This window comes from Microcoleus vaginatus FACHB-2002 (assembly GCF_040004035.1).
GTDB classification, from domain to species: Bacteria; Cyanobacteriota; Cyanobacteriia; order Cyanobacteriales; family Microcoleaceae; genus Microcoleus; species Microcoleus vaginatus_C.
On record NZ_JAMPLN010000004.1, the window covers coordinates 1 to 57,671 of the forward strand.

General features: G+C 44.7%; 48 protein-coding genes and 1 pseudogene (1 of these 49 running past the window's edge). 24 read left to right on the forward strand and 25 right to left on the reverse strand.

The window, feature by feature from the left end; translation table 11 throughout:
• Positions 1-138: 138 nt before the first annotated feature.
• The 5 genes from NDI35_RS04395 to NDI35_RS04415 form a co-directional block, all read right to left on the reverse strand.
• The gene (locus NDI35_RS04395) at positions 139-738 is read right to left on the reverse strand and encodes a TerD family protein (protein WP_445311652.1); all 600 of its coding nucleotides are present in this window, start codon (positions 736-738) and stop codon (positions 139-141) included.
• Positions 739-819: 81 nt separating this feature from the next.
• Entirely contained in the window at positions 820-2,319 is a 1,500-nt protein-coding gene (locus NDI35_RS04400; RefSeq protein ID WP_445311653.1) for a TerD family protein, read from the reverse strand.
• Between the two features lie 54 nt (positions 2,320-2,373).
• On the reverse strand, positions 2,374-2,943 hold the full coding sequence (locus tag NDI35_RS04405; RefSeq protein ID WP_242724683.1) for a TerD family protein: 570 nt from the start codon (positions 2,941-2,943) through the stop codon (positions 2,374-2,376).
• Positions 2,944-2,997: 54 nt separating this feature from the next.
• Positions 2,998-3,531 carry a peptide deformylase gene (gene def, locus NDI35_RS04410; protein ID WP_445311654.1) on the reverse strand — a complete coding sequence of 178 codons (534 nt, stop codon included), beginning with the start codon at positions 3,529-3,531 and terminating at the stop codon, positions 2,998-3,000.
• 290 nt (positions 3,532-3,821) lie between these two features.
• Complete coding sequence (locus NDI35_RS04415) at positions 3,822-5,063, reverse strand: HhoA/HhoB/HtrA family serine endopeptidase (protein ID WP_445311655.1); 1,242 nt, start codon at positions 5,061-5,063, stop codon at positions 3,822-3,824.
• Between the two features lie 206 nt (positions 5,064-5,269).
• Here NDI35_RS04415 and dnaA point away from each other — a divergent pair, with 206 nt between their 5' ends.
• The 3 genes from dnaA to dnaN all read left to right on the forward strand — a co-directional run bounded on the left by dnaA (position 5,270) and on the right by dnaN (position 8,510).
• The gene (dnaA, locus tag NDI35_RS04420; RefSeq protein ID WP_445311656.1) at positions 5,270-6,634 is read left to right on the forward strand and encodes a chromosomal replication initiator protein DnaA; all 1,365 of its coding nucleotides are present in this window, start codon (positions 5,270-5,272) and stop codon (positions 6,632-6,634) included.
• 325 nt (positions 6,635-6,959) lie between these two features.
• Positions 6,960-7,133, forward strand: coding sequence for a hypothetical protein (locus NDI35_RS04425; RefSeq protein ID WP_445311657.1), 174 nt, complete (start codon positions 6,960-6,962; stop codon positions 7,131-7,133).
• A 237-nt stretch (positions 7,134-7,370) separates the two neighbouring features.
• A complete protein-coding gene (dnaN, locus tag NDI35_RS04430; protein ID WP_006632140.1) occupies positions 7,371-8,510 on the forward strand; it encodes a DNA polymerase III subunit beta in 1,140 nt (379 codons plus the stop codon).
• A 237-nt stretch (positions 8,511-8,747) separates the two neighbouring features.
• Here dnaN and NDI35_RS04435 read toward each other — a convergent pair whose 3' ends face one another.
• On the reverse strand, positions 8,748-10,187 hold the full coding sequence (locus tag NDI35_RS04435) for a sensor histidine kinase (protein WP_445311658.1): 1,440 nt from the start codon (positions 10,185-10,187) through the stop codon (positions 8,748-8,750).
• 988 nt (positions 10,188-11,175) lie between these two features.
• Between NDI35_RS04435 and NDI35_RS04440 the strand changes: the two genes are divergently transcribed.
• The 8 genes from NDI35_RS04440 (at position 11,176) to NDI35_RS04475 (ending at position 21,961) form a co-directional block, all read left to right on the forward strand.
• Positions 11,176-12,255, forward strand: a complete 1,080-nt coding sequence (locus NDI35_RS04440) for a permease (RefSeq protein WP_445311659.1) — start codon at positions 11,176-11,178, stop codon at positions 12,253-12,255.
• A gap of 136 nt (positions 12,256-12,391) precedes the next feature.
• On the forward strand, positions 12,392-13,180 hold the full coding sequence (locus tag NDI35_RS04445) for a TIGR03943 family putative permease subunit (RefSeq protein WP_445311660.1): 789 nt from the start codon (positions 12,392-12,394) through the stop codon (positions 13,178-13,180).
• 182 nt (positions 13,181-13,362) lie between these two features.
• A complete protein-coding gene (locus tag NDI35_RS04450) occupies positions 13,363-14,739 on the forward strand; it encodes an oligosaccharide flippase family protein (RefSeq protein ID WP_445311661.1) in 1,377 nt (458 codons plus the stop codon).
• Positions 14,740-14,759: 20 nt separating this feature from the next.
• Positions 14,760-15,746: a hypothetical protein gene (locus NDI35_RS04455; RefSeq protein ID WP_445311662.1), complete on the forward strand. Its 987-nt coding sequence runs from the start codon at positions 14,760-14,762 to the stop codon at positions 15,744-15,746.
• A gap of 478 nt (positions 15,747-16,224) precedes the next feature.
• A complete protein-coding gene (locus NDI35_RS04460; protein ID WP_445311663.1) occupies positions 16,225-17,790 on the forward strand; it encodes an Ig-like domain-containing domain in 1,566 nt (521 codons plus the stop codon).
• Positions 17,791-17,871: 81 nt separating this feature from the next.
• Complete coding sequence (locus NDI35_RS04465; protein ID WP_445311664.1) at positions 17,872-18,438, forward strand: hypothetical protein; 567 nt, start codon at positions 17,872-17,874, stop codon at positions 18,436-18,438.
• A gap of 682 nt (positions 18,439-19,120) precedes the next feature.
• Positions 19,121-20,476, forward strand: a complete 1,356-nt coding sequence (locus NDI35_RS04470) for an ATP-binding protein (RefSeq protein WP_445311665.1) — start codon at positions 19,121-19,123, stop codon at positions 20,474-20,476.
• 108 nt (positions 20,477-20,584) lie between these two features.
• Entirely contained in the window at positions 20,585-21,961 is a 1,377-nt protein-coding gene (locus NDI35_RS04475; RefSeq protein WP_445311666.1) for a sensor histidine kinase, read from the forward strand.
• A 325-nt stretch (positions 21,962-22,286) separates the two neighbouring features.
• Here the strand turns inward: NDI35_RS04475 and NDI35_RS04480 are convergent, their stop codons facing one another.
• Positions 22,287-23,087 carry an ion transporter gene (locus NDI35_RS04480; protein ID WP_445311667.1) on the reverse strand — a complete coding sequence of 267 codons (801 nt, stop codon included), beginning with the start codon at positions 23,085-23,087 and terminating at the stop codon, positions 22,287-22,289.
• A gap of 25 nt (positions 23,088-23,112) precedes the next feature.
• Here NDI35_RS04480 and NDI35_RS04485 point away from each other — a divergent pair.
• From NDI35_RS04485 to NDI35_RS04500, 4 genes and pseudogenes are all read left to right on the forward strand, one after another.
• Positions 23,113-23,658 (forward strand): annotated as a pseudogene (locus NDI35_RS04485) (TerD family protein); the annotation flags it as partial.
• Between the two features lie 330 nt (positions 23,659-23,988).
• Positions 23,989-24,729, forward strand: coding sequence for a pentapeptide repeat-containing protein (locus NDI35_RS04490; RefSeq protein ID WP_445311884.1), 741 nt, complete (start codon positions 23,989-23,991; stop codon positions 24,727-24,729).
• Positions 24,730-24,916: 187 nt separating this feature from the next.
• Positions 24,917-25,438 carry a DUF1415 domain-containing protein gene (locus tag NDI35_RS04495; RefSeq protein WP_445311668.1) on the forward strand — a complete coding sequence of 174 codons (522 nt, stop codon included), beginning with the start codon at positions 24,917-24,919 and terminating at the stop codon, positions 25,436-25,438.
• A 75-nt stretch (positions 25,439-25,513) separates the two neighbouring features.
• Positions 25,514-25,858 carry an NAD(P)H-quinone oxidoreductase subunit M gene (locus NDI35_RS04500; RefSeq protein WP_445311669.1) on the forward strand — a complete coding sequence of 115 codons (345 nt, stop codon included), beginning with the start codon at positions 25,514-25,516 and terminating at the stop codon, positions 25,856-25,858.
• A gap of 215 nt (positions 25,859-26,073) precedes the next feature.
• On the opposite strand, the gene NDI35_RS04505 is transcribed toward NDI35_RS04500, so the two are convergent.
• Positions 26,074-26,430, reverse strand: coding sequence for a hypothetical protein (locus NDI35_RS04505; protein ID WP_445311670.1), 357 nt, complete (start codon positions 26,428-26,430; stop codon positions 26,074-26,076).
• 1,201 nt (positions 26,431-27,631) lie between these two features.
• Here NDI35_RS04505 and NDI35_RS04510 point away from each other — a divergent pair.
• Complete coding sequence (locus NDI35_RS04510; RefSeq protein ID WP_445311671.1) at positions 27,632-29,923, forward strand: PP2C family protein-serine/threonine phosphatase; 2,292 nt, start codon at positions 27,632-27,634, stop codon at positions 29,921-29,923.
• Between the two features lie 179 nt (positions 29,924-30,102).
• Positions 30,103-30,828 carry a glycosyltransferase family 25 protein gene (locus NDI35_RS04515; protein ID WP_445311672.1) on the forward strand — a complete coding sequence of 242 codons (726 nt, stop codon included), beginning with the start codon at positions 30,103-30,105 and terminating at the stop codon, positions 30,826-30,828.
• A 249-nt stretch (positions 30,829-31,077) separates the two neighbouring features.
• Here the strand turns inward: NDI35_RS04515 and NDI35_RS04520 are convergent, their stop codons facing one another.
• The 13 genes from NDI35_RS04520 to NDI35_RS04580 all read right to left on the reverse strand — a co-directional run bounded on the left by NDI35_RS04520 (position 31,078) and on the right by NDI35_RS04580 (position 47,591).
• A complete protein-coding gene (locus NDI35_RS04520; protein ID WP_445311673.1) occupies positions 31,078-31,773 on the reverse strand; it encodes a CsgG/HfaB family protein in 696 nt (231 codons plus the stop codon).
• A 282-nt stretch (positions 31,774-32,055) separates the two neighbouring features.
• Positions 32,056-32,421: a DUF1823 family protein gene (locus tag NDI35_RS04525; RefSeq protein ID WP_333055081.1), complete on the reverse strand. Its 366-nt coding sequence runs from the start codon at positions 32,419-32,421 to the stop codon at positions 32,056-32,058.
• 149 nt (positions 32,422-32,570) lie between these two features.
• Complete coding sequence (gap, locus tag NDI35_RS04530) at positions 32,571-33,605, reverse strand: type I glyceraldehyde-3-phosphate dehydrogenase (protein ID WP_445311674.1); 1,035 nt, start codon at positions 33,603-33,605, stop codon at positions 32,571-32,573.
• A 493-nt stretch (positions 33,606-34,098) separates the two neighbouring features.
• Positions 34,099-34,407, reverse strand: a complete 309-nt coding sequence (locus NDI35_RS04535) for a P-II family nitrogen regulator (protein ID WP_445311675.1) — start codon at positions 34,405-34,407, stop codon at positions 34,099-34,101.
• Between the two features lie 4 nt (positions 34,408-34,411).
• Complete coding sequence (locus NDI35_RS04540; RefSeq protein WP_445311676.1) at positions 34,412-35,383, reverse strand: sodium-dependent bicarbonate transport family permease; 972 nt, start codon at positions 35,381-35,383, stop codon at positions 34,412-34,414.
• 204 nt (positions 35,384-35,587) lie between these two features.
• Positions 35,588-36,322, reverse strand: coding sequence for a glutathione peroxidase (locus NDI35_RS04545; protein ID WP_445311677.1), 735 nt, complete (start codon positions 36,320-36,322; stop codon positions 35,588-35,590).
• Between the two features lie 232 nt (positions 36,323-36,554).
• Positions 36,555-36,944: a Uma2 family endonuclease gene (locus tag NDI35_RS04550; RefSeq protein WP_445311885.1), complete on the reverse strand. Its 390-nt coding sequence runs from the start codon at positions 36,942-36,944 to the stop codon at positions 36,555-36,557.
• Between the two features lie 21 nt (positions 36,945-36,965).
• Entirely contained in the window at positions 36,966-37,196 is a 231-nt protein-coding gene (locus NDI35_RS04555; protein WP_445311678.1) for a hypothetical protein, read from the reverse strand.
• Between the two features lie 42 nt (positions 37,197-37,238).
• On the reverse strand, positions 37,239-39,101 hold the full coding sequence (locus tag NDI35_RS04560) for a tetratricopeptide repeat-containing sulfotransferase family protein (protein ID WP_445311679.1): 1,863 nt from the start codon (positions 39,099-39,101) through the stop codon (positions 37,239-37,241).
• Positions 39,094-43,185: a tetratricopeptide repeat protein gene (locus NDI35_RS04565; protein WP_445311680.1), complete on the reverse strand. Its 4,092-nt coding sequence runs from the start codon at positions 43,183-43,185 to the stop codon at positions 39,094-39,096. The genes NDI35_RS04560 and NDI35_RS04565 overlap by 8 nt, the downstream gene beginning before the upstream one ends.
• 24 nt (positions 43,186-43,209) lie before the next feature.
• Complete coding sequence (locus NDI35_RS04570) at positions 43,210-45,993, reverse strand: tetratricopeptide repeat protein (RefSeq protein ID WP_445311681.1); 2,784 nt, start codon at positions 45,991-45,993, stop codon at positions 43,210-43,212.
• 278 nt (positions 45,994-46,271) lie between these two features.
• Positions 46,272-47,129 carry a calcium-binding protein gene (locus NDI35_RS04575; protein ID WP_445311682.1) on the reverse strand — a complete coding sequence of 286 codons (858 nt, stop codon included), beginning with the start codon at positions 47,127-47,129 and terminating at the stop codon, positions 46,272-46,274.
• A 255-nt stretch (positions 47,130-47,384) separates the two neighbouring features.
• The gene (locus tag NDI35_RS04580; RefSeq protein ID WP_445311683.1) at positions 47,385-47,591 is read right to left on the reverse strand and encodes a hypothetical protein; all 207 of its coding nucleotides are present in this window, start codon (positions 47,589-47,591) and stop codon (positions 47,385-47,387) included.
• A gap of 17 nt (positions 47,592-47,608) precedes the next feature.
• On the opposite strand from NDI35_RS04580, the gene NDI35_RS04585 reads away from it, so the two are divergent.
• Together NDI35_RS04585 and NDI35_RS04590 are read left to right on the forward strand one after the other, a co-directional pair.
• Positions 47,609-47,920, forward strand: a complete 312-nt coding sequence (locus tag NDI35_RS04585) for a hypothetical protein (protein ID WP_445311684.1) — start codon at positions 47,609-47,611, stop codon at positions 47,918-47,920.
• Between the two features lie 83 nt (positions 47,921-48,003).
• Positions 48,004-48,171 carry a transposase gene (locus NDI35_RS04590; protein ID WP_445311685.1) on the forward strand — a complete coding sequence of 56 codons (168 nt, stop codon included), beginning with the start codon at positions 48,004-48,006 and terminating at the stop codon, positions 48,169-48,171.
• Positions 48,172-48,487: 316 nt separating this feature from the next.
• Here the strand turns inward: NDI35_RS04590 and NDI35_RS04595 are convergent, their stop codons facing one another.
• Positions 48,488-48,673 (reverse strand): hypothetical protein, encoded by a 186-nt coding sequence (locus tag NDI35_RS04595; RefSeq protein ID WP_445311686.1) that lies wholly within the window; start codon positions 48,671-48,673, stop codon positions 48,488-48,490.
• Between the two features lie 1,019 nt (positions 48,674-49,692).
• Complete coding sequence (locus tag NDI35_RS04600; RefSeq protein ID WP_445311687.1) at positions 49,693-49,911, reverse strand: hypothetical protein; 219 nt, start codon at positions 49,909-49,911, stop codon at positions 49,693-49,695.
• Positions 49,912-50,336: 425 nt separating this feature from the next.
• Here NDI35_RS04600 and NDI35_RS04605 point away from each other — a divergent pair, with 425 nt between their 5' ends.
• Together NDI35_RS04605 and NDI35_RS04610 are read left to right on the forward strand one after the other, a co-directional pair.
• Complete coding sequence (locus tag NDI35_RS04605) at positions 50,337-50,534, forward strand: hypothetical protein (RefSeq protein WP_445311688.1); 198 nt, start codon at positions 50,337-50,339, stop codon at positions 50,532-50,534.
• A gap of 710 nt (positions 50,535-51,244) precedes the next feature.
• The gene (locus NDI35_RS04610) at positions 51,245-51,445 is read left to right on the forward strand and encodes a hypothetical protein (protein WP_445311886.1); all 201 of its coding nucleotides are present in this window, start codon (positions 51,245-51,247) and stop codon (positions 51,443-51,445) included.
• Between the two features lie 327 nt (positions 51,446-51,772).
• On the opposite strand, the gene NDI35_RS04615 is transcribed toward NDI35_RS04610, so the two are convergent.
• On the reverse strand, positions 51,773-52,522 hold the full coding sequence (locus NDI35_RS04615; RefSeq protein ID WP_445311689.1) for a pentapeptide repeat-containing protein: 750 nt from the start codon (positions 52,520-52,522) through the stop codon (positions 51,773-51,775).
• 54 nt (positions 52,523-52,576) lie between these two features.
• Here NDI35_RS04615 and NDI35_RS04620 point away from each other — a divergent pair, with 54 nt between their 5' ends.
• Positions 52,577-53,089, forward strand: a complete 513-nt coding sequence (locus NDI35_RS04620) for a phosphoribosyltransferase (protein ID WP_445311690.1) — start codon at positions 52,577-52,579, stop codon at positions 53,087-53,089.
• A 357-nt stretch (positions 53,090-53,446) separates the two neighbouring features.
• Here the strand turns inward: NDI35_RS04620 and dxr are convergent, their stop codons facing one another.
• Positions 53,447-54,637: a 1-deoxy-D-xylulose-5-phosphate reductoisomerase gene (gene dxr, locus NDI35_RS04625; protein ID WP_333327841.1), complete on the reverse strand. Its 1,191-nt coding sequence runs from the start codon at positions 54,635-54,637 to the stop codon at positions 53,447-53,449.
• Between the two features lie 127 nt (positions 54,638-54,764).
• Here dxr and NDI35_RS04630 point away from each other — a divergent pair, with 127 nt between their 5' ends.
• On the forward strand, positions 54,765-56,348 hold the full coding sequence (locus NDI35_RS04630; protein ID WP_445311691.1) for a DUF2079 domain-containing protein: 1,584 nt from the start codon (positions 54,765-54,767) through the stop codon (positions 56,346-56,348).
• Positions 56,349-56,357: 9 nt separating this feature from the next.
• Positions 56,358-57,671 carry the 5' portion of a DUF2079 domain-containing protein gene (locus NDI35_RS04635; RefSeq protein ID WP_445311692.1) on the forward strand. 123 nt of this gene lie beyond the right edge of the window, so only the first 1,314 of its 1,437 coding nucleotides appear in the window; it begins with the start codon at positions 56,358-56,360; its stop codon lies beyond the right edge, outside the window.

Here is a 57,671-nt window from a genome sequence, read left to right on the forward strand (position 1 = left end):
GGTGCGCTGATGAGGAAACTGGTGCATTTGGCTTTTGGGATTTTAAAATCCCAAAAGCCTTTCGACCCAAATTATTTACTCGCGACCCCTTGACAGTTCAAGACAGTATCTACAAGCCTGAATTTAACAGATTTAAGATCACCGCATAAACGAACCGACAACACCGTTTAAATCTTCAGCCAAAGGATTTCCCAAAGCCTTAAATTTCCACTCGCCGCCTTCTCGATAAACTTCTCCCATCAACATATTTAATTTTCCTTCATAAGAAGGGTCATTTGACAAGCGATAGCGAGCTATTTCTTTCCCGGCGGCATCTACAGCCCTCACAAAAGCATTTTCTACCAAGCCAAAATGCTGTTTTCTCTCTTTCCCATTGTAAATATTAACTCCCAAAATTATTTTGTGATATTGTGCTGACAAAGAACTCAGTTTCACCAATATTTGTTCATCATCTCCCTCTCCCTCTCCGGTGAGATTGTCGCCTGAGTGCACAACTGTTTTGTCCTTTGACTCTAAATGAGAGTAATAAATTACATCTTCTTTGTAGTTCTTTAATTTGCCATTTTCTCCCAGCAGCAGAGCGTAGGAATCTAAGTCAAAATTGGCACCGCTGCTTCGCCCGAAAAGACCTTTTTTAGCTTGTGCAACATCCCAGCCCAAACCCATTGTCAGTCTGGATAAGTCGTATTCGCTTTTGCTGAGAACGATTGATTGTCCTTTTGTCAAGTTGATAGCCATAGTTTTGTGATTGTGTAAGGTTTATTTTGAAGTTGAATGATTGCCCTAAGCTAGCATTTTGTTGGCCGACAAAAGCTGTTTCTAGGGTAAGAGATTTTTGAGTCGTGCTGATTTTACCCAATGCGGATATTCGGTCGTCAACAGATCGTATAATTCCTCATCGGCAATATGTTCCGGGTCTTCTAAACTGAAGAAATCGGCGTTGTCTAGGTAGCGATCGCCCATTTGGTCAAGCTGCTCTAAAAAGCTAAAATCGCTCGCTACGGCTCTTGCTAACCACCCTCGAACTCCCTTACTTTTGACATCTTTCTGCGACTTACCGATCGCCATAAACTGCCAAAATATCGGCTCATAGGACGACCATTGTAGCTGCTGCTTGCTTTCCGACTCGTCCGCAGTTTCTCCATCAGTTACAAACATCACGTAGACAGGTCGATCGGCTTTCATAGCTGCGTAGCGCCTGCTACCGCGACCATCAGGAAAATAGAAGTTTCTAATTTCCTTCATCACTTTACCGTAGTAAGTACCTCCTTCTAAAGGATACTGTTGCAGTATATGGTGGATGAAATTTGAGAAATTGTCGATCGACATTTCACCGGGATTGTGGGGGTTGACTCCAAACAGAAATATGTCGATCGCTGCGTTGTCATCAAACCGACATCCTAAAGCCAAAATCTTCTCGGCCAAACGCTGAATTTTTCCTGAACGGTATAGGGAAGACATGGAAGCCGAAATATCGAGGCAAAGCGCTACTTGAGCATCGTGATTGGTGAGATTTGCCTTTTTGAGCGAGATATCGGCTTTCTTCGCGAGATTGAAAATGTGCGGCGCTTTCTCCTCAAGCTTTTTGTCTAATGCTATAGCTTTCTGACTTTTGTGGCTATCTTCAATAACTGGTAATTTAGGCAGTTCTACTGTAAGTTGTGCTGGCTTTTCTTGCTGTTTAATCTCAGAATGATACTTATCAACAAAACTCTGCAATCCTGCTTTATATCCTTGTCCTACGGCCTGAAATCTCCAAGCTGCATCTTTTTTATACAACCGTCCGAACTCGACTGCTGTTTCTTCAGAAAAAGCTTCTGTTAAATCATACCGCGCTAGTTCGCTGCCGGTTTGGCGATCGTACAATCTGATAAAAGCATTTCTGATTTGGCTGAAATTTTGATGTTTAGCGTGTGCGTCGTGAATCGTGACCACAAAAACCATTTCCTCAACAGCCGGCGTTACTTTTTCTAAGTCTACATAAATTGTCTCGTCATCCCCTTGAGTTTGACCAGTTTGATTATCTCCCGAATGGGCGATCGCTCCGTCCGGCGACTGCGAGTTATTGTAAAATACAAAGTATCTTTCATCGGGAATTTTTCCATCCGAACCTAATGCAAAAACCGAGGCATCGATATCGCAGCTTTGCGGGTTTGAGTCCGATAAACTTCGTTCAGTTGCTATTTCCCAACCCAGGGCGATCGCAACTTTTGTTAAACTTGGAGATGTTTTAGAAAGATTAAATCTTTCGCCCTTCTTTAATTGAATGCCCATCTGGTTTGTCACCTCATGAGTCTGGCTTAAAATCGAGGGAAACATTCCGGCTTGCGAATTTCCCCTCGATTTCTTTAGCTAGGATCGATCGACCTTTTATCAGGCGTACTTATCTACAAAGCTTTGCAAGCCTGAATTGTAGCCTTGTCCTACAGCTTGAAACCTCCACTCACCGTCTTTCTTGTAAAGTCTGCCAAACTCTACCGCTGTCTCCCTAGAAAAATCCTCGTCCAAATCGTACTTCGTTACCTCTGTGTTAGTAGTAGTGTCGTAAATCCTGATAAAAGCATTCCGCACTTGACCGAAGTTTTGCCTTCTCGATTCTGCTTCGTGGATAGTTACCACAAACACAATTTCTTCCACCGCCGGATCGACTTTAGTTAAATCGACGGTAACTGTTTCATCATCGCCAAAGCCTTCTCCGGTTCTGCTATCTCCCAGATGTATTACAGCAGTGTCCGGCGACTCCTTGTTGTTGTAGAAAACAAAGTATTTTTCGCCGGGAATTTTGCCCGTAGCCCCCAACATAAACACGGAAGCATCTAAGTCAAATGCTGCGCCTGTGTCTGTAGCATTGGTATCCCATCCCAAACCAATCCCGGCATTTTTCAGCCCAGGTGCTTCTTTAGATAGATTGATTCTCCCGCCTTTTTCCAAATTGATAGACATTCGCCCTCCTATTCACAACATCACTGGCGTTACTACTAGCAATTATATCAAGTGTTATAGTAAGTTGACAATTTGCTTTTGGTACTCGTCCTCTGTGATTAGTTCGTGGGTATTTTCCACTCTGTCTAAAAACACGATTCCATCTAAATGGTCGTGTTCGTGTTGAAAAATTCGGGCCACAAAGTCTGTCAATTCTTGTCGGTGGAGTTTGCCGTCTCTACTGGTGTATTCTATCTCGATCGCCCTACTTCTCGACACCAATCCCCGAATCCCCGGAATGCTCAAACAGCCTTCCCAGTCTTTGACTGTCTCTGTTGATGCAGCCACAATCCGGGGATTAATCATCGCTGTGGGTTCCATGTGGGGTGCTTGAGGATAGCGCAGGTTGGGGCGCGATGCGACAATGAACAGGCGATCGGACTGAGCCGCTTGAGGGGCGGCAATCCCCACTCCGTTTGCCTGCTGTACGGTACAGATTAAGCTGTCAATCAACTGTTGAATGCGATCGTCCTGAATATTCTCAACAACTTGCGACGGGCGGCGCAGCACGGGATTTCCTAATTGTGAGATTTGTAAGAGTTCTGCCATAGTTATTGGTTAGTCGTTATTGGTTAGTGGTTATTTGTTAGTGGTGTTAAGTTAAGCCTGGAAGCATTGAAAAATCTCGTTTTCCTCTGAGGTCTGATCCCCCTAAATCCCCCTGGTTGTTGGGGGACTTTGAGAAGAATCTTGTCCCCCCCTTTCTTAAGGGGGGTTAGGGGGGATCAGAGCCTAATTGTCTAACCGCATTCTTTGACTGGATTTGATGTTAAGTTCACATCAATGGGTAATGGGGAATTAATTTTCCTTCTTCCTTCTTCCTTCTTCCTTCTTCCTTCTTATCGAACTTTTTGAACCGGCAAACTTCCCGTTTTAACAGTCAAATTAACTATTTGCCCGTTGCGGTTGATTTCCATTTGCAACATACCGCCAACCTTAGCATTTTGCACGAACTCCTGAACAGCTTCCGACTGAATAATCGGCTGATTGTTAATCTTTTGAATCACATCTCCAGCGCGCAAACCTGCCGCCGCAGCGGGAGAATTAGGAACAACGCTAACAATAGCCACACCCCGATCGACTGCAACTCGTAGGCTGCTGTTAGCGTTGCTGTTAATTTGCTGCTTAACCTCTGGAGTCAGCGTCGCCATTTCAATTCCCAAATAAGCGTGTTCGACTTTCCCCGTCGAAATCAGTTCCTTCGCCACCTGTTGCGCCGCCTGAATGGGAATCGCAAACCCCAATCCTTGAGCACCTTGAATAATCGCTGTATTCATGCCAATAACTTGGCCCGAAGCATTCAGCAGCGGGCCGCCGGAATTCCCCGGATTAATTGCAGCGTCTGTTTGAATAAAACCGACCCGCTTGTCGGGCACGCCCACATCAGAGCTTGATCGTCCCGTAGCGCTAATAATCCCCGCAGTTACGGAATTGTCCAAACCCAAAGGATTGCCGATCGCGATCGCCCATTCCCCAGGCAACAGCTTATCCGAATTGCCGATCGCCACCACAGGCACATTATTCGCCTCAATCTTCACCACAGCCACATCCGTCACCTTATCCGCCCCCAAAACCCGCCCCTGAAAGCTGCGGCCGTCCTTGAGAGTTACATTTACCGTATCGGCTCCCTCTACAACGTGAGCGTTAGTGAGAATCACGCCGTCGGCACCGATGACAAAACCCGAACCAGTGCCCCGTTCGATCCCGCCCCGGCCACCCGAATTCGGTTCTATGCCAAAAAAATCTTCCGGCGACAGCCCTCCATTTCCCGGTTTCACCCGGCGCGAAGCATCGATCCGAACCACTGCCGGGCCAACTTTTGCCACGGCAGCCACAATAAAATTCACATTAGTCCCGTCGCCCGATAAGGAAGCCGGCGGCAAGACTTTGCTAACTCGATCCTTTGTATTAGGAGGCAGTTGCAATTTAGGTTCCAGCGCCCTTTGTCCCGAATCGCCAGAATTTGCACGAAATTGAGAAACCGTCAGACGATCGCCCAACATGGCGGCCCCGGCTCCCGTTACCAGCAGCAATATGTAAATTGCCGGTTGCTTCCAAAATTTGCCAGTAGAACTCTTCATTGCCATGTTTTAAGGCTTTCCTGCCAAATCTAAATATTTGCTGAGCAGCTCCCTGATACCTGGTTTGGGCTGCAGAGCCGCCAAATTTTTGGGCGATGGCGTCGGGCCCCGCAAGCTACGGCAGACTCCCTTAAACTTTAGCATCTGAGGACTAAACTCTCTAGAGTAGAATTAATATCTTGAATGCCGATCGGCAGAGGTGAGCAGTGGACATTCCCCTCGAAAGTCTGTGGAATCAGATACTTGAACGTCTCCAGGTACAACTGAGCAGACCTAGCTTTGAGACGTGGATCAAAACTGCCAGGGCCGAACAACTCGAAAATAACTGTTTGATAGTCAGCGCCCCCAACCCATTTGCTCGCAATTGGTTGCAAAAATATTACGTCAAAACCATTGCCGATGCAGTCTACGAAATTCTCGGCTATCCCGTAGACATTTACTTGACCATTGCCGGAGGAAACGAAACAGGCGGCAGCGATTCCGCCATGATTTGGCCCTCCCCCATCGCCGATATGGAAAACCACTCGCTTCACCCCCCCAAACCCGCCAATTTAAACCCGAAATACGTATTTTCCCGCTTTGTCGTCGGTTCCAACAACCGCATGGCCCACGCCGCCTCCCTCGCCGTAGCCGAGTCTCCGGGCCGAGAATTCAATCCCCTATTTTTGTGCGGTGGCGTCGGTTTGGGCAAAACTCATTTGATGCAGGCGATCGGTCATTATCGCTTGGAAATTGACCCCAACGCCAAGATTTTTTACGTTTCTACTGAGAAATTTACTAACGATTTAATCGCCGCCATTAGGAAAGATAGTATGCAAACTTTCCGCGATCATTATCGAGCAGCCGATGTTTTATTAATAGATGATATCCAATTTATTGAAGGCAAAGAATACACTCAAGAAGAATTTTTTCACACTTTTAATACTTTGCACGAAGCCGGAAATCAAGTAGTTTTAGCTTCCGATCGCCCGCCGCAGCAAATCCCACGCCTGCAAGAGCGTTTGTGTTCCAGATTTTCCATGGGATTAATTGCCGACATTCAATTGCCAGACTTGGAAACTCGGATGGCAATTTTGCAGAAAAAAGCTGAGTATGAAAATATGCGGCTGCCCCGAGATGTCATTGAATACATTGCTTCTAGTTACACTTCCAACGTTCGGGAATTGGAAGGTGCTTTGATTCGGGCGGTAGCATATCTTTCAATTACCGGTTTGCCGATGACCGTGGAGAATATCGCCCCGGTTTTGAACCAGCAAACTGAAAGCTTAGAGGCGACGCCAGATGCAGTAATTGCAGTTGTGGCTGAGGAGTTTGATGTTTCTGTTGAAGATTTGAAAGGCATTTCTCGCAGGCGAGAAATTAGTCTTGCCCGTCAAGTAGGGATGTATTTAATTAGGCAGCATACTGGTTTGAGTTTGCCAAAGGTTGGCGAAGTGTTCGGCGGCAAAGATCACACGACTGTGCTTTACAGTTGCGACAAAATTGCTCAGTTGCGGAACACTGACCCGAATTTGGCTCAAACTTTGCGTCAGTTGAGCGATCGAATTAATGTTGTCAGTCGCAAAACTTGAGAAGAAGTCAATCGATTTTAGATTTGAGATTTTAGATTAAAGAATTGAAGCATTGACCCTACGGATAAATTCGGGGGCAAGTTTCATCGGATACAGGTTTTTTATTTCTGGACGGATGAATCCGGGGGCTTGTATCCTGGATGCTTTCGGTCAGTTGTCAGTTGTCAGTCAGTTGTCAGTTGTCAGTTGTGGGTTGTCCAACCAATGACTCTATGCAGCGATTTCAAGATCCGCATCATCGAAGGGGTAACTCTCCGATAACAGACAATCTCTATGCGTAGCAGCTTGCCTGTGGAAAAACCTGTGGAAAAGTTGCCCTCGGTTTGTGGAAAACTTTACTCGATCGCCCGAAACAGTTTTTGCACAAAAATGGGCGGGCGATCGACCGCAACAGCTTTTCCACAAGTTTTCCACAGGTATTTATTACCTAGAGGTGAGGCCCAGCCAGCAGTTAGCTTTTTTTTCCACAGTTTCCACAGGGCGATCGACACAAAAATAATTCAATAAATTAAAAAATACTAGCGATCCCTGCACACCCAACACAGATAATTAGCAACGCGCCCTGACCTCAGAAACCCGGTTTCTACGAAGATTTCTCGTTTTTAAAGACAAAATTTTGCCTAGAAACCTGGTTTATAGCCCCATACTTAACCCCTACACACAGAAAAACCGACCCGCCGGCTTTCTGTGATACGATTTGTTTCTGTTTCAAATCCGGTTAATTAACCTTCCTACCATGAAATTGGTTTGCACCCAAAGTGACCTCAACGCCAACCTCTCGTTGGTAAGTCGGGCCGTTCCCTCCCGCCCGACACATCCGGTACTCGCCAACGTGCTCTTAGTAGCGGATGAGGAAAATCAGCGGGTTAGCTTGACAGCTTTCGATCTCAGTTTGGGCATTCGTACCAGCTTCGCAGCAGAAGTAACAGGCGGCGGCAGTTTTACCATACCCGCTAAATTACTCAACGATATTGTTTCGAGACTCCCAGATGGAGAGATTACTTTAGAAGACGAAGCCGGAGACACCGTAGCATATCTCACTTGCAGTTCTGGCAGCTACCAAGTTAGAGGCATGGGCCCGGAAGAATTCCCAGAATTGCCCGCAATCGAAGCCGGAACAATCCTCAAATTACCGCCGGAAGCCTTGATAGAAGGACTCAAAGGAACTTTATTTGCTACTAGCCCCGACGAGGCAAAACAGGTACTTGCAGGCGTGCATTTAAAGGTATTGCAAGATTGCTTGGAATTTGCAGCTACAGACGGCCACAGATTGGCAGTAGTTCAAACTGCAAATGAAAAAGCTGAAGGCGAAGAAACCCAAGAAGAATTTGAGGTGACTGTCCCCGCTAAAGCATTGCGGGAAGTAGAAAGAATGTTGGTGATGCGGCAGTGGACTGAACCTGTAACCCTGCATTTTGAACACGGTCAAGTAGTGTTTGAATGGGCCGACCAGCGGCTGACAACCCGCACCTTGGAAGGGCAATATCCCGCCTACCGCCAGTTGATTCCGCCGTCTTTTGAGCGGCAGATTACCTTAGAAAGGCGATCGTTCTTAGCAGCAGTTGAAAGAATTGCCGTGTTTGCAGACCAAAAAAATAATATTCTCAAATGCAGCATCGACGAGGAGAATCAGGAAATTACTTTGTCTGTAGATGCTAAAGATGTCGGCTGTGGCAAAGAGTCAATGCCCGCACAGATTTCGGGAGATAGCATAGATATTGCTTTCAACGTGAAATACTTAATTGACATTTTGAAAACTGCTCAATCCCCAGAAATTCAACTGCAATTAAACGGTGCTCTTGCGCCTGTAATTTTTCAGCCTTTAGGCGGAGTTAATGCTACATTCTTGGTAATGCCAGTGCAGCTAAGAGCTTAAAAAGAGTCAGTAGTCATTAGTCATCAATCAACAGTCAACAGTCAACAATCACCGATGCTGCAACCCGAATAGATCTAATTCATCGGCGTTAATCTGTGTTTATCTGCCCTCATCTGCGGTTAAAAAAAGAGAATTTCTCGGCCGCAGATGACAAGGGCTTGACGCTGATTCACGCAGAGGTCGAGAAGAGAGATAGAAATAATTCCGATGCTAATAGATTAGATATGACTTATTCCTTCAAATCAATGGCAACAAAATTTCAAATTCAGTACCTGTACCGGGCGTAGAATGCAAATTCAACTTGCCTTTATGCTTTTCCGTAACAATTTGATGGGTAATTGCCAACCCCAAACCGGTACCTTTCCCCGCAGGTTTAGTGGTGAAAAATGTCTCAAAAATTCGCCGTTGAATTTCTGGCGGAATTCCCGGCCCGTTATCGGCAATTCTGATGGCTATCCAAGCGTTATTTTGATTTTTTTCGGCTGCTTCGGGGCTAAAGCCGACGTTTTGGCAGGCGGATGATAGCTGTTTTGCATTTTGTCGATCGCCCATAACATAATTTTGAATTAATTCCGAATTCACGCAGTCTCCGTCAGAACTATCTATTACCTCAGTTTCAATAGTAATCGCAGGCATAAAATCTTTTTCTGCTTTTACCTCTTCCAAAGCGTCGATTGCATTGCTGATGATATTCATAAATACCTGGCTCAACTGACCAGAGTAACACTTGACCAAAGGCAAGTCCCCATAGTTTTTCACTACTGTAAACCCGTACTTCAGACGGTTTTTCATAATTAGCAGCGTACTGTCAATACATTCGTGGATGTTAGCTTGTTTCAAGTGGGTTTCGTCCATGTGAGAAAAGGTGTGCAGGCTGGTGACGAGTTCGGTCAGCCTCTGTGATGAAACTTTCATACTTTTGAGAATTTCCACCCAATCTTGTTGCAAAAAATCAAATTCTATGTGTTTTTTGAGGTGGTCAATTTTTTCGCTGTCACCCACAATCTGTTCGTAAGCAGACAACAACTCCATGATGTCTTTCGAGTAGTTGGACAAAAAGCCGAGATTTCCGCTGATGCAGGTGACTGGATTTCTAATTTCGTGGGCGACTCCAGCTACCATCTGTCCCAAACTGGCTAGTTTTTCGGTTTGAATTAGTTGAGATTGAGTTTGCTGCCTCAGCAATTTTGTTGCGAGTTCATGAATGTTGGATTGGGCTACTAACAGTTCGTGCACGTCTAGCAAACTATAAGTTTGAGGCGACACTTGAACCACAATCGGTTCGTAAAGCAGTTCTTTCGATCGCAACAGCGACTTCCTGGCTGCATCCACGATTAAAGTATTGCTGGGAAAAATTAAACTCTCAGTTTCGGCAAAGCGGTACAAAGCCCTCACAGGTCGCTTTAAAAATAATTCTCGCCCAAAAGGACGGCTGATAAATTCTAAAAATCTCCGCCGGGAAATCATGCCTGCAAATTCACCTTGATGGGTCACAATGACTCCCGGTAATAGCGGATTAGCTTCTAACATCTGAGAAATTCTCATTCCCCAATCCGTAGCTTCTACCTGAAAATCGTAAAGCGACAATTGTTGGAGAGTAGAGTCTAAACAAAGTTCTCCTAGGTCAGCCTCGGAGATGGGTTGGACTGGTATTTCTACGCAGGAGGTATTCAACATAAATTTATCAGCACGCTTTTTTGGGGTTCTATTTGCCAGCAGACATTCAGCTACCAAAGCTCAGCAGGTGAGTTGCTGAGTGCTTTGACCGGCATCCCCCTGGCAAACTGCATTTTAAATTACACAAAAAACTGACTGTAGCAAGGAAAATTTTACCACTTAAAGTATTAGGCAAGATTGAGGATCACCGAGATAAATGCGCCCTGGTAATTATACCTGACTTTATTTTATACTGACTTGAGCGGTATTAACCCTGGTTTCGACTATTTAATTATTCATTAATCTTAAGCTATCGTCTTAACCTTTTGTTAATAAATTATTATGCTGAGAAATATAATTAATTGATAATAGAAGGAAATCGGAATTGCCCGATCGCCCACGCGATGCAGCCCATCAGCAGACAAGTTAAAAGCAGCAATTCGCGGGGTCGCGTCCCGGAGTTTTAGCTTGCAATCGCGATGGCGGGACGCCTTGCAAGCTAGGGTATTTGAGGCGATTTTATCCCATCTCCCCGATCAATCCGGTACTCGCAACCCCCCCGTAATTCTCAGCCAGCGACACACCTGCCAGTGCGTCCCCTATAGGTTTGTAGTAAAAACTAAAGTCATCGCTACAAACAAATTTTATAGCGAGCGTTATATAAAACAGTTAGCCTCGCCCGCAATCTACAAAATCTGTCTTGGCATTTGTTCTACAATCAATTATTGTTAACCGAAAGATCCATTAAATTTGCGACGGTTGGTCGAGTCAATTAGTGATGGGCTGTACGATGCGGATATAATAAATTATTAGTCACAGTTAAACAACTTTAACCCGTCTAAATTATTCAAAATATTAGCATTGATTCAATTAAAATGTCTACAAATTCCAGCAAAAAAAATGCTAAAAAAATTAACTAGATCTTAACTTAGTGCTATGCTTTGGTATGATATACAAGGAGTTCTACCAAAGACGTATAACTAAATAGCAATCTACCAGTAGGTGATCGATGCAACCCGCCCTGACAAATCAGTTAAACAATGCTTTCACCCTGTTTCTCAGCTTGTTAGTAGAAGCAATACCTTTTCTGCTGCTGGGAGTCTTATTCTCAGGTTTGCTGCTGGGCTTTGTAGACGAACGCAAACTCGTATCGCGCATCCCGCGAAACCCGCTGCTGGCGGCTTTGATGGGCAGTTCGATCGGCTTTTTGTTTCCCGTGTGCGAGTGCGGTAACGTGCCCGTAGCCCGCAGGTTACTGATGCAGGGAGTGCCCGCACCAGCCGCGATCGGCTTTTTGCTCGCAGCCCCCACCATCAACCCCGTGGTAATTTGGGCTACTTGGACGGCATTTCGCGATCAGCCAGAAATTGTAGTTTTGCGGGTGGTATTTTCTCTGTCTATAGCCACAATTATCGGCTGGGTGTTCAGCGCCCAAAAAGACTTGCGGCCTCTGCTGCACCCCTCTGTAGCCCGCGCTATCCCCCTGCCAAAACCAGATTTTTCCGAAAAAGAGCTCGTCCAAGCCAACACTCCGCTGCTGTTGCAGTCAGGAACTTTTATGCTCGGTCAGCCGGGGGGGGTGGTGCCGATCGAATCTTTGCTACAAGACGACTGGAAGCCATTACCAACAGGCAAAACAGAAAAAACCTCGAAACGTTCCTCGATGTTCCACCCTGTTTCTAAAGAGCGTCTGCGCCTGCTTTTAGATACTATGGTACAGGAGTTGCGCGAATTGGGAGGAGTGTTGGTAATCGGAAGTGCGATCGCAGCCATCATTCAAGTTGGCGCCCCCCGCGAACTAATTCTCAACCTCGGCCAAGGCCCCGTTTCCTCGATTCTAGCCATGCTGCTCTTAGGCGCAGTCGTATCGATTTGTTCTACCGTAGATGCCTTTTTTGCCCTGGCTTTTGCTGCCACATTTACCAGCGGTTCGCTGTTAGCATTTCTCGTTTTCGGCCCGATGATTGACCTCAAAGGCATAGGTTTAATGCTGTCAATTTTTAAAGGTCGAGCCGTAGTTTACTTAATTGTATTGGCCGCTCAGTTAACCTTTTTAATGACCCTCGCTGTCAACTTGCATTTAGGTTAATAAATGAGCTGGGACAGACAACTAATACCATTGTAGATTGGCGATTTTCAATTACCTTGCTCCCCGACACGGAAGTCACGGATAGGTATTTTTGTCTTTTCCTTCTTCCCTCTTCCTTCCCAATCACTTTTAAAAAATGAATCTTAAAAAAATTAGCCCCTGGCTGGACGCCCTAGCTATCTTAGCGTGGGGAATACTGCTTCTTAAATATTGGATCACCGGCAAGTTAAGCATTCTCATTCATCCCAATTACTTTGGCTTGACTCTAGCAGGAGGAATCGGCTTAGTGGTTATTGGCGGGTTAAAAACGTGGGAACTCGTAAAACTCGATCGCACCACAAAGCAATCGCGGACATCACCAGCAAATAACTCTCTGAGAATCACAGAAGTTGAACACGTTACTTTGTTTCCCCCCAGTATCGGCAGCACTTTAATGTTGAGCGTCGCATTAATTGGTTTATTAACAACGCCACGCACATTTACCAGCCAGACAGCATTAGAACGAGGCCTCACCGAATCCCTGCCCATCACCAGACTGCAACCCCAAGAATTTCGCAATACTACAAAACCTGAACAGCGATCGCTCGTCGAATGGGTGCGGCTGTTAAATTTCAACCCCGAACCAGATACATACAAAGGTCAAAAAGTCAAAGTTCAAGGATTTGTAATTCATCCCCCTAACCTAGCAGAACAATATATGTGGATCGGGCGTTTTATCATTACCTGCTGCGCCGCAGACGCCTATCCGATTGGCTTGCCAGTAAAATTACCGATCGGTCAAAGCCGCACCACCTTTGCCCCAGACAGTTGGCTAGAAATAGAAGGAGAAACGATCGTAGAAGAACTGCAAGGCAAGCGCAAATTAATCATTCAAGCATCCTCCCTCAAACCAATTCCTGAACCAAAAAACCCTTATGATTATTAGATGGGGAGTAAGTATGAGATTGAATTTTACCTTGATTCCTAGATGGACAGTCTAGACCCAACCTCCTTCTACAGATGAAGATACGGTAAAGTCAGCTATAAAAGTGCCAGCATCATCCTGTAGGAGTTGCAAATAACAAATTCAGCAACTACACTCGTAATTAGGAAATAAATTCTGAGTATATGTCATCAGAAAAAAAATTAGCTATCAAAGGTGCTGCCTGGACGATCGCCAGCTATGGAAGCAGTCAAATTATCCGATTTGGCAGTAACTTAATCCTGACGCGTCTGCTTTTGCCCGAATTATTTGGTCTAGTAGGTCTAACCTACGTTTTTATAACAGGGATCAACTTATTTACAGACATAGGTTTGGGCCCAAGCATAATTCAGAATAAGCGCGGGGAAGATCCTCAATTTCTCAATACCGCTTGGACACTGCAAGTTATTCGCAGCTTGTTCATTTTCCTTTGTTTGGTTATAATTACCCAGCCCGTTGCTAGTTTTTATGAAGAACCCCGTCTTCTGTGGTTAATTCCAATAATAGGTATAAATTCCGTAATAGGAGGGTTTAAATCCACTGCCACAGCCAGCCTAGAACGCAAAATGGCAGTGAAGAAAGTAGTAATTTTTGAGTTGGGCATACAGATTGTTTCTACAACAGTGATGATTGTCTGGGCCTGGTTCGATCGCAGCATCTGGGCGATCATCGTCGCCGGCTTTACTGGAGCTTTCATGGAGTTAGTATGGAGCCATTTCTTGATTCCCGGCAAGTCCAACCGCTTTGCTTGGGATAAAGCAGCAGCTAAAGAAATATTTTCTTATGGAAAATGGATATTTTTGTCTACGGCTTTGTTTTTCTTGTGTTCTCAAGCCGATAGACTCATCCTCGGGAAAATATTTACTTTAACAATGTTGGGTATTTACGGAATCGCTTTTACCCTGGGGGATATGCCGCGCCAAGTCATCATCGCCATTAGTGGCCGGGTGATTTTTCCCTCAATTTCTATGCTGGCAGAATTGCCGCGGGAAGAGTTGCGCGCCAAGATCCTCAAGAACCGCAAGCTAATTCTAATACCATTAGCCGTAGGTTTAGCAATTTTTGTGAGCTTTGGAGATCAGTTAATTTTAATACTGTATCGGAAAGAGTATGAGGCTGCATCTTGGATAATGCCAATCTTGGCGTTAGGTATCTGGCACACCACCCTCCACAATATGATGGGTTCTTGTCTGTTAGCCGTAGGGAAGTCTCAGTATCCAGCTATGGGCAATCTGCTGACTTTTGTGAATCTATGTATAAGTATACCGCTGGGATACCACTTAAAAGGTAATTTAGGGGCCGTGATTGCTGTAGCTCTCGGCGACCTTCCTACCTATGCAGTAACTAACTACGGTTTATGGAAAGAAGGACTAACTTGTTTTTGGCAGGATATTCAATTAACAGGGTTGTTTTTAGGGGTGCTGGCAACTCTACTTTGGTGTAGAGTGGCTTTTGATTTTGGTCTGCCAATCGATAAAATATCACCGATGGATTTAGTTCCAATCAATCAACTGTTTCAGTAAACAAAAAGGAGATTGTCTATATGTCAGCCGCACATAATACAAGAAGAAAAGTAATGCACTTTATCTTTTTACAAATGGCTCTGTTACAAGAAATATCGCGAGTAGCCACGAGGTATACTAAACTGATGTTTTTTTATCAAAGAAATCGCATTATAAATTTATTCAAAGAAAACGAACCGACCGAAAAAGAACGCCCTAAAGTCTTTGCCGCTGTCGCACACATTACATCAGTTGAAGAATCTAACAATCCCGAAAAAGCCGCAGCAAAAATAGAGAGACTCAGGCACACAATAGATGGACTATTGACGAGTTTTGCTCATTGCGACCTGACTATTACTATCCAAACTCTACCGAACAGGCACGTTACAGCCTACTTACCTGAATATCAAATTAAGTGCATTCAGATACAAGAAGGCCCTGAATGCGATCCCATGTTTGTAGAGTTTAGACTTCAGGAAGAATTTGTCGAAAGAGTAGAAAAATTTGACTGGTTTTTATTCATAGAAGATGACATTGTTTTGTACGATGCTTTCATTCTAGAAAAATTAGAAAATTTTAACCGACAAAGCGGGTATGAGAATGCTATTCTTTACCCAAACCGTTTTGAAATGTATCAAGGAACCAAGAGATACATTGATTTGACCCTAGAGCCGCCAGTATTGTGGAATCAGCTATCTAGTGTAGAGATAGAAAGTGTAAAATTTGCTGAATCTAGCCATACTCATTCAGCATTTTACTGCTTGTCAAAAAGCCAGATGAAACACTGGATAAAATCAGGTCGCATCTTCAAAAATCAAGTAGTGAGTGTCGGGCCTTTAGAGAGTGCAGCAACTTTTTGTCTTTTGGAATGTTTCTCCATATATAAGCCTCACCCGTCAAACTTAAACTATTTTGAGGTCAGGCATTACGATAGCAAATATTCTAAGCTATATCCTGAACCGGAATCGCCGTATACCCTATCAGCGGTTAATAATAGTTCCCACACGCCAATCGTCAAGGATTCGTGAAAGGGATCTAAGTAGTGGTCATGATTATTAGTAGGATGGGTAGATCGCCAGCGTTACCCCTCAACCATTAAAGAATTAGCGATTTGAAATTTGAGATTAAATTAAAAATCTAAAATTTCAAACAGTGTTGAACGCAACTGGCACAATGGTAGGGTGCTCTACTTTTCTCAAAGCCTCTCTCGATCGAGCAATTTTTAGCTCTGAGGCATCCTAAAAAGTAAAATCTATAATTTCACATCTCCACTCGGTTGATACTGTTGGAAGTGCCGCATACTCCACGGATTTAAGCTTGTGATTTTAATTCAGTCCTGGAGACACCAACACTTTCAGAAACCGAGTTTTTTACCAAGATACTTCGCTGCATTCGTTTTCGCTGGTAAAAAAAAAATCCGAGGGTCGGGAGTACGCCCAAAGCAGTAAAATTTAAAAGGAAAAATTTGGCAGTTAATTTTCAGCAGAAAGTAGGAGAGAAAGATTTGTGAGTATTTTTAACAAAAAAATTAATCCTTCACCCTTCGCTAATCTGCCATTCAAACACCCGATCGACCGCACGGCGATCTTCCTCATGCTAGTGCTGAGCGTCTTAATCGGGCTGCTGCTGCTGAGCGGCGATCGCACAGCACCCAGAGTGCGAGAATTTACCTGGGAAAACAAACAAATCGGCGCCGAAGATACCGGCTTTATCCTCACATTCTTTCGGCCGATGAACCAGCCCACCGTCGAGGAAAACTTAAAGCTAGAACCCCCCCTCCCCGGTAAATTTAGTTGGGCTGGAAGACGCATGGCTTACACGCTCAAAAATCCAGCACCCTACGGCGTTACCTACACAGTCCAACTCGCCGGAGCAACCGATAAGTATTTCGGAGAAAAAAACCAAAATAAAGGAACGCCAATGCAACCGTTTAGCAGTTCGTTTCGCAGCCGCGATCGAGCTTTTGCTTACATCGGTGTCCAAGGCGAAACAGAAAGCAGATTAATGCTAGTCAATCTCAGCAGCAGCGAATCGAAACCGATAGCGCTGACTCCCAAAGATTTAGTTGTCACCGATTTTAAACCGTATCCCGACAGCGATCGCATTTTATTCTCAGCCACAGATCGATCGATCGCCCGTACTCGCGGCACCCTCAATCAAGAACTATTCACAGTCACCACCGGTCTCAATCCCCAATCGGGCTCAGGAACTCAACAAAAATACCCAGCCGGTAGAATCGACAAAATCTTAGACTCCAAAGATTACCAAAACCTCAAATTCGACCTCTCAGCCGACGGAAAAATCATAGTTGTCCAGCGCGTCAACCGCCGCAATCCCGGCGATTTCAGTCCTTGGATTGTGGAAGAAAAACAGGCGCCCAGACCATTGGAAAATGAACAAGGCGGAGATTTTATGATTCGCCCCGACAGCAAATCGATGGTAATATCTCAAAAACAAGGATTAGCGATCGTCCCCCTCAAACCGGAAGCAGACCCAGTAGAATTTTTGCCAAAATACGAACAAGTATTGGGGATGGCCCGCGACAACTCTGCCGCCGCCTATGTTAAATACAACAGCGACTTTACTCGATCGCTTTTCATCTTAGATAACCAAGGTGTAGAACAAGAAATATTGCGTATTCCCGGCAGCATTATGGCCGTTTATTTCGACCCCCGCAAAAACGAAGACAACCAAGTTCAGCGTCTCTACTGTTTGTTAGCCCAGCGCCTCAAAACAGAAAGCTATAAAGAACAGCCTTTCATCGCCACCCTCGACCTCAAAAAAGAGGGTACTCGTTTGGTAGGAACCATCAAACCGCTGCTAATTTTGCCCAACCAATTAGATACCCAAATCAGTTTATCTCCCGACGGGCTGGCATTAATTTTCGACCAATCAGTCACAGCAGCAACTCCCTCAGCAGCAGACAGTCCCCGCAACGATAGTGGACAGTCGATCGCCACCAGCCGCCTCTGGCTGCTACCCTTAGTAGATATAACCGCAGACGGTTCTCGCGCAAAAGTACAGCCAGAAGAACTTCCCTTTGCCGGCTATCACCCCCGCTGGCTACCATAAATCAATTTGAGATTTGAGAGCGCACTGCTGACTAATGACTGTGACAAATCTAAAATCTAAAATCTAAAATCTAAAATCCTTATGACTCCCGAAGAAATTAGCAATACCCTTAAAGACTTATTTGGTGACAGTGTTGAGATGCCTGCTGCCACTTCTTGGCAAGTAGAAACCCCCAATTTTCGCCTGTTAGTCCTCCTTTCAGAAGACGGGAGTTGGCTGCGGATTTTGCTACCGATCGCCGATGCCCAGGAAGCTCAACCATTTTTTGATAAACTCCTAGAAGCTAACTTTGACACCACCCTGGAAACTCGCTACGCCTTACATCAAAACGTTTTGTGGGGAGTATTTCAGCACAGTTGTGCCACACTCGCCACCGCCGATTTCTCAGCCGCCGTCACCAGACTGCTGGCTTTGCAAGAGAGAGGTTTGTCTGACTTTTTCGGCGGTTTGATAGAAAGCCGCATCCGTCAAATCATCAAAGCTGCGAAGATGCAGGGACAGTCTGTGGAAACTACCCTTCAGACTTTAGACCGTTTCTACGCAGAGGGATTGATGGGTGAAATGGAACTAGGGCGAGAGTCTCGCGAAAACACTCTCGCCGCTTGGCGGTATCAGCTAGAACGCCTCTGGCCGGAGGTGGAACCCTAAGACGATTGCAGATTGCAGATTGCAGATTGCAAAAAACTTACTACCATCGAGGTTGAAAGTTGCCTAAAGTTGCATTTCTTTTGAGTGGTATAGCAACCGCCAATACGGTTAGAACGTTCTTAATTGCATTAACCCTTGGGGAACATTGCTTCTTCCTTCTCTCGCGACGATAACTAAAGCCTTCCATCCGTTACATTCGGTTACATCCTCAGAAAGCGAATCCGTGGCCGAACTTCCTTTGGTCTGGACCCTAGTCTTGACAATTGGAGCCTGCAAGCCCCTTAGACGATGGCTAATCCGGGCCGTCGAACCCTCGAAGGATGCCCGTATATTCACTGATAACCCGCTCGCGCTTCTCCAATTCCCTTCTATCACTGTAAAAATGGTATAACTTATCACAATAATTCGTTATAAATATTAAAATTTTTCGGAAAACAGGCGATCGCAGGTATATCATGGTAAAAAGTTTACAGCAGAGATCAGTAAGTTCCACAAAAGCTTCGATCGTTTAATATTGACTTAGAAACAAAATCTTTAGCAGACAATGCTACTGCGATCGGGTTTTCCCATCGGGTGATCTTGTAATTTGACAAATTAGCAACTACCCGCTACCAATTACCAGTTACGAATTAATAGCAACTTAAGTTGTCCATTAATACAATATTTAACAGGGGTTTCATCTATGTTTGCTGTGCGTGAGACTAGCTCGGAGTTATCAGTGTTGCATATACCTGAATTTTGTACTTGGAACATCTCCTTAGAATCAACTCTCCTAGACCTGCCACTTTCCAACTGCCAAATTGAATTAACTCAACAGGCAAAAGAAGTAGCCCAGGCTTTTGAAGAAAATTCGATGCTTCCCGGCGTCATTTTGACAAATGGGGGTAATTTTGTCGGCATCATATCCAGGCGTCTATTTTTTGAAAAAGTTAACCGCCGCTACGGAGTAGAAATGTTTTTCAAGCGACCAATAGAGGTGCTGTACAAGTTTGCCAAGCCAGAGGAACTCGTACTTCCCGCCAGTAAATTAATAGTAGAAGCCGCCCACGAATGTCTTTACAGATCGGCAGAATTAATTTACGAACCCGTAGTAGTGGAAATAGCCCCCCAGACCTACAAGCTGTTAGACGTACACCAATTAATGGTCGCTCAATCAAGAATTCACGAATTAACAAATAAGTTACTCCACAAACAAACCCAAGCCAAACTCATCCAAACAGAAAAAATGGCTAGTTTGGGGAGGATTGTAGCAGAAGTAGCCCACGAAATCAGAAATCCGCTGAACTGTATTTGGGGAAATTTAACTTTTCTGCTGTCCTATTTTGAACACTTGCTTCAGCTCATGTCGGTTTATGAAGAAGAATATTCGGCACCCTGTCCCCGAATTGAGGCCCTTAAAAAAGAAATTGAATTTGATTTTTTACAAGAAGATTTACCGATCACCTTAGAAGGGATGGAGTTGGGAGCCTCGCAATTGCTAAAAATAGTTAACGGGCTGCACCACTTCTCTCACATGGACGAGACAAAACCAGCCGAGACAGACATTCACGAATGCGTGGAGATGACGCTGTTAATTTTGAAAAACCGCTTTAAAAACAGCATAGAAGTGGTTAAAAATTACGGCGAACTGCCGCTAGTTAGCGGCTACTCCGGTCAGTTGAGTCAGGTGTTTTTGAATTTGTTAGTTAATGCTCTAGACGCCCTGACAGAGTACGCAGCAGATCGAGAAATACAGACCGAGTGCCGGGACAACTGGCAGCCTCAAATCGAAATTACCACTAAAGTTATAGAAACCGAACACGGCAAGCGGGCCGCAATTTGCATTGCCGATAACGGGCCCGGCATTGCCCCAGAAAATCACCAGCAGATATTTGACACCTTTTTTACCACTAAAGCTGCAGGCAAAGGCAGCGGTATGGGGCTGGCTATCTGCCATCAAATCGTCACAGAAAAGCACGGTGGCCAACTGAGAATGCGATCGCAACCAGGTAAGAATACTGAATTTGAAATTCTCCTGCCTATAGTTGGCACAAAATGATTAACTTAAGAATATTCTCGGTTGTTTGCTCCTGCGGTGAAATGATAGGGTAGCTTAGTAGTAGGTTCTCTATTCACTTTCCCAGCGTTTCGGCAACTAAAAGTTCCAGTGGCAAATAAATTCAGTTCCAAACTCCTTGGCCCTTCACTCTCCGAAGGCAGCCATCAAGACCTTTCCCTAGAGTCTACCCTCTGGGATTTGCCCCTGTATGACTTTCAGGTTAAATCGAGCTGCTTGGCCGTGGCAGTTGCCGAAATGTTTGAACAGCATCCCCTAGTGCCGGGAGTAGTCTTGATGGAAGCAGGAGAGTTTGCTGGCATGATATCCCGCAGGCAACTGCTGGAATATTTGCTCAAACCCCAAGGCCCAGAGCTATTTTTGCACCTGCCACTAAAAGTTCTCTACAGTTACGCTCGCGTCGAAATATTATTAGTCGCAGAGAGTACAACGATTTTGGCAGCAGCTCCACAAGCTCTGCGTCGATCGCCCGAATTGCAGGCAGAACCGATCGTCGTCCAAATAGACTCCCAATCTTACCGCCTCTTAGACCCTAACGCACTAAACATCGCCTACTGGCAAATTCGTGGCATCGAAACTCAAGTCCGCTACGAAAGAGCCCAAACTCAAATGATTCAAAGCGAAAAAATGGCTAGTTTAGGGCGTTTAGTCAACGGAGTAGCCCACGAAATTTTAGATCCAGTAGGCTTTATCTGGGGGAATTTAACGTACGTAAGCGACTACAGCAAAAACTTGATGGAATTGCTGTCAGTTTACGACGCATACTGTACTGACCCCCCGCCGGAAATAGCACAGCTCAAGGAAGAGATCGACTATGACTTTTTGCAAAACGATTTCCTCCGAACTGTTGCCAGTATCAAATCTGGAGCCGAACGTTTGAGCAAGTTGGCAACCAGTTTGCAAAACTTCTGCCACATCGACGATATTTATCCCAAACCAACCGACTTGCACGCCAACATAGACAGCATACTTTTGCTGCTCAAAAGTCGTTTGACCAGGGAAATTAAAGTAGTGAAAAACTACGGCTACCTGCCGCCAGTTCCCTGCTATGCGGGTCAACTAAACCAAGTATTTATGAATATCTTGACCAATGCTATTCATACATTAATTAATGAAGCAGTCGGTCAAGAATTGGCGAAAGAGTTCAAAGGTGGAGGACTCAGAGACGCCGCTCGCCAGCCTAAAATTGAAATCACAACTCAAGTCTGCTGTCCCGAACCGGCGCCGGATTTAGATAAACTTCATGTTCGGTGGGTTTCGATTTGCATAGCAGATAACGGGCCAGGGATGTCACCTAGCAAGTACAAAAAAATCATAGAATCATTTTCTACTGAAAAACGCGCCCTCAAAGAAACCAGTTTAGCAGTTAGCTATCAAATAGTGACGGGCAAACACGGCGGTGCATTCAGAATGCGATCGGAATTAGGCAGCGGCACTGAATTTGAAATTTTGTTACCGTTAGCTTAAAGAAGGAAGAAGGAAGTTCGGCAACGGATTCTGTAACGGATGTAACGGATGTAAAGGATAGAAGGAAGAGGGAAGTTCGGCAACGGATTCTGTAACGGATGTAACGGATGTAAAGGATAGAAGGAAGAGGGAAGTTCGGCAACGGATTCTGTAACGGATGTAAAGGATAGAAGGAAGAAGGAAGAGGGAAGAGGGAAGAACTTACAGTGTATTCCTGATTTATGAAGTACAGGACACGGCACTGCGGTTTCCCTACCCCTTATCTGTACTACACTCAACGGAAAACTGCTGTAACAGTCAACAGTCAACAGTCAACAGTCAACAGTCAACCATTATCTAATTGACTGCCGCACATTTTACAAAATCTAGCATTAGCATCGTGTACAGACCAACCGCAACCTGTACAAACAGCTTCTCCGTGATTAGCACTTTTAACTAATTGTTTAATCAAATCCCCCAATTGCCAAGGAATCAGAGCAATTCCCGTCAAAATCATCAAAATAGTCAGAAAACGACCGGATTCCGAAATCGGAGTAACATCGCCAAATCCCACGGTGGTCATCGTGACAACCGAGAAATAAACAGCATCCAAAAAAGTTCCAAAACTTTCGGGATTGGCCGGATGCTCGACTTGATAAATCAAACCAGAATAAACAAAAATTATTGCCAGTAAAGTAAACAATATCCGAGCAAAAATTACCCCATCTTCGCTGCTGATGCGGAAAATAGAAATTTTTAATTCCAGAAAGCGGATGAGTCGGAGAATTCTAAACCAGCGAAAAATTCGGATAAAACTAACGTTGACAAATCCCAGTAAAAATGGTAATATTGCCAGCAAATCAATGATTGAAAAAAAACTAAAAATAAATTTAACTCGATCTTCGGCACACCACAGCCGCAATAAATACTCAACTGCAAAAACGATTAAAAGAACGGTATCGAGAGTTTGGAAATTAATTCTAACAGCTTGGGAAAGCGGGTAAGTTTCGGCGATGAAGCTGGCGGAAGATAAAAGAATGAGTCCGGTAAGAGTTAAATTGACGGTTCTGCCAATTGGGGTTTCGATGTCTTCGAGATAAAATCCAATTTGCGATCGGGTTAACATAGATGAGATAATTAATACCATTTATGAGGTAAGGGAATTATCGCATATGAGTATCGAATTAACTAAGGGTGAAAGGTTCAATCTTTCTAAAGAAACTCCTAATTTCAGTAAAATTGCGATCGCCCTAGGGTGGCAAGTCAGTCAGAAAGCACAAAACTGCGACATTGACGCATCTGTTTTTATGTTAGCGGCAGATGGTCGCATTCCCGATGAAAAGTATTTTGTATTTTACAACAATCTGACCTCGCCAGACGGTGCGGTGCGGCATTCGGGAGATAGCAGGAATGGACAACTTGAGGGAGATGATGAGACTGTTTATCTAGATTTGAGCAAAATCAATGCGGCGATTCAGGAAATAGTGTTTGTGGTGACTATTCACGACGGACAGGAAAAAAATCAAAGTTTTAGTCAAGTTGAAAATGCTTTTATCCGGCTTTACAATTCAGAGAATCTTAGCGAATTGGTTCGGTACAATTTAAATCAGATATTTTCCCAAGAAACGGCTTTATAATTTGGACGTTTGTATAAGAAGAATGGCGAATGGAGGTTTCAGCCGGTAGGACAGGGATATAATGCCGGGTTGCAAAGTTTTGTAGATAAGTATTATGTTGAAAAGGCGGTTGAGAAAATCTCGAATGCTGGGGAGAAGGTTGATGATGCTGAGGTTTTGAGGCAGTTTAGCGATCGGGTGGATAAGCTATTGCGGGAAGAGGCGATCGATCAGACAGCGCTTCCAGTATCTAGCGAAGCGGTAGAACAGCCGGTGGCTACTCCTGTAAATGCGGATACTGTGCAATATCAGGAAGAGGAAAAAATAGATAATTCTGCACTAGAAAATCTGGAACCCGTTATCAGTGCTGAGGAATTTTGGAAACGGTATGAAGACGGAGAACGCGACTTTACAGGGATTAACCTAGCGGGAGTGGATTTAAGTGGCAAAACTCTCGACTCTAATGTCAGTCTAAGTCAAGCAAACCTGAGCAGTGCCAATCTAGCAAATGCAAAATTGACTGGGGTAAATTTGATCGGAGCTAACTTGCAAGGCGCCAGCTTGAAATCAACAAACTTGCAAAGCGCTGATTTAATTGAAGCTAATTTAAGCGGAGCTAACTTAACCAAAGCTGCATTATATTACGCAAGACTTATTCAGGCAAATTTGAGTCAAGCCAACTTAAGCGAAGCAAAGTTGGATCAGGCAAACCTGACTACAGCAAACCTGAGTAAAGCCAACCTAGTGCAGGCAAGTCTAAGTAGTGCTAACCTGACAGGAGCAGATTTAAGTCAAGCGAAGGTAAGTAAAGTCAACCTAAGTTATGCAAACCTCAGTGGCGTTAACTTCAGTGGCGTTAACTTAAGTGGGGCAAATTTAAGTGCAGCCAACTTGGATGGTGTTAACCTAACAGGGGTAAGTTTGCTTGGAGTCAACTTACAGAGCGTTAATCTGAGTGGGCAAAACTTGAGTGGCTTTAATCTCTCTGGGGTTAACCTACATCGAGCAAACTTAAGTGAAGCAGACTTAACTTCTGCAAACTTGTGTGGTGCAAATTTGAGCTATGCAAACTTAGAAAAAACTAACCTGAAGGAAGCTAAACTGGTTGGAGCAAATCTGGACAATGCAAAACTCGCAGGTGCAATTATGCCAGATGGCACAATTCACGAATAAAGTCGATGCCAATATTAAAGAGCAAGGTGGGCAATTTATTGGTGTAAATTTAACGCTCTTTCCCGAAGTCCGCCAGGGGTTTAAACCTCTGCCGGACTTTCGGTTTAAGTTGACAACCAATGGCTGGCATTGCCCACCCAAAAAATAGAGTATGATTAGTATTAAATATCAAATACATAGATTGTCGATGAATGAATCTGACACGGAAATAATAGAATCTACCCTCAGATGGATGACCGAGTTTGTCGAGTTACCGCATCCAGTTTTCAGCGATTTACCGATTTGTCCCTTCGCTAAAAAGGCACGCTTGGCTAATCAAATTTTATTCAAAATCGAGCGGTTTTCAGCGCTGACTGAGTTCGATCGCGATTCTGCCATAATGAAATCAATTTATGAATTTTACAATTCGGAATTTGAAATAATGGTAGTAATTAATCCCGAAAAAACTGCAATTAGTGCGCCCGAAACTAAAGAATTGATAGACAAATTGAATAATCAGATTTCAGAGTTGGGCTTGCTGGCTTTTCACATCCATCCCGAAGAAGATTTTAATATTGACGGGCTTCATACTAGGAGGATGCCCTATCCGGGCTTCACTGTTCAAGTAAATTCTAAGCTGAAGCCAGCTTCCGATTCTTTAGAGAAAACTGAATATTACAAAAATTGGACTGCCGAACAACTAAAAAATTTCGGGATTCCGAGAAATTGACGATCGCCCGCCCTCCCCGCGCATCTCTGTGCCATTACAATTAATTCAGCAAAAAATCTTTACAGATAAGAACTCATGCAGCTCAAGTCAACAACCCGCCATATTCGCATATACACCGCCATCCTCGAAGACAACGAACTCGTACCCAGCAATGACCTTTTGACCCTCGACATTGACCCAGATAACGAACTTAACTGGAACGACGAGTCAGTCAAACAGGTACAGGCCAAATTCGACCAACTCGTAGACGCTTACGAGGGCGAAGATTTGACCGAGTACAACCTCCGCCGTATCGGTTCGGAGTTGGAACACTTGGTACGATCGTTCCTCCAAAAAGGCCAAATCAGCTACAACCTCAACAGCCGCGCTCTCAACTACAGCATGGGATTGCCTCAAGTTGATTCCAAAGTTCACCTGTAAGGGCGATCGGGCGATCGGCATTTATGTCAACTTAAGATTGAAACCCATAATAAAGGTCGCTTGTAGCTGATTTTCGCTCCCTCCTACTCCTCTTAATCAGGGGAGTACGGGGGGAAAAGAGGGTTCTGTTTCGTCTCTCGCTTTCGGGATTGAGGGGAATTTAGACTTGGATACCGAGGAAAGATGGAGATGGGGAGAATTGAAAAAAGCTGCTTTTATTCTTCTTCCTGCTTGTTTCTGACTCCTGACTCCTGACTCCCGGCTTCTTCCTTCTTCCCACTGCCCTCGGATTTCTCCCGCGCCTCCCCAGCATCAACCGGAGAATGTGGAACGCGATCGCGTTCCAAAAACTGTTTAACTGCAAGTTGGCGGTTGGTCATAAACTGACCCCAAGCGCCGGGAAACATCCCATCCAAGGTTTCCACCAGCGCCCAAACCTCAAGATTCATCACTTTGTAATAAAAACTGTGAGAATGTTGAATGCTAGTGAGTATTTCGTCTATTTCAACTGCAGGCAGTAGCTTCGGAGCGGGCAAATTCTTGGGAAAGGCGCTGGGTTCATGTGGGGGCATGGTTAAATACTCAACAGCTTGCAGAGGCCGGTCAGTCGATTTTAGATTTTAGATTTTAGATTTTAGATTGACTCCACAGATGGATCTGCGGGCTTGAACTAATATCTAATTTTTTTGCTCTCCACGACTCGTGTCGGGGGATTGCATCCGTCAGTAGATGTGAGATGTTAGATTGTAGATTTTATACTTTAGATGGACTCCACAGATGAATCTGGGGGCTTTTATCCGTCTTTGGGTCAGGTTAAATTTAACTTTACTTCCGAAACTCGGACAAGAGGCAATGAACACCCTTGGCGAGAAAACCGAGAATTGATATTTATTTATACCTGTCGGGTCAGGTGATTTCTACCTAGCTGCATCATACCATTATAGTTAGTCTAAAATTTCAATTCCCTTTAGTGCTGCGATTTCTTCGGAAATGGCCGCTATCAGGAATATGCTGAAAACAGGGTGATTTCAAGCCGAGGACTTGGGCCTGGCACGATCGTCTAACTCTGAAAGCTCCTAGCAAAATTCATCGGCGGGTTAACACAATGGTAAACTGTTCGTGTCAGTACCAGACATTAAAACCTACCCATAGACTGGGGGAAAGGCACGCCTAAAATATTGTCAGGAGTTGGACTAAATAGCAAAAAAGTTTACTAAAGTTAGTCAGACTTAACTTGACTGGTTAACCTTTGTGGGTGGTAGAATTAGAGCGATGCCAAAAACCAAGGCTTAATTATCTGGGAGAGTAAACCGAGCGTGCAAGTCAAAACTGACCAGCCTGTAAAAAGGTCGAACGGGAGTCCGCGTTTCGTTAAATTGGTTGAAAATATTGGATGACTCATGGCTAAAAGCTTCAACTAAAATTAATTTGATTAGGGTGGGCTACACCCGAATTAACGCCTGTGGACAAGAAGGAGCCGACTCCCTTGGGGGAAGCAGGAAGCAGACCTTTCAGGAGCAATCCCGATTGAATGGTGAGACTGAAATAAGTTTAGCCAAGTTTTGTGTAGCAGATATCACTACGCACACAACAGTGGAAACGTGGTGATCCCGGGAACCTGAAAAATCAGGAAATTAGGACTGCGAAGTCTTAAGAATCTCCGTCTGTTGAGAAAGCGGGGGTGTCAAATAATCGCCACGTATCAACCCGTCGAGGTTCAATCGCTAAAATAGTTCAGATCAGCACGCTTGCCCAAAGGCGTCAGGAACCCTTATGCAAAACTCTGTGGCAAAACACTACTTATGGGCTTTAGGTGAAGGGATCAAAGGGTGTAAGCCAGGCGATCTGATCGCTGGTCGCTACTTGGTCAAGCGCGATCGACTTCTTGTCGATACTCAACCCGAACACTTGCCGGAACTGCCCGATGAGATTCCGAGTGTTGTCACTCCTTATCTGAGACTGTTTGCCTATCAGTTGCACGTACCTCAAGTATACGGCCTGGTATCGTCCAAGATGAGCAAGCTATCGGGAGATATTTGGCTACTGGAAAACGGGCCGATTTTGAAGGTGACGGAATCTTTAATGCCGGAATTGGCGGATTCCTGGAAAGGAGCTGCAGCGATGCGACAGCTCAATTGGCTGTGGCAAATTGCCCAGTTGTGGCAGCCGTGTATCTCTCAGGGCGTGGCTTCGACGCTGCTGACTCCAGAACTGCTGCGGGTGGAAGGCCAATTGGTGCGGTTTCTGGAATTGCAGCCCGATCGCAAACCCCCTCATTTGTCGCAGTTGGGCAAATTGTGGCAGCAGTGGCTCGAAGATGCTCACCCGGCTATTGCCAATTTTTTGAGGCAACTTTGCCAGCAAATGGTTGCCGGTCAAGTGCGCCACGGCGAACAACTGATGGGCCAGTTGGATAAAGCTTTGGCAAAGTGCGGCCGATTTTACGATCGTCACGTTGAAATTGCCACGGGCACGGATGTAGGCAGATCCCGGGCTCACAACGAAGATGCTTGCTATCCGCCCAGCGGTACGCTGTTCGCAGGAAACCCGGGTGCGGAAGCTTGCGCGATCGTCTGCGACGGTATCGGTGGACAAGACGGCGGCGAAGTCGCTTCGGAAGAAGCAATTGGTGTGCTGCGCGACAAGTTGCAGCAAATGCCCCTACATCAGGCTAATTGGGACCCGTTGAGCCTGACTTCCAAGCTGGAACGGGCGGCTTGTGCTGCTAACGACAAGATAGCCAGTCGCAACGACAGCGAACACCGCCAAGGCCGCCAGCGGATGGGAACTACGCTAGTTATGGGTTTAGCCCACATTCACGAGCTCTATGTCGCCCACGTCGGAGACAGTCGGGCTTACTGGATTACCCGCACCGGCTGCTATCAAGTTACTCTCGATGATAATGTGGCTTGCCGCGAGGTGCGTTTGGGCTACTCTCTCTACCGGGATGCTTTGGAACAAGTGGCCGCCGGAGCTCTGATTCAAGCTTTGGGGATTACTTCGTCTAACACTTTGCACCCGACTGTGCAGCGTTTTCCAGTGGATGAAGACTGCGTTTTGCTGCTGTGTTCCGACGGTTTGAGTGATAAAGACCGGGTTGAGGAATGTTGGGAAGCGGAGATTTTGCCAATTCTCGACGGTAGCATTAATTTGGGTAAGGCGCGCGATCGACTGATTGAGATTGCTAATACTAGAAACGGTCACGATAACGTCACTGTTGCTTTAATTCACTGTCAAGCACATTTGAGGGAAGACGGCAAAACTTTGACAGAACTGTCTGTCGCACCTTTAGATACGCCGATCGAACTAATTTCCGACAGCGAGGATATGCCAACGGATTTGACCGAAAGCACAAGCCTTGGCGATGGGAATTCTCCAGGAAAAACGCAGTTGTTACAGTCGGAAAAAAGCAAAAGCCCATTTTCGCTGCTGCTGAAAATTTTATTTTTATTAGGATTGGGGGGTGTATTTGCTTATTTTTTCATCCCTCCGGTGGGTCGCGCGATCGATACTGCCGGGGAGTCGATTTTCGGGAAACGCGGTTTAATTAATGCTGGAAGAACGCCGGAGAAAACTGTTGAATCTGTACCTTCTCCGCTTCAATCTTTAGAAACAGGCTCGTTTATAGAGATTAAAAGTTCTGGGGCTGGGGAAGTGGAAAAAGAGGGCGATCGCTTGGATTTGCGAGGCGCAATCGGTGAGTTGACTGTCAAAGGAACAGTCCCCGCAGGCAGTGTTTTGCAGGTGACAAACAAACAGCTTACGCCTCAAGGCAATTGGCTGGAATTGAAAGTTTGTTCGATTCCTGAAATAGTGCGATCGAACTCTGCCAAACCCGAGTCAAATAAAGATTTTTCTACAGTTTCAAAACCGACACTGAATCCATCTCCCGCTGTGGCAAATCCCTCGCCTTCCCCGGCAGTTAAGCCAACAGTTGAAGTAGAAAGCGCCAAGCTGCAACCGGGGGAAATTGGATGGATTCAAGAACAAGCTGCTGTTTCTAAAGTAGTCTCTAACCTAGTATTAAACCCAACTCAACAGGGGAAATGCGTTGCTTCTGACTGAAATCCAAATGCTAATTAAACTATCATTGCTAGATTTTGCCGAGGGGATTTGAGTAAGTTTGAGAAAAAGGAAGATACCTCTTGCTAAAGATAGAGGAATTTAAGGCAGACAGAGACTTAAATGGAAATCGAAGTCCAGCGAGCCGAAGATTTATCAAATTCTTGATGCCAGAGCGAACTATGACGAAAATCACAGACTATTTCCAGGGAGTTTATGCGGTAAATCTCCCTGAGAGGAAAGATCGACGCCAGCTCATAGTCAAGGAATTAGAAGAAGCAGGAATGCCCCTCATGCCCCATAAGGTTGAGATATTTCCCGCAATCCGCCCCGACGAAGCTGCAGGTTTCCCCAGCATTGGGGCGAGGGGATGCTTTTCCAGTCATGTAGCTATCCTCAAGCAGGCAAAACAGCAGGGGTTGAGCAATATCCTGATTGTAGAAGACGACCTAGAAATTTCACCAAAGTTAAGAGCACACCAAGCTGTTATAGTCGAACAACTGTGTCAGCAAGAGTGGGATTTCGTCTACTTCGGACACGTCGAAGAGGTTGAAAAAAAGTCTCCTGTCGCCCTCGTGCCCTTTTCTAAGGGCGTGAAGACCGCTCATTTTTACGCTGTAAATGGCAGGATTTTCGATCGCCTCCTGCGGTTTCTGGAAGAACTGCAACAGCGACCTCCGGGACATCCCGACGGCGGTCCGATGCACCTCGACGGAGCTTATTCTACTTTCCGAGCTCAAAATCCTGATGTTGTCACCTTGATTGCTTCTCCAAACCTGGGGTGGCAAAGGAGTTCCCGTAGCGACATCTCTCCTAATCCGTTTTTGGACAGTGTACCGGGGTTGAGGCAATTGGCAGGTGCAGCAAGAACAACCAAAACATTGCTGAAGCGTAGCCTTTCTACTTAATTGAGTTCGAGTTTAAAATAGTTTACTCAACTCGAATCTGTGAGCACAATTGCCCCGAAAATAATTAATACCAAATCCAGGTTTATTACTCCCTTTATGAAGCAGGCGGTTGAAACATTTTGACCTCAAACTATACAAATAAAGTCGGTCGAAGTTTATGCGACACGACCTAGGCTCGAACCAGCTAAGAGATCAAGGGGATATTTAAGCCGGATTTGGTATCAGCATATTTGATATGAGGCGTGATTTCTAACCTAATTTGTTAGATACTTCTGCCAGTTTAGTCACCATTTGGGATACGGCTTTGTCAACTGCAGCGCTCAAAAGTGAGTCTTCATTGCTGCTGCCAGAATTGCCGCTGACACCTCTGACGGAAATATTAGAATCGCTTTGATCGGCTTCTCCTACTGCTTTGGCGGTGGCAAGAATATCTCCCGAAGCTGTACCGATTAACCGCACATCTATTTGAACGGTAGCTTTGGTTTTTTGCGAACCGGCGCCGATTCCCATGAAACTGCCGCCGCCGGATTGTTTGTCGATATTAAACTTGGTAATGGTGCCGATGAGCACGGCGTCAACTCCTAATTGTTTGCCAATTTCGGCTGCTGTCCCGGCATCCATCGCGCCGCTGCGATTTTGCTGTTTGAGCACTTGTTCGAGTTTGCTGCGATCGACTACTGTATAAGTGCCGTTGTTGACGAGTTCGTTGATTAACAGTTCGCTGATGCCTTTGGCGGCGCCGACTCCCCTGTAGGAAGTGTAATAGCTGTTGGTGGGGCCGTAGTCGAAGTCCATGACGACGAGGCGCTTTTTGGCAGTAGCTTGGGCGAGTTGGGTTGCGGGTTGGGTGGTGGCTGGGGTGGCGATCGCACTTAATGAAACGCCTGCTAGCATTAGGGTAGCGAGGGAAATGCTGGTTAAGCGAGATATGGTGGTTGTTTTCATAAAGCTTACCTCACAGTTGTTTTGTGCCGACTCTAGAATACTTTACGGAACAGCCCGATGTCAGGGTTGGGGGTGAGGAGGTTGGAATTGGCGGGTTTTAGTGTTTTTTGACTGCTAAAATTCTAATTTTTTTAAATTAACCGCAGAGGACGCAGAGAAAGAAAGGAAGAGTTTAATCAAGCTTTCAATCCTTAATAGGGATTTAGGGGTTTTCCTGCCAAAAAATCTCATATCTCTGTACTGTAACGGTGGCAACAACCGCACAGCTATCCAAAATTCCTCTTACACCCCAGATTCCATAAAACCCATCAACCAATTAGCCATCGTCGCCCTGCGAGTCTGTCGGGGCCCGAATTCCCCAATTTTATAGCCTTTAAAGCCCAATTTTTCCTTCAGCAACTGCTTGTTTTCTGGAGGAGTCGATCGAGTCAATTTCACTGTCGCCGGCCTAGAATCGATAAAATCGGGCGGTTCCGGGTACTCTTGGCGCCACTCGGCTGCAACACCTGCACTGTTCCACTTGCCAGTCTCGGCATCCCAGCGGTAGCCCAGATATTGCCAAACTAATCGGTTGACAGCAGCATCGTCGATTTCTTCGTTGAGGATAGCCCAAATAGTTTCGTTATTCAGCGGTGGTAATTCAGACATGAGCGCGATCGAATCGGAAATAAAAAAAGTTTAACTCACATTAGATAACATTATCAGGAACGGGCAAGATGCCCGTTCCACAAAAAATCATAGGAATTTGTTTGTGGGGTTGGCACGCGAGCCCGCCCAAAATGCCACCCCCAAAAAAATTAATTATTCAAAATTCCGTCTTTCTCGGCCATAGACAGCATTAAGTCAATCACGCGACTAGAATAGCCCCACTCGTTGTCGTACCAGGAAACAACTTTGAAAAACTTAGAATTCAGTTCAATTCCCGCACCTGCATCGAAAATGCTCGATCGCGCGTCGCCCTGAAAATCTGTCGAAACCACCGCATCCTCAGTATATCCAAGAATGCCTTTGAGTTCGCCGCCCTCCGAAGCTTTTTTCATTGCCTCGCAAATTTCTTTATAGCTAGTTTCCTTCGCCGTTTTGAAAGTAAGGTCAACTACAGACACGTCGGGAGTTGGCACCCGCAAAGCCATTCCAGTCAATTTTCCTTTCAATTCTGGCAACACCAAAGTAACAGCTTTTGCTGCACCGGTCGAAGATGGAATAATATTTTGAGCCGCACCGCGTCCTCCCCGCCAATCTTTTTGGCTGGGGCCGTCTACAGTTGGTTGAGTAGCTGTCATTGCGTGAACTGTCGTCATTAAACCTTCTTCCAAACCGAAGTTATCGTTGATTACTTTGGCAATTGGTGCTAAACAATTCGTCGTACAGCTAGCATTAGAAACAACCGTATCTTTTGCCGGGTCAAATTTGTGGTGGTTGACGCCTACTAGAAAAGTTGGAACTTTTTCCGGGTCTTTTGTCGGTGCTGAAAGTATTACTCGTTTTGCTCCCGCCGTCAAGTGTTTTGATGCGCCTTCAAAATCTGTAAACAATCCGGTAGATTCTACAACATAATCTGCGCCGGATTTACCCCAGGGCAATTCGGCAGGATTTCTAATCGATGTGCAGGGGATAAAATTTCCGTCAACAACAATCCCGTCTGGTTTGCTTTCAACTTCGCCGTCGTAAATGCCGTGGGTGGAGTCGTATTTGAAAAGATAAGCCAGGTTTTCTGGCGAAACTAAGTCGTTAATGCCGACAAATTGGATGTTGGGGTTTTTGATGCCGGCACGCATGACTAGCCGTCCGATGCGGCCAAATCCGTTGATGCCAACTTTTAATGCAGCCATGTTTAAACTCCTATTGAAAATATCGTTAGTCGATCGGGCGTTAGCGAAGCCCTCGAAGAGGATCGCCTGTTGTGGCTTAGAATTTACCACGCTAAAGGATTTTGGCAACTGATTCTTTTCTATCTCTTAAGAATTCTGAATTCTGCCTCGGCTGGGAAGGGCAATTAATGCTGAAATAACCGCTGACTAATGGCTAAGGGCTGATTTTTCTCAAATTGTAAAAGTGCTATAATAGACAGAAATTATTTCCAAAATTGCATTTTTTTAATCAGGCTAAAGTAATAATAAAAAACTTATCCAAAAGCCGAAACGGATTGGCATTATCACCAGTGGCGATTGTCGGGGCGACAGCCTAAGATTAAAGCCGCAGATACGCGGAAGGACACAGCAATGCCGTGTCCATACACCTATGGCCTACAATCTATCTGTAGCTCTACTTTTCCGAATTGGTATAATCACTAATGAATCATGACTCATGACTAATCAGTAATGACTACCCGACACACCTAGTAATTAGCAATTCCACCGCATCAGAAATAAAACACGACCCACCAAATTTATTGAGCACCGGTCTAATGTTTTCTGCAACTGCTGAAACTTGAGCTGGTGAACAAAAAGCAAGCACATAAATGTTATCCAGCGCCGTCATTGAGGAATTGCGGGAAACGTGATCCCTGGTGCTTTTTCCCGCGACATCACGAATCACCGAATAACCGGGTACGCCAGCTTTGTCTAAACCGTCTAAAATCTTGCCGAGTTCTACTGAGTGGGCTATGATTTCTACTCTTTTGACTGACTCCATCATCTCACCTCCAAAACATATTGATTCCGTATAGATACAGGGGAATGCCTACAATGATATTAAATGGAAATGTCACTGCTAAGGCAGTTGAAATGTAAAGACTTGGATTCGCTTCGGGAACAGTTAGGCGCATGGCTGCTGGTACTGCTATATAAGAAGCGCTGGCGCACAATACGGCAAACAGCAAAGTGTCTCCCTGCGGCATTCCGATTAATTTGGCTATTACCAAAGCAATTACTGCGTTGACTATGGGAATTAGGATTGCAAAGCCGATCAGAAAAACTCCTGCTTCTTGTAAATCTTTAATTCTGCTAGCGGCAACCAGCCCCATGTCTAGCAAGAAAAAAGTCAAAACCCCGTAAAACAAGTCTTGAGTAAACGGACTCATAACTTCCCAACCATGTTCTCCTGTCATTATGCCCATAATTAGGCTGCCAATCAGTAGAAAAACTGAACTGTTTAGGAATGCTTCTTGCAACACTTCTGGCCAAACTATTTCGCGTTTTCCTTCTTCCCCGCCAAATACACTGACTAGAATGAGACCGACTATAATTGCTGGGGATTCCATTAATGCTAGCGCGGCTACCATGTAACCGTCAAAGTCGATCCCCTGTGCTGTGAGGAAGGAGGTTGCGGTGATAAATGTGACGGCGCTGATGGAACCGTAGGTGGCTGCGATCGCGGCGGCATTGTAGGAGTCGAGTTTTATCCTCAGTATGAAAAAAGTATAAACGGGTACTAGCATTGACATCAGCATCGCTGCCACAATTGTCAGGGCAACTTGCTGGTCAATTCCGCTTTTGGACAGTTCGACGCCACCTTTAAATCCGATCGCAAACAGCAGGTACAGCGAAAACAGTTTGGGGATGGGCGCTGGAATTTCTAAATCAGATTTGAGAAAAATTGCCAGCATTCCCATGAAAAAAGCTAATATTGGGGGATTTAAGATATTTGACGCTACTAAACTCAAATCCACGATAGGTAACTCCCATTTCTTGCGTTTTTGATATTACTTCCCCAGTAATTGTGGCACGAGAATGGATCAATAGACCGATCGAACTTTGGACGCCAAAGCTCGATCGGGCTAAATACCCCCAAATACGGCAAAGGCGCACAGTACGCACCGTACAACGAGTAAGGTGTGGACTGTGCACCCGCAGGCTAAGTTATTGTTGTTTAACTAAGCAACTGCCAAATAAGACTCTAGGGCTTCGGAACCACCGATCAACTTGCCGTCGATAAATACTTGCGGCACAGTTGTAGCCCCAGTCATAGCCCGGAGCGATCGAGTTGTGATCTCCCGGCCCAAGACGATTTCTTCATAATCAAAGCCATGTTTACTCAGCAGTGCCTTAGCCTTAGCGCAGAAGGGACAGCCGATTTTTGTAAACAGCGAAACTACCTTCGGCTTGGCTGCTGCGGAGTTAATGTAGTTGAGCATCGTCTCGGCATCGGACACTTTGAAAGGGTCGCCCGGTTCATCAGGCTCAATAAACATTTTTTCAACCAAGCCATCTTTTACCAGCATCGAATAACGCCAAGACCGCTTGCCAAAGCCTAAATCTGTTTTGTCTACCAGCATTCCCATGCCTTCGGTAAATTCGCCGTTACCGTCGGGAATTAACGTCACATTGTCTGATTCTTGGTCTTTTGCCCACTCGTTCATCACAAAGGTGTCGTTGACGGAAATACAAACTATTTCATCTACGCCATTTTCTTTGAAAACTTTGGCACATTCGTTGTAACCGGGGAGGTGCGTTGACGAACAAGTGGGCGTAAAAGCTCCTGGCAGCGAGAACACTACTACGGTTTTACCTGCAAATATATCATCGGTGGTGACATCCACCCACTCGTTGTCTTTGCGAGTGCGAAAGGTGACTTTGGGTACTCTTTGACCTTCTTGGTTCGTCAGCATGATTTTAAATTTTTGGGTACTTGGGTTCAATTCCTTTGCTTATTATAGCGTACTCATAACGAGTATGAGTTGTCAAGGGGAGGCGAGTTTTTTTCTCGGACTTGGGCGCGCGCACGAGCTCAGTTCATTGTCTTTGCGACGATAGTTTGAATCCTAGTCCGAATCAATCTCGCGGCGCGCGCGAGCTCAGTTCATTGTCTTTGCGACAGCTAGCAGATTTAAAACTTGCTGTTTAAGTAGGTCGGCAATTCTGTCTCCATTCCTTTGCTGCTGCTAACGGGTGAGGATTTTTTACACATTCTCTCAACATATCGATATCAATTCCCGGTAGCAATTCGCTTTGTGTGATTAATTCATAACCGCAGTTGGACACGAATTCAACCGGAATTTCTTCTCGCAAATGGTAGATAGAAAATCGGTCATTTCGCCAGAACCAAACCTCTCGCACATTCAACCTTCTATACAGTTCTAGTTTATTGATGCTGCCACTGGTAACAATGACTTCAATTACCAAATCGGGAAATTCTTTATCTGTGCCAATACAGTAAGCTTCATCTGGTTCCGTACCGCCACTTTTTTCCTCTTGTCGCAGAGTTGTAGACCCAAAAGGAAAATATTCGATTTCAGCTTATACAAAGTAAATTTATAGCAGATTTCCAATGCCAGTTTTGCGACTTTCATGGTGGCGAGAAGGCGACATAATTTCCAAAACTCCATCTAAATAAGTCACTCGATATCCCGCAGCATCTCCTATTCGATTTAGCAGTGTTTCGTATTGTTCCCAGTTTGCCCTATCCGTGATGTAGCGCTCTTCAGGATCTTGGCGTTGGAGTGCTTGTTCTTTAAGTAATGTATCTAGCTCGCTCGTCAGCATTGGTATTACCTCCTTACAAGTTGTTCTAATCTTAGCTCAACTTTATTCCCAATCAAACTGCCTCCCCAAATATTCCTCTAATTCTTGATTGTAAGGTCGGAAATAATCGCTCAACCTGTCGCGAACCGATTCATTTACCCGCTGATAAGAACCGGGATTAGCATTTTGGTACTCAGACAATTGATATTCCGGCAAATCTAAAAATTCTAAAACCTGCTGGACTATACCCGCCGTATCTGCATAAAAATCTTCGCTTTTCACAATTAACAACTGTTCTTGGGGAAAGAAAGTCCGCCAGTTTTTGATAAATTCTATGTACCTACCGCGAGCTAAATAATTCCCCGGTTCCTCGCCGATGATGTATTCGGGATTTTGATTCAACCGTTCAATTTCATCGCTAATTACTCGATCGAGCGATCGCGCTTCCCAATTTAAGCCAGTCAAGCGGTAAAATTGAGAAATCGCCCGATCGACCGGATTTCGCAACAGTACAATCAGTTTAGCCTCTGGAAACAGGCTGTAGAGCCGTTCCGGTGCTTCGCGAGAGTCAAAATAGCTTGGGCTTGCTTCACCAGTTACAAATTGCTCTCCCCGAGGCATTGGCGGAAAATGAGCCAAATACCAATCAATCCCTCTGTCAAAGTGCCACGAGAAAAAATCCATCTCCTTTTTAATTGGAGTCAAAATTTGCGGGTGTTGGGCTAAATAAGTATAAAGAGAAGTTGTGCCGCACCGCTGAGAACCAATAATTATAAAGTTAGGAAATTGGACGGGTTTTAAGTTCCAATTTTGTAGAACAGGCATCTTGCCTGTATCTGCTTGTAAAACAGGCATCTTGCCTGTTCTATAACTTATAATAGATGCAAAACTTTGTTTAAAACTGACAGTTCGATAAAAATCAATCGCCTCGGCAATTTTACCTTGCCTCGTCAAAGCTTCTCCCAAATTCAGATAAGGCCAAAAAGCCTCCGGTTTAGCTGCAACAACTTCGCGGTACAAGTTCTCAACTTCATCCAGCTTGTTTTGCCTAACAAAAACTTCCCACAAATTGTAATAAAACCACCAAGGAAGATCGGGATTTATTTTTATTGCTTGGAAAAATGCCGCCGCCGCTTCCTCCCAATATTTTTGGTGGCTCAAAACAGCACCTAAATTGTAGTAAGACCAGCAATCATCTGGTTTTTGGGCGACAGTTGCGCGAGATAAGGCTAATGCGCGATCCTCTTCGAGGGCTTCGCTAACGCACTTTTCTTGCTGCTGCAACAACTCCTCTAATTTCGCTGAGTTGCATTCATGACTCGGCATATTTGTCAATAGCGAGTTGTAAAGAATTATTGCGCTTTTTGGGCGATCGTACTTGGCTAAATTCTTTCCTAACTGCAAATAAAAATCCCAATTTTCCGGTGCAATTTGCAATTGAGATTGTTCTAATACTAAGTTTATATCCCACTCTGTTTGTCCGAGAGCGTATCCTAACTTGTCGTAAATTCCCGGCAAATGTCTGTCAATTTCAACAGCTTTTAAATACGTGGTGATAGCTTCATCCCACTGTTTGAGTTTAGTTAAAGCGTCCCCTAAATTGCAAAAAGACCAAGCAAAATCCGAGTTGAGTGCAATCTCGCAGCGGTAAGCAGCAGCAGCTTCTTCCCATCGCCGAAGTTTCAGCAAAGCATCGCCCAGATTGTGATAAGACCAGGAAAAATCTGGATTTAACTCAACCGCTTTTTTGTAAGCAGCGACAGCTTCCTCCCATTTTTCAAGTTTCAGCAAAACATCGCCCAAACTGTGATAAGACCACGAAAAATTGGGATTTAATTCAATAGCTTTTTTGTAAGCAGCAACAGCCTCATCAAATCGACCGCTTTCTTGCAGGGAATTCCCCATATTGTGGTAGTCATTATCCATGCAACACTCCTGCAATAGACATTAATTTTTCTAGCGAGCTCAAATCCAACCGCATATCTTTATGTAACGGTTTTGTAGGAGTTCCATCATCAACCAAATCGCCAATTACATAGTAATGTTCCAAACCGCACAAATTGCTAATCATCCAATAACAATGCGGCACGTAAAGAGGAGAAAAAATTTCAATTACCTTAGTTCCCGGATTGCAAAAAACTAGATTAGTCAACCCCCCTCCGTGAGGTGCGACAACCACTTTAGCAGCAGCCAAACACGCTGCTTGTTCCGCTACTGACATCATTTCCAACTTGACACTGCGAAACCCCAATTTTTCTAAGTATTTAATTACCTCTTCATCGTTGACGATTCGCCGGTACGATGCTTTTTGGCGGCTGATATAAATTCGCTCTGAATAGTCGGTATTTCTTGGGGGTGGTTCATTTGAAAATGTCTGTTTGAGAAAGTCACACTTCCATTTAGAAACCGCTCCCGATCCGTCATAAGATATTGACGGAACTATTAATTTATCGACCGTAATGTGTAAATTGCAGCGACTTTCTAAAACTTTTTCTTGAGGAATTCCTAAACTATTTAAAGTTTCTGCTTGATAGGAAGAATCCGAGGCATTGACAACAAACTTATCTATAGTTTCTATCAATCCGCTCCGCTGCAAAAGGTCAAATCGCGTAATCACATCAAACATCCAATGAAAATAAGCTGCTCCACCCCAGCGAGCAGATAAAAAAGCCACATTTCCATCGACGTGTTCAGCGGGAGGCAATTTGTCGGAAGTGATTACCAATTCAGAACAGCCCATTGAAATATCAGCAACAAGTTTATTGTCTGAAGTAATCACAGCGGTAGTCACAACATCGGCCCAAGCTCTTCCGTTTGGCAATACGGCAACAAAAGCTTTTCTTGAATGACTTTGATGTTCCCAGAATCTGCGGCTGCTATCGCTTGTTTTGGAATCCGATAAATTGATTTGACTCGCAGGATGGATGTCAATGCAGGTGAGGTTGGGATTGGATTCTGCTGCAACGGTCAAATCTTCTGTAAATCCACAGTATTTTTTGAGAATACTTAAGGGTAAATTTTGATTACTGCATTTTGCCCGCTCGCTCTCATCGACTTCTCCTTGTTGTTCGAGAGCATAACCTATATTATCGTAAGCATCAAACAAATCGGGTTTAATTTGCAGGGCTTGAACTAAATTAGTGATTGCAGGTTCCCACTGCTGTTTGGCAATTAAACTCAAACCCAATCCTTCGTAACACCAACAGGATTTTGGGTCGAGATTGAGGCCTTTTTCATAAATGGCGATCGCCCTTTCCAATTCCCCTTGATTCCGCAGTGCATCACCCAACTTTTTGTACAGCCAACTATGCTCAGGTTCTAGCTCAATAGCACGCCCAAAAGCCACTGCTGCTTCGGGCCAATTTTCTTGTGATTCCAGAACTTCTCCCAAAGCATTGTACAGCCAACAATCATGGGAATTTAATTCAATAGCTTTGCGGTAAGCCACCGCCGCTTCTTCCCAATGTTCCAGTGCAATCAAAGCCTTACCTAATCTATCGTAAGACCAACAAAAATCGGGATTTAGTTCAACTAACTTGCGGTAAGCAACAGCAGCTTCCTCCCACTCAGAAAGCTCCATCAGCACATCGCCTAAATTGTTGTAAGTCCAACAAAAATCGGGATTTAACTCAATAGCTTTGCGGTAAGCAGCAGCGGCGTCGCCGTGTTCCTCAATCGCCTGTAAAGTTTCCCCCAAAAAGTGGTAAGCCCAACTAAAATTAGGGTTGAGTGCGATCGCCCGTTGGTAAGCTGCCCTAGCTTCGTCAAATAGTTCTTTATTTTGCAAACTTTTACCCAACTTGTGGTAAGTTAAGTAGTTGCCCGACTTAATTTTAATAGCTGTTTGATAGCGGGCACTCGCCTCATCCAAATAACCCGCATTTGCCGCAATATCCCCCAACTTTTCCCAACCCAGAGCCAACAGAGTTTGCTCTTCGCCCAAACTTTGATTGCCGATTTTTTTAACAATCAGTTGATAGCCTTTGTGTACTACTTCTAACTGACTTCCAAACATTTCCAAAAAAACATCTATCCCAATTTTAGTATCTTGCTCCGGGCTGTCGGGAAACGTAAACTCGTAATCGTCGAAAATCATCAATCCCCCAACTTTCACCAACCTCCAAGATAAAATCGCATCTTGCAGAGCACTGGTGGGTTTGTGACAGCCGTCAATGTAAGCAACATCGTAATATTCGGAAGCCAAATTAACTAACAAATCTTGAGAGTAACCTTCTAATTCAATTACCCGATCTGCTGCTCCCGTTTTAACAATATTGCCCTTAAAATGTTGTTGAAAATACAAATCAATACAAGTAATCTTTGCCGTCGGATGAGTTAAAATATTATCCAGCAGCCAGCAAGCCGACATTCCCTGAAAACTGCCGATTTCCACTACTTGAAATTCCGCAATTCCAGTAAATTCCTGCAAATGCCGTTGCCAAATAGGAATATTGTGGGTAAACCAATCTTGGGTAAATTGATAATCTTTAGCCGCACACTCAGGCCAACCCCTCAATTTGCTTGCTTTTTGGTGGCAAATAATTGCTTCTTCTAATTCGCCTAATTGCGGTAAAATATTTCCTAAATCGTTGTAAGGCTTAGAATTGCTCGGATCGATTTCAATTTGGCGGCGGTAAGCGGCAATTTGTGTGTACAACTCCTGTTGTTTCGCCCGAACATCATGGAGTTGGGCGACAACTTCCGCAGCATTGGGTTCAATTTGCAGTGCCATGCTATAAAATACGATCGCACCTTCCAACTGCTTCTGTTTCGCTAAACTATTGCCTAAATTTATATAAAACTCTGCTCCATCTAACTCAATTCCCAGCAATTTGTGGTAAATTTTCCCGCTTGCAAGTACCTCAATAGCTTGACAATAAGTTTCGATTGTGCTGTCTAAACCCGATTCGCTCCGCTTCCGCAAAACATATCCCAATCTCTGATTAATTCCCGTCAAATTAGGCTCAATCTGAACCGCGTGCAGGAAAGCAGCCACAGCTTCATCCCAGGATTTTTCGCAGGTGAAGGCAATTCCCAAATTGACATAAAACCAAGGAATATTTGGATTTATTTCAATAGCTTTGCGGTAGCAACTAATAGCTTCGGGCCACAGTTGTTTTTGAGCCAAAGCGTCTCCTAAGCAATTGTATGCCCAGTAGGAACTATCATTAATCTCTAGAGTCTGACGGTAACATTTAATGGCTGCATCAAAGTCCTGTTTTTGCGCGAAAACATTACCTAAACCCACGTAAGCACGAGCGTATTTGGGATTGAGTTCGAGGCTTTTGTTGTAACAGGCGATCGCCCGATCCAATTCTCCTCGCTCCGCCCAAGTTTTACCCAAACTGTGGTAAGATTCAAACGAATTTGGATTGATGGCAATCGCTTGTCGGTAATTGGCGATCGCCTCATCCCACCGTTTCTCCCCGACCAGCATTTCCCCCAAATTGTGATAAGCTGTTGCTAGTTTTGGGTTTAACTTAATTGCCCGCGAATAACACTCCATAGCGCGATCGAACTTTCCCAATTCAACCAAACTATTTCCTAGAGTCACGTGCTCCTCAGCAGTTGCCCAATTCGGCTCGATATTAAAAGCTTGATACCAACAGTCTGCCGCCTCTTCTGGCTTCTCTAACTGCGTCCAAATTCTCGCCAACTGTCGGTAAACAGCAGCAAAATTAGGCGCTAGCGAAATCGCTTTTTCACAATTGGCGATCGCCTTTTCCCACTGTGTTTCTTGAGAATACAAAATGCCGAGATTAGCATAAACTTCCGGCAAATTTGGATTGCGATCGATCGCCCTTTCATACCAATGCTTAGCTTGCTCGATTTCACCTCGAACCTGCATCACCTTTCCCAGCGTCTGGCAAGCTGCCGCCAAATTCGGTTCAATTTTCAACGCTGACTCGCAAGCAGCAACTGCCTCATTCAACTTTCCTTCGGCTAAATAAACTTCTGCTTGCCGACTCAAATCAACCGCTGCCTTTTCCATCTTCTCAATCGAGGGCATAATTAAACTTGCTCCAGACACCAACTAACCCAAACCCACCACCTCAACCATCTTTTTCAGCAAACTCAAGTTCACTAAAATATCCTCAGTCAGGGAATTCTGATACATCAACTGTCTAATAGGATAGCATTCAAAAGCCTCGCCCGTTAAAAAGTAATGTTCCAACTGCAAATATTGACTGATTCCCCAGTAATAATGGCTGATATAGTGAGGCGACACCAACTCAATTACTTTAGTTCCCTGCCTACAAAAAATTGTATTTGTCAAGCCGCTGCCGTGGGCAGCCACTATCACCTCAGCGTGGTAAAAATGAGCAATTTGCTCTGCCAAAGACAGGGACTCAGGTAAAATAGAAACAAAGCCAAAGTTCTCCAAAACCTCAACCACATCTTCCTCGTTCAAAACTCGTCGGTATCTTGCTTTGCTGCGGCTGATATAAATGCGTTTGGGATAGCTCGAACTAGTTATAATTCCCTTGAGAAACTCCCGCCTCAAAAAATCCATCGCCCACCCAGAAGGCCAGCCCAAATATCCCGCAAAAGATGGCACAATTAACTCGGTTGCTTGAATATGAGGCAAGCGATCGCTCTCCAAGACTTTCTCTTCAGAAATGCCCAAAATTCTCAGACTTTCCCGCTGAAATTGGTGCTGACAACTATTCACCAAAAACCAATCAATTTCCGCCAAATCCCTACCGCTGTGCCGCAGCAATTCTATCCTCGGCAAAACGTCCACCATCCAGTGAAAATAGACATTTCCCGACAAACCAGAAAGCACCGCCACCCTGCCGTCAATTTGCTTTAAACCTGGAAAGGATTCTAACTGAAAAACGCTGTGTTTTCTAACATCATGCTTTTCGCATCCAGGTAAAAAGCCCGGATAATCTCTCGACACATCAGCCAACAAATAATTGTCAGGAGTAATTACAGCGATCGCCTTGCAAATCAGCCAATAATTTTCCTGCGGCACAATCCAAACTCGCCCGTTGGGAATTGCCGCCACAAAAGTCTTGGGCGACTCCACAGGTAGCGGTTGCGAGTTGGACAAACGGCACACTCCCCAACCCAAATGCACCGGATCGAACCACTTAGAAAGTCGCTGCAAACACAGCCCGCAAGTTAACCCGGCACAATCGGAATTTGCCAATTTGGAATTGGATCTCGCAAATTGGTAATTTGGAATATTTTCTGCACTTGCTTCTGCTGCAGATTTCCAAAAAATTTCTACATAATTGTTAGCCTCCAACTTAGCATTAACCAGCCAATCCCAGCTCGATAAATAAATACCGTTAGGAGGTTTTATAGAAGTGCTATCTGGCAAGATAAAACTCTTTTTTTTCCACTCTTTCTGATTCCCATAACCGTGCAATTGCAGCTCTAAAACTTTTTGATAATAATCGATCGCCCGTTCCCAGCGCCCCTGTTTTTCCAGCAGTTTTGCCAACTCAAAATAAACCTGCGGTAAAGCAGGTTGAATCGTCAAAGCCATGCGGTAAACTGCAATTGCTGCGCTGAACCGCTGTTGCTGGGCTAAGGAATTTCCCACCCGCCAGTAAAGCTCTGCATTTTTGGGCTGAATTTGCAAAGCTTTTTGATAATAAGTGGCGGCAGATTCGTGCCCGCCGTACTCTGTTAGAGCATTTCCCAAATGCAAGTAAATTTCGGCTAAATTGTCGCAAATTTCAGCAATTGGTAATTCGGCATTGGGCCTTGGGCATTGGGCATTGGGAATAGTTTCTTTTTCTTCCTTCTTCCCTCTTCCTTCTTCCTTCTTCCTTCCAGTTAGTGCTGTGAGAAATCGATCGCACGCAGCGATCGCCCTTGACAATTCATCATCTTCTACCGCCGCAACTCTGCGCCTGTCTCCCAAGCGGCAGTAGGCCTCAACAAAATCAGGCCTCAAAGCTATTGCTCGCTCAAAATAAGGCATGGCTTCCGCAATTTTGCCCAAAACCATCAAAGAAAACCCGGCGTCTGTATAGCCCGAAATATAGTCGGAATTGAGATCGATCGCGCGCTCGAAACAAGCAAGCGCCGCCGAATGTTCCCCCTGTAATTGCCACGCTTTCCCCAGATTGTAGTGAGCCAAAACCATGTCCGGCTCCAACTCAATAGCTGTGAGGTAAGATGCGATCGCCCTTTCCGGACTTTTGTCCAGCAAGGCTTGACCCAAATTATTGTGCAGCGTTGCCCAATCCGGCTTAATCTCCATCGCCCGCTCGTAAAGCTCGATCGCCTCAGCAGCCCGATCCTCCTTGAGCAAAATCACACCCAGATTGCTGTAAGCTTCCACGTAATCCGGCTTCAGAGCAATCACCTGTTGGTAGGTATCCATTGCCGCTTCGAGCTGACTATTTTCATCTAAAACCACAGCCAGATTGTAGAAAGCATCGAGATAATCGGGTTTTTTGGCGATCGCATTTCGGTAACAGTCGATCGCCCCCAACAAATTACCCTGCTTGTGAAAAATATTTCCCAAGTTATAATGAAGTTCCGCCCAGTCTGGTTTCAAATCCACAGCTTGTCGGTAGTGAAAAACCGCCTCATCCAGCCACGCATAGTCGCTGTAAAGTTGACCCAAATAAGCATGAGCCAGAAAAAACTTTGGCGAAATCTCCAAAGCTTGCACAAAAGCGTCTCTTGCCGCCGTCGGATCGCCTTGAGCTTCGAGAATTTCGCCTAAAGTCGTGTAAGCCGAGGGCGAAAACGGTTGAAGTTCGATCGCCCTTTTGCAAAAATCGATCGCCTCAGTTAACTTCCCCCGGTTCAAATAAATTTTGGCTTGCCGGATATATTCTTCAGTACTCATTGCTAGCCAGCAGTTGCGGTTTCTTTACCGCTTCAGTAAAACCTAGAAATTCTAATTTCAAAACTTTGTATTTATATTTTGCCCGATCGGGCGATCGATTAATTTTATCAATAACTGTCGATCAATTTTTTTTTAACTGCCCCTGCTTCAGTTCCTGCATTGAATATTTCAACCTCACCCCGCTTGTAGCAGAGTGAGGTTGAAATGCTTTAAAACTACCGGCTTTGTGAGAACAGCCCCGAATCTTATCCGGTGCCGCCCCACAACTGTCAGTTGTTTTAGAACAGCTCGAAGCTGTTCGAGGTAATCGTCAGGCCAGGCTGCAACTGAGCAACAGTTAGCACTCCGTTGCTGCCGTTGAAGTACAACGTACCGTTTGTTGGGTCGTAGACCAACTTGTTCGTCCCGGTTGCTCCTGCGTTGGCTGCGTTGAAACCAGAAACGACGACAAACTCGCTTGCCTCGAAGCTGCTGCCCAAACCAGCGAACACACCGCCCTGCTTCAAGCGGATCTTATCTTCGCCTGGGGTAAAGTCAGTGATAGTGTCTACGCCATAATCGCCACCGCTGGAGAAGAAGTAGAACGTATCGCTGCCAGCACCGCCGGTCAGGACATCAGCGCCTCTGTCGCCAGAGATAAAGTCATTGCCAGAGCCACCATCGACTGTATCGTTGTCTTTACCGCCGAACAGGCTGTCGTTGCCGTCGCCGCCGCTGACAATATCGTTGCCTCGGCCACCAAAGACTGTATCGCTGCCACTTCCGCCGAGTACGGTGTCGTTGCCGTTGTCGCCAGAAACCAAGTCGTTGCCATCACCGCCGTCTACGAGGTCATCCCCTTTACCAGCAAAGATCCGGTCGTCGCCTGTGCCACCAGCGACCACATCAGCGCCGCTGCCTGAAAAGATATTATCGTTGCCGTCGCCGCCGCCGACACTGTCATTTCCGCCTCCGGAAATAATCAGGTCGTTGCCACCGCCACCAGCGATGACATCTGCGCCCCCAAAAGTTAGGATGATATCATCGCCGCCGGTGCCGTTCAACCTGTTGTTATCGGTGGTCCCGATAACGGTTGCGCCACCACCACCACCTGGTAGTGAACTTGCTGGGGTTGTTGGATTAGTTACCTGTGTCATTTACACTCCTCCTAAAAGATCAATCATTTTTCTACAATACACTTTTCCCTCCAAAGGGATTCAATAAATGAAACCGGACATCGGTTGAGACCCTAATTGACCCGGCTGCTATAAGCTGTCATGTAATTTAAATTGTCAGCAGCGAGCCTGGGAGCGCGAGTTGAATCCTGTATTCGTTGAGCAGCAAACCTCGGTTGTTTCCTGCTTTTGACTCTCGACTCCATCACTGCCTCCTCTAACACGAAAATATTCCACTTAAACGTTTGCGAGTTTACCATAATGACCGTCGGTGTGGCTAGTCATTATTAAAACAATAGCCGGAAGATACACAGAGACCATTTTTAATCCGAGTATGCTCTCAAGATTGAGAAGTTGCACCGGGTCTTTGGCACTGTCGATCGCCCGGAAGTTCGATCGCCCGCAATGGGGCTGGAACTGAGTTGCGATTTCTTTTAAGTACACTGTACTTGACCAGACTTTTGATTTTTGCCAATAGTTCCCCAGAAATCAAAATTTTTTTAACTGGCTTTGAAAGCAAGCCCGTGCACGCTGGAGGCGGGATTCAATCAAAAGTGCATCCCAACACAGTCCCGGAAGGACTTTTGAGCCTCATCACCTTGATGTTTCCACCGAAATCCCTCACGCTCAATACAGGATTTTGGCTAAAAAACCCAGTTTTTCAACCCCAATCGGTCATTTCCACCGTGCTCCACATACATCCGGACAATCACACAATGCAGCGCCCGTCTTTTGGTGAAGTTGGGATGAACGGTGAGCCGGTAGATTTGTGACGGTACGGTCACTAGATTTTAGATTTTAGATTTTAGATTTACTCCAGAGATGAATCAGGGAACTGGAACTAAGATATAAAACTTTGGGCTGCTGGCGAATCCTGCGCCAGTTATGGGTTGGCGCAATTGTAGTTATGAATAATTTACCTGTTGATAATGCTGAAGCCATCAATTTTTTGATGGCATCTATCGGAGTCCAGGTAAAATTCTTACCTCCCTACTCGCCGGATTTATCTCCGATAGAGTTGTAGTGGACCAAAATCAAAGCGATTTTCCGTTCTGAAGCATATCCACCTTCAAATGTTCTTGATGAAGCGATTACTAAAGCTATTAAGGCTTTTACTGATGAAAATGCTTTACCATCCTTTCATCACTCTGGTCTCTGTTGAGAACAGACTAAATAGTTGATTTTTGTGGTAAATTCGATGGCTAATACCTGTGAGTTCAAATATTAAGTTTTTAGCCAATAGTTGCTTACTAATTGTTCTTAAATTCGAGCTGATCATTGACGATTAGCAAATTATCCGAAATTTGGTTCGGCATTAATTCCGAGAAAATTTCTACTATTTATTCCGAGCGGTGTGCTTCTAGTTGCGCTGGTGACACGTTGGAATTACTCTGGCTGTCGTACTTGTAGATGTGAGCGTCACTCTCGAAAATATAATTGATGGAAGTAGCTGCATAGTAGCTCAGCGCTAGCAGCGACAATAGATTAAGAACTCTATAAATTGGTTTCTCAGATACTTGGTTCATTTTGACTCCTACTTTTTATGCAAATAACTAATTTGGATACCGTGACGGCACTTTTTTTTAGAAGTTCCCAAACATCTCGCACCCCTAAAAATTTAGCTGGCTCCCGTTATACACTCATGAGGCGCGATCGCCAAAAATAAGTCGTACTTGAGATTTGAAACTGTTTTTGTTGCCTATTTCATATTGCAGTCTCTGCCTTGAATTGTGTATCTAACTGCGGTAAGAGTTAGGCTATTTGGACGCAAACGAACTCTACAATTTCCCGTTTAGAGCTGCTACGATTTGATGAAAGGGAGCTGAAAAAGGTTAAAGGGCAAAGAGCCTAGCTGTTTTTCAACGCCTAGCCAGGATTTTCCCACATTCGATTAATGGTACGTAGCCGCCGGTAGTATAAAAATTCTTAAGTTGGTCAGCTGCAGGCGAAAATATGTCGGAAGTTATATTTTTGCAAGCAAAAGGCAATGTTAGATTACATATTAATTTTGAGCTTGGTTGAGGTGGCAGATAATTTTTGAGTAAATAATTTTTGAGTAAAAAAATGTTGTGGTCGCTGTCCGATAAGTTGAGTCTGACAATTTTGCCTGAATAATTTTGACTGAACAATTTTGACTGAGCCGCACCATTAATTCAGGATGTGACAGAATAACTTTTAGGAATCAGTCGATTGGATACTTCGGCGAGGGCGAGCGTCAATCTTGCTTAGTTGAACGATTTGAGATTTGAGATTGATTCCACAGATGAATCTAAGAGCTTGAACAAAAGCCTAAATTTTTGGGTGGCTAACAACTCCTGTCGGAAACTTGTATCCGTTTTTGGGCGGGTGCAAAAAGCAGAAGGCAGAATGTGATAGCGGTAAAAAAATACTGTTTTAGGATTCAGAATTTTTATTTGATTCTACCTTCTCGCTGATCTTTTTTACAAGGAAACAAGATAAATTACGCGCTGCCAGGAGCGATGCACGCCGAATAATTTAGGACGAGATAAGCGACTGTGTTGCAGCCAGTTACTTCCACAATTTATTATAATTCTTGCTCACATTGAGCAGTTTTTACAACAGACTTTTTGCTGGTAATTTGCAAAAGGGATAGGGGCAGAACAACAGGCCAAAACAAAGGCCCCATTATTAAGGCTATCCAAGATATCACGTCTTTTTTAGATGTCGCTGTATCATTCAAAAAACTTTTGAACCAAACAAGAAAAACGATTAAGGCAATCGAAAAGTAGCTAATCATTATCATTTTTTTACCTCCCTGTCTATAGATGGGATAGAAGTATTTATAATTATTGTATCTCAGGCCGTGGCTCCTCGATCGCAACTTTATGCCCTGAGCTGCAAGTTGCAAGTTTCTAAAACCCAAAGTTTCACAGCTATCCAAGTCCAGAGCCTGCGATGTTGAGCGGACTTACTTCCGCTGCGCGGCGGTCTTGGGAACTCAAAGCCTTGTGTTCAGCGCTTTTCGAGGTTTTGTCAAACCTTGAGGCTACCACCCAAATTATAGCTTATGCGATCGAGGTCTGTGGTTTTGTGTGATTTAAATCACCTATACTGGCAGACTTCGGTCACAAATCGACCCAAGAACGATCACACAGCTTAGCCGACTGCAATCACCCTACTTTTTTCTCAAATGCTCGATATTATAATAGTCGAGTTCAACGAGATTTCATGCAAGCTCTGACTTTAAAATCTGATCGCGCGATCGCTGAACTGTTCTATCAAGTCACTCATTCAGGCCATCTGACTCGCACTCAAAGCCACGGACTGCGCGAACTCTGCCAAAGCGCTCTCAGCGAAGACGCCAGAGATGCAGTCAACCGCCTGCTGCACGCCATCCGCCGCGGATGGGTCAGGATTTCCGATTAGTCCCCTCACACAAAAAGTTGAGATGAGTATTTTTACTTTCTCTCCTGTCAAGCTTTGCCAACAATAAGATTTTCGTGAGTAGGTCGCTCCATTAACCCTCTCAAAAAAAAATTGTACTGCGATCGAAAAGCTCGACCCGGTTTCTTGAAGAAGCCGGGATTTTTGATTTGAAGCAGCCAGTCGATTTTAGATTTTAGATTTTAGATTTTAGATTTTAGATTGACTTCACAGATGAATCTGGGAGCTGAAACTAGAGCTTAAAATTTTGGGCTGCTGGGGACTTCTATCGAAAACTTGTATCTGCCTTTGGGCGGGTCATTAAGTATATACACGGAAGAAAGACCATACCAAGAAACTAGGTAAATGTAGGTAAAAGCCGGCTTCTAAACACGCTAAAAGTTTTACATTGAATTAAGCCGAGCGATTTCGCTAGCCGTGATTAGTAATCTATTAATAGATAAATATTAATTTATTTGTCACCGTTTCTTAACCAAAAGTAGAGACGTGGGGGTTGCCAGAAGCGAGGAATCGGGACGGGGTTTATGTTTCAAGTAGCAGGGCGATCGAGGAAATATCAGATCCCCAAGTTCGGCTGACACAAATCACTCATCAACAGCCAATCGATCACATTTACTCCCGTAGTTGAATCACATAAATTTTGGAAAAATCAGTCAATACTGTCAAAAGTGAGTTCAAAGAAAAAACACATGATGCCAACCCAAACGCTGTTACCTCAATTTACTATTGCAGAGCTAGTCTTTCAGGTATATCACTCCGGTCTGCTGACTCCCACTCACCGACAACAGCTCAAGACAGCGCTGTTAAATGACAGTCTTACCGAAGAAGATCAAACAGCCATTAACCGCTTGCTCCACGCCGTTCGCCGAGGCTGGCTGAAAGTTGTAGATTAAATTATCGCCAATTTTTTTGGCCACTCTCTTTAAATGAACTGTCAGTCAATTTTGGATTTTAGACTTCCGCAAGCACTCAGTCGAACCGTGGAGTCCCGCTTACTCGAACAATTTGAGATTTTAGACTTACTCCACAGATGAATCTGGGAGCTTGAACAAGACTCTAAAATTTTTGCCTCTCCACAACACGAGTCCGGGGCTTCTCTCGATTTTTGGGCGCAGGAGATTAACGCAGAATTAAATCCCCTTAAAAAAATCAGGCATTAGCCTAAATGTAGGGTGCACCACAGGCACCCTGCGGTTTTAACTTCTATTTTCTCAGCTTATTTAGTCAGAGATTGTGCCGTCAGGCATCATGGCCTCTCTCAGATTCGCTTCATTCAAATTTGTCCCGCGCAAAGAAGCTTGATGCAAGTTTGCTCCCCGGAGATTTGCTCCCTTAAGGGAAACTCCGCTCAAATCGGCTCGATGGAGATTTGCACAGCTCAAGTTAGCTCCGCTCAAATCGGCTCCCTTCAAATCAGCTTTTTCCAGATTGGCTTCCGTCAAATTTGCCCAACTCAGATTTGCTTGAGTTAAGTTAGCACGGCTGAGGTCAGCTTGTGTTAAGTTCGCATCGGTTAAATTTGCTTTACTGAGGTTGATTCCGCAAAGTTTTACTTCTGTCAAGTTTGCACCTTGCAAGTTCGCGTTAACTGCATAAACTTGAATCAAAATTGCCCCCTGAAGGTTTGCATCTCTCATGTCTGCACCCCTGAGACTCGCCCCCGTTAAATCGGCCCCGCTGAACAGGACACTCCGCAAGATGGCTCCGCTCAAGTTCGCTCCCACCGCCTCGCATTCGCCAAAATTAGCGGACATGAGGTTGGCTTGGGAGAGGTTGGCTTGGCTGATATCTGCTTGATACAGATTAGCTCTGTAGAGGGTGAGGCCGATCGAATTTGCACCTTTTAAATTAGCGTGACTCAGGTCAATATCGCGCAAATTTGTCCTTGACATATGGGCACCGCTCAGGTCTACTTTGTGAAAAACCCGTTCTCCGGCTGCATACCGTCTGAGAAGTTCATCTGCATCCATGTCATTTTCCCCAAAATAATTAATAATACCTTTGATATTTCAATAATATTAGGAATGAGTGACCTTTACGTTTCTTGGCCTGAGTACCATCGGAAAATTGAGGATTTGGCTGTAAAAATTGAGGAATCTCAGTGGAAATTCGATCGAATTGTCTGTCTGGCGAGGGGAGGGCTGCGGGTTGGAGATACTCTGTCGCGGATTTTCGACAAACCTCTGGCGATTTTAGCTGCCTCGTCCTATGGTGGGGCCGAGGGAAATGTCCGAGGTGCGATCGAGTTTGCCCGCGATTTGACAATGGTGGGCGATAATTTGGGCAGCCGCATTCTCCTGGTTGACGATTTGGTGGATTCGGGAATTAGTTTAGAGCAAGGTATCGCTTGGCTCAACAGTCGCTACGGCGAGGATATTCAGGAAATTCGGACTGCTGTGCTTTGGTACAAGGCTTGTTCTGTTGCAAAGCCGGATTATTATGTAGATTATTTGGCTGACAATCCTTGGATTCACCAACCTTTTGAAATGTACGAAAAGATGAGTGCGGCTGATTTGGCGGCGCAAGTTGGGAGTTAGTGTATAAAAGGCTAACATCTGGTCAACTTTTAACATGGTTTGGGGGATATTTTGCACTTTTTGGCATAGTCCGTCCGGGGTTTCAACCCCTGTCTCATAGCTAAAGTCCTCTCAAAGAAAACTGAATATTTATTAAGGTTTGGCAATCTGTTTCAACTCCGATCTTGCACCATTCTCAATAAGCCTTTTATGGGCGGGCTAGAAGCCCACCCCACAAAAAAATTCACTCTTTGTGGAACAGGCATTTTGCCTGTTCTTGAGAATGGTGCAATCTCTCAATTTCAACCAACTTTAGCTATGAGACGGGGAATTAATTCCTCGGCGGGCTTGTGGGTAAGTGCAAGTCTGCTGATACCATTAGCGAACCGAAAGAATCCGATCGCCCAATTCCATACTATCTGCCAAAACTTCCTGCCGGGCCCACCTATCCGCCGCCAAAATATCGTCTAAACCAGGACTTTCACAGTTATCGGCTTGATGTTTGTCGCACGCCTTCTCAATCAACTTTGGAATATCCAAAAACTGAATCTTCTCCTGTAAAAATAGCGCTACAGCCTGTTCGTTTGCCGCATTCAGCACCGCCGGCATCGAACCGCCCGCACGTCCCGCCGCATAAGCCAACTGCATACAAGGATACTTTTCGTGGTCGGGTTCTCGGAAAGTTAAATCTCCAGCTTTTACCAAATCCAGCCGTTCCCAATCTGTATGAATTCGCTCCGGCCAAGACAAAGCGTAAAGCAGCGGCAAGCGCATATCCGGCCATCCCAATTGCGCCAAAACAGAGGTATCTTGCAGCTCAATTAACGAGTGAATTATGCTCTGAGGATGGATGACAATATCAATGTCGTCATAATCCATTCCGAACAAGTAATGAGCCTCAATTACTTCTAATCCTTTATTCATCAAAGTAGCAGAATCGATCGTGATTTTCTGCCCCATCGACCAATTCGGATGTTTCAAAGCATCGGCTACTGTTACTCCTGCTAATTTGTCGATCGGCAAATCTCGAAAAGAACCGCCCGAAGCAGTGAGAATAATTCGTCGCAACCCGCCAACCATAACACCTTGGAGGCATTGAAAAATTGCTGAATGTTCCGAGTCAGCAGGCAATATTTTAACGCCGTATTTTTCGATTAAAGGGTTGACAACGGGGCCCCCTGCGATTAATGTTTCTTTATTGGCTAAGGCAATATCTTTGCCTGCTTTGATAGCCGCAATTGTTGGCAGCAAACCGGCGCAGCCAACTATGCCCGTGACAACGGCTTGAGCGTCACCGTATTGGGCAACTTCGACAACGCCTGACTCGCCAGCAAGTAAAATAGGTTGAGGGTCGAGATCTGCGATCGCCTCTTTCAATTCCTGTAATTGATCTTCGTCGCAAATCGCGACAATTTCCGGTCGAAACTGGCGAATTTGCTGGGCCAGCAACGTTACATTTCGTCCGGCGGTTAACCCGACAATCCGAAATTGATCGGGGTATTGAGCTACAATATCCAGAGTCTGAGTGCCGATGGAGCCTGTGGAGCCGAGAAGAGTTATTGCTTTCACAATTTTTTAATGTTTTGTGGATTATTCTAATATTACGATTGCGGGGATAAAAATTAGTGGTTAACTATTGCGTGGAAAGCACATTCGATGGAATCATATTTTGAGTGACCACCTAGTGCCAGATTTCATGCAGAATAGGGAAAATTTTGCTGATGACCGTGAGGACATCAGTGTCTCGATCTCCGAAAATATAGAGGAAGGTCGATCGCAGCTACCGTCGAGTTTGGTTTGGGCGATCGCTACTGCTGCAGCAATTTTCTTTTTGTGTAGCAGTTTACGGCACGCTTTATTCCAATCAACTGCTTTCGATTTGGGAATTTTTGACCAAGCAATTTACTTGATCAGCCAAAACCAAACGCCTTTTTCTTCTTTAATGGGGATTCATATTTTGGGCGATCACGCAGCGGTAATCTATTATCCGCTAGCTTGGCTGTACAAAATTTCCCCGGATGTGCATTGGCTGCTGTTGGTACAAGCAGTTGCTTTATCCCTGGGGGCTTGGCCTACGTGGAGTTTAGCGCGTTTGGCAGGTTTAAATCAAGAACAATCGCGTGCGATCGCATTGATTTATTTGCTCTATCCGGTGGTATTTAACATCAATTTATTTGATTTTCACCCGGAAGTAATCGCTTTACCCGCACTTTTGGCAGCAATTTTGGCGGCGCGTTTAAATAAAATTGTGTGGTTTTGTACCGCTATTGTGTTAGTTATCAGTTGCAAGGCGGTTTTGTCCCTAACCGTTGTTGCGATGGGTTTCTGGCTGTTTTTTTGCGAAAAAAAGCAACGGTACGGGGCGATCGCACTTTTGCTCGGTGCAGCTTGGTTTTTGATAGCTTCCCAGAAAATCATCCCCTTCTTTAGCGGCAGCGAAGTCGCTGGAGTCGGGCGCTACAGCTATTTAGGTAAATCCGTACTAGAAATTATCATCAATCTCATATTAAAACCACAGTTAGTATTAGGAAAAATTCTTTCATTCGATACATTCAAATATTTATTTCTCCTCACCTTACCTGTGATTTGGCTTCTATTGCCATTTTCTGGCAAACTACGCCTAAAATATCTAACAGCGCTAATTCCTGCCATCCCTACCCTGCTCATCAATATCCTCTCTGACTTGTCATTTCAACGCAGCTTAGCCTATCAGTATTCAGTGCCTGTAATTCCATTTTTATTTTTAGCAGTAATCGCGAAGGAAGAAACAAGGAACAGGGAAGAAATAAAAGGCAACCAGGAAGAGGATAAAGCAAATAAGCAACATTTTTTAACATCGGTCAATCTGCCACAATTTAAAAAATTCCGAATTTCTCAACTTTGGCAGGGAATTCAATTGCCGAGAATCATGATAATTTGGTCATTACTAATTTTCCTATGTGTGGGCGAATATAAAGATTTTTATCTGTACCTAAATAGACTAGATACCTGGCAAGCTACACGCGAAGCAGTCGCACAAGTTCAACCGCAAAGCAGTATTTTAACAGATAATAGACTTGCCCCTCACTTTACCCACCGCTCAATAGTAAAATTGCTGTCACAAATTTCGCCCCAAACAAATTTAGCTGAATTTCAATACATATTATTAAACCTGCGCCATCCCTGGCCTGATACTGAAAAACTTGGTGCTACTTTAGCAAATAAACTTAAAACTTCTCCCGATTTTAAATTAACTTATCAAAAAAACGAAGTCCTGCTATTTAAACGAAGGGCTGATTAAACCAATAAAATGCTAACTTTAAAATCCCTAAAATCTCATCCATTAGTTTTAATGATTGTCGTGACAACGATAGTCTTATTTGCCGCCAGCAGCGCGCGACACGCTTTGTTTCAGTCAACTGCATTCGACTTAGCAATTTTTGACCAAGCAATTTATTTAATATCCCAAAATCAAACGCCATTTTCCTCTTTAATGGCAATTAATATTTGGGGCGATCACGCCGCTTTTATTTTCTATCCACTAGCTTTAGTGTACAAAATATATCCAGATGTTCACTGGCTTTTTTTAGTGCAAGCTGTTTCCCTAGCTTTAGGCGCTTGGCCGAGTTGGAGTTTGGCACGTCAAGCCGGATTAAACGAGCAAAAAGCAATTGCAATTTCAGCCGTATATCTGCTTTATCCCGCAGTATTTAATGTCAATCTCTTCGACTTCCACCCAGAGGTAATTGCTTTACCAGCACTGCTAGCAGCAATCTTAGCCGCTAGGCTGAATAAAACCTTGTGGTTTTGTGCTGCTATTGTATTAGTTTTGAGCTGCAAAGCCGTGCTATCTTTAACTGTGGCTGCGATGGGTTTTTGGCTGTTGTGTTTTGACAAAAAACGCAATTGTGGGCTCATAGCTCTCTTTCTAGGGGCGGGTTGGTTTCTGGTAGTTACTCAGGCAGTTATACCGTATTTTAATCAGGGAAGAGAACACGCGGGGATCGGGCGATATCAATATTTGGGAAACTCGGTTTTTGAAATTGCTATTAATTTAATAGTGAAACCAAATCTAGTTTTAGGGCGTTTGTTTTCTTTAGATACTTTTGAATATTTAGCGTTATTGCTATTACCTGTAATTTTGTGGCTGTCCCCGCGTCATCTGTCATCTTTAATTAGTGCTGTGCCGATGTTGGGGATGAATATTCTTTCCGATATCCCCGCTCAGCGGGATTTAATTCATCAATATTCTGTGCCGATATTGCCGTTTTTGTTGGTTGCTGTAATTTCCAGTTTAGCAGCTAGCAATCAGCAAAAGGGAAAGACAATATTTGATAGATTGCCAATTCCTAATTATCCATTGCCTAGAGTCCTTGTAATTTGGTCGTTGATTGCTTTCTTAGCTTTAGCGAAATACGGCTATTTTTGGACTATTTATTTAAATGGCATCGACACTTTGCCCGCTACCAGAGAAGCAATTTCTCTTGTTGAAACCAAAGGCAGTGTTTTAACAAATGCTCAGATTGCTCCGCACTTAGCGCACCGCCCTGTAGTAAAATTAACTCAGGCTAACGCGCCGCCTGCAAATCTCGCAGAATTTGATTATGTATTGCTGAACCTCAGA

Bases quoted from the DNA above. Each gene is read 5' to 3' on its own strand.
- NDI35_RS04395 (WP_445311652.1), bottom strand. From the start codon at position 738: ATGGCTATCAACTTGACAAAAGGACAATCAATCGTTCTCAGCAAAAGC.
- NDI35_RS04400 (WP_445311653.1), bottom strand. From the start codon at position 2,319: ATGTTTCCCTCGATTTTAAGCCAGACTCATGAGGTGACAAACCAGATG.
- NDI35_RS04405 (WP_242724683.1), bottom strand. From the start codon at position 2,943: ATGTCTATCAATTTGGAAAAAGGCGGGAGAATCAATCTATCTAAAGAA.
- def (WP_445311654.1), bottom strand. From the start codon at position 3,531: ATGGCAGAACTCTTACAAATCTCACAATTAGGAAATCCCGTGCTGCGC.
- NDI35_RS04415 (WP_445311655.1), bottom strand. From the start codon at position 5,063: ATGAAGAGTTCTACTGGCAAATTTTGGAAGCAACCGGCAATTTACATA.
- dnaN (WP_006632140.1), top strand. From the start codon at position 7,371: ATGAAATTGGTTTGCACCCAAAGTGACCTCAACGCCAACCTCTCGTTG.
- NDI35_RS04435 (WP_445311658.1), bottom strand. From the start codon at position 10,187: ATGTTGAATACCTCCTGCGTAGAAATACCAGTCCAACCCATCTCCGAG.
- NDI35_RS04440 (WP_445311659.1), top strand. From the start codon at position 11,176: ATGCAACCCGCCCTGACAAATCAGTTAAACAATGCTTTCACCCTGTTT.
- NDI35_RS04445 (WP_445311660.1), top strand. From the start codon at position 12,392: ATGAATCTTAAAAAAATTAGCCCCTGGCTGGACGCCCTAGCTATCTTA.
- NDI35_RS04450 (WP_445311661.1), top strand. From the start codon at position 13,363: ATGTCATCAGAAAAAAAATTAGCTATCAAAGGTGCTGCCTGGACGATC.
- NDI35_RS04455 (WP_445311662.1), top strand. From the start codon at position 14,760: ATGTCAGCCGCACATAATACAAGAAGAAAAGTAATGCACTTTATCTTT.
- NDI35_RS04465 (WP_445311664.1), top strand. From the start codon at position 17,872: ATGACTCCCGAAGAAATTAGCAATACCCTTAAAGACTTATTTGGTGAC.
- NDI35_RS04470 (WP_445311665.1), top strand. From the start codon at position 19,121: ATGTTTGCTGTGCGTGAGACTAGCTCGGAGTTATCAGTGTTGCATATA.
- NDI35_RS04480 (WP_445311667.1), bottom strand. From the start codon at position 23,087: ATGGTATTAATTATCTCATCTATGTTAACCCGATCGCAAATTGGATTT.
- NDI35_RS04495 (WP_445311668.1), top strand. From the start codon at position 24,917: ATGAATGAATCTGACACGGAAATAATAGAATCTACCCTCAGATGGATG.
- NDI35_RS04500 (WP_445311669.1), top strand. From the start codon at position 25,514: ATGCAGCTCAAGTCAACAACCCGCCATATTCGCATATACACCGCCATC.
- NDI35_RS04505 (WP_445311670.1), bottom strand. From the start codon at position 26,430: ATGCCCCCACATGAACCCAGCGCCTTTCCCAAGAATTTGCCCGCTCCG.
- NDI35_RS04510 (WP_445311671.1), top strand. From the start codon at position 27,632: ATGCAAAACTCTGTGGCAAAACACTACTTATGGGCTTTAGGTGAAGGG.
- NDI35_RS04515 (WP_445311672.1), top strand. From the start codon at position 30,103: ATGACGAAAATCACAGACTATTTCCAGGGAGTTTATGCGGTAAATCTC.
- NDI35_RS04520 (WP_445311673.1), bottom strand. From the start codon at position 31,773: ATGAAAACAACCACCATATCTCGCTTAACCAGCATTTCCCTCGCTACC.
- NDI35_RS04525 (WP_333055081.1), bottom strand. From the start codon at position 32,421: ATGTCTGAATTACCACCGCTGAATAACGAAACTATTTGGGCTATCCTC.
- gap (WP_445311674.1), bottom strand. From the start codon at position 33,605: ATGGCTGCATTAAAAGTTGGCATCAACGGATTTGGCCGCATCGGACGG.
- NDI35_RS04535 (WP_445311675.1), bottom strand. From the start codon at position 34,407: ATGGAGTCAGTCAAAAGAGTAGAAATCATAGCCCACTCAGTAGAACTC.
- NDI35_RS04545 (WP_445311677.1), bottom strand. From the start codon at position 36,322: ATGCTGACGAACCAAGAAGGTCAAAGAGTACCCAAAGTCACCTTTCGC.
- NDI35_RS04555 (WP_445311678.1), bottom strand. From the start codon at position 37,196: ATGCTGACGAGCGAGCTAGATACATTACTTAAAGAACAAGCACTCCAA.
- NDI35_RS04560 (WP_445311679.1), bottom strand. From the start codon at position 39,101: ATGGATAATGACTACCACAATATGGGGAATTCCCTGCAAGAAAGCGGT.
- NDI35_RS04565 (WP_445311680.1), bottom strand. From the start codon at position 43,185: ATGCCCTCGATTGAGAAGATGGAAAAGGCAGCGGTTGATTTGAGTCGG.
- NDI35_RS04570 (WP_445311681.1), bottom strand. From the start codon at position 45,993: ATGAGTACTGAAGAATATATCCGGCAAGCCAAAATTTATTTGAACCGG.
- NDI35_RS04575 (WP_445311682.1), bottom strand. From the start codon at position 47,129: ATGACACAGGTAACTAATCCAACAACCCCAGCAAGTTCACTACCAGGT.
- NDI35_RS04595 (WP_445311686.1), bottom strand. From the start codon at position 48,673: ATGAACCAAGTATCTGAGAAACCAATTTATAGAGTTCTTAATCTATTG.
- NDI35_RS04600 (WP_445311687.1), bottom strand. From the start codon at position 49,911: ATGATAATGATTAGCTACTTTTCGATTGCCTTAATCGTTTTTCTTGTT.
- NDI35_RS04605 (WP_445311688.1), top strand. From the start codon at position 50,337: ATGCAAGCTCTGACTTTAAAATCTGATCGCGCGATCGCTGAACTGTTC.
- NDI35_RS04610 (WP_445311886.1), top strand. From the start codon at position 51,245: ATGCCAACCCAAACGCTGTTACCTCAATTTACTATTGCAGAGCTAGTC.
- NDI35_RS04615 (WP_445311689.1), bottom strand. From the start codon at position 52,522: ATGGATGCAGATGAACTTCTCAGACGGTATGCAGCCGGAGAACGGGTT.
- NDI35_RS04620 (WP_445311690.1), top strand. From the start codon at position 52,577: ATGAGTGACCTTTACGTTTCTTGGCCTGAGTACCATCGGAAAATTGAG.
- NDI35_RS04630 (WP_445311691.1), top strand. From the start codon at position 54,765: ATGCAGAATAGGGAAAATTTTGCTGATGACCGTGAGGACATCAGTGTC.